Source organism: Serratia sp. CY55921, from assembly GCF_052167655.1.
Classification (GTDB): Bacteria; Pseudomonadota; Gammaproteobacteria; order Enterobacterales; family Enterobacteriaceae; genus Serratia; species Serratia ureilytica.
In genome coordinates, this window is record NZ_JBJNMU010000001.1 from 2146217 (window position 1) to 2201930 (window position 55714).

Annotated in this window: 57 protein-coding genes (2 of these 57 cut by a window edge); 30 read left to right on the forward strand and 27 right to left on the reverse strand. The window is 60.7% G+C overall.

The window, feature by feature from the left end; genetic code table 11:
- The 3 genes in view from ptrR to fghA are tightly spaced (at most 30 nt apart) and all read left to right on the forward strand, a layout consistent with a single transcriptional unit that may run on beyond the window.
- Window positions 1-85 carry the final stretch of a putrescine utilization regulator PtrR gene (ptrR, locus tag ACJ8M3_RS10335; RefSeq protein WP_016928453.1) on the forward strand. Its footprint begins 836 nt before the window's first position, so only the last 85 of its 921 coding nucleotides appear in the window; the start codon falls outside the window, past its left edge; its stop codon occupies window positions 83-85.
- Window positions 86-115: 30 nt separating this feature from the next.
- Window positions 116-1240 carry an S-(hydroxymethyl)glutathione dehydrogenase/class III alcohol dehydrogenase gene (locus tag ACJ8M3_RS10340; RefSeq protein WP_033637718.1) on the forward strand — a complete coding sequence of 375 codons (1125 nt, stop codon included), beginning with the start codon at window positions 116-118 and terminating at the stop codon, window positions 1238-1240.
- Between the two features lie 14 nt (window positions 1241-1254).
- Window positions 1255-2097, forward strand: a complete 843-nt coding sequence (fghA, locus tag ACJ8M3_RS10345) for an S-formylglutathione hydrolase (RefSeq protein ID WP_015377214.1) — start codon at window positions 1255-1257, stop codon at window positions 2095-2097.
- Window positions 2098-2238: 141 nt separating this feature from the next.
- Here the strand turns inward: fghA and gsiD are convergent, their stop codons facing one another.
- The 6 genes from gsiD to ACJ8M3_RS10375 form a co-directional block, all read right to left on the reverse strand.
- Window positions 2239-3147 (reverse strand): glutathione ABC transporter permease GsiD, encoded by a 909-nt coding sequence (gene gsiD, locus ACJ8M3_RS10350; RefSeq protein WP_442514662.1) that lies wholly within the window; start codon window positions 3145-3147, stop codon window positions 2239-2241.
- A 9-nt stretch (window positions 3148-3156) separates the two neighbouring features.
- Window positions 3157-4077: a glutathione ABC transporter permease GsiC gene (gene gsiC / locus ACJ8M3_RS10355; protein ID WP_025302141.1), complete on the reverse strand. Its 921-nt coding sequence runs from the start codon at window positions 4075-4077 to the stop codon at window positions 3157-3159.
- A gap of 52 nt (window positions 4078-4129) precedes the next feature.
- Window positions 4130-5665 carry a glutathione ABC transporter substrate-binding protein GsiB gene (gene gsiB, locus ACJ8M3_RS10360; protein ID WP_089196796.1) on the reverse strand — a complete coding sequence of 512 codons (1536 nt, stop codon included), beginning with the start codon at window positions 5663-5665 and terminating at the stop codon, window positions 4130-4132.
- Window positions 5666-5688: 23 nt separating this feature from the next.
- A complete protein-coding gene (locus ACJ8M3_RS10365; RefSeq protein WP_089196795.1) occupies window positions 5689-7563 on the reverse strand; it encodes a dipeptide ABC transporter ATP-binding protein in 1875 nt (624 codons plus the stop codon).
- A gap of 19 nt (window positions 7564-7582) precedes the next feature.
- The gene (locus tag ACJ8M3_RS10370) at window positions 7583-8539 is read right to left on the reverse strand and encodes an isoaspartyl peptidase/L-asparaginase family protein (RefSeq protein ID WP_089196794.1); all 957 of its coding nucleotides are present in this window, start codon (window positions 8537-8539) and stop codon (window positions 7583-7585) included.
- Window positions 8540-8897: 358 nt separating this feature from the next.
- Window positions 8898-9434 carry a DUF924 family protein gene (locus ACJ8M3_RS10375; protein WP_033650589.1) on the reverse strand — a complete coding sequence of 179 codons (537 nt, stop codon included), beginning with the start codon at window positions 9432-9434 and terminating at the stop codon, window positions 8898-8900.
- A gap of 157 nt (window positions 9435-9591) precedes the next feature.
- Here ACJ8M3_RS10375 and moeA point away from each other — a divergent pair, with 157 nt between their 5' ends.
- The gene (gene moeA / locus ACJ8M3_RS10380; RefSeq protein WP_089196793.1) at window positions 9592-10830 is read left to right on the forward strand and encodes a molybdopterin molybdotransferase MoeA; all 1239 of its coding nucleotides are present in this window, start codon (window positions 9592-9594) and stop codon (window positions 10828-10830) included.
- Between the two features lie 2 nt (window positions 10831-10832).
- Complete coding sequence (gene moeB / locus ACJ8M3_RS10385; RefSeq protein ID WP_033642431.1) at window positions 10833-11588, forward strand: molybdopterin-synthase adenylyltransferase MoeB; 756 nt, start codon at window positions 10833-10835, stop codon at window positions 11586-11588.
- A 51-nt stretch (window positions 11589-11639) separates the two neighbouring features.
- Here the strand turns inward: moeB and ACJ8M3_RS10390 are convergent, their stop codons facing one another.
- Window positions 11640-13232, reverse strand: coding sequence for an ABC-F family ATPase (locus ACJ8M3_RS10390; RefSeq protein ID WP_033642430.1), 1593 nt, complete (start codon window positions 13230-13232; stop codon window positions 11640-11642).
- A gap of 136 nt (window positions 13233-13368) precedes the next feature.
- The gene (locus ACJ8M3_RS10395; RefSeq protein ID WP_033650586.1) at window positions 13369-13596 is read right to left on the reverse strand and encodes a tautomerase family protein; all 228 of its coding nucleotides are present in this window, start codon (window positions 13594-13596) and stop codon (window positions 13369-13371) included.
- A 63-nt stretch (window positions 13597-13659) separates the two neighbouring features.
- Here ACJ8M3_RS10395 and ACJ8M3_RS10400 point away from each other — a divergent pair, with 63 nt between their 5' ends.
- Window positions 13660-14127, forward strand: coding sequence for a winged helix-turn-helix transcriptional regulator (locus ACJ8M3_RS10400; protein ID WP_033642428.1), 468 nt, complete (start codon window positions 13660-13662; stop codon window positions 14125-14127).
- Between the two features lie 58 nt (window positions 14128-14185).
- Entirely contained in the window at window positions 14186-14617 is a 432-nt protein-coding gene (locus ACJ8M3_RS10405) for a hypothetical protein (protein WP_019454439.1), read from the forward strand.
- On the opposite strand, the gene cynR is transcribed toward ACJ8M3_RS10405, so the two are convergent.
- The gene (cynR, locus tag ACJ8M3_RS10410; RefSeq protein ID WP_089196792.1) at window positions 14541-15491 is read right to left on the reverse strand and encodes a transcriptional regulator CynR; all 951 of its coding nucleotides are present in this window, start codon (window positions 15489-15491) and stop codon (window positions 14541-14543) included. The two genes, ACJ8M3_RS10405 and cynR, sit on opposite strands and share 77 nt — an antisense overlap.
- Window positions 15492-15602: 111 nt before the next feature.
- On the opposite strand from cynR, the gene ACJ8M3_RS10415 reads away from it, so the two are divergent.
- From ACJ8M3_RS10415 to ACJ8M3_RS10430, 4 genes are all read left to right on the forward strand, one after another.
- Window positions 15603-16256 (forward strand): carbonic anhydrase, encoded by a 654-nt coding sequence (locus ACJ8M3_RS10415; RefSeq protein WP_033642426.1) that lies wholly within the window; start codon window positions 15603-15605, stop codon window positions 16254-16256.
- A gap of 19 nt (window positions 16257-16275) precedes the next feature.
- On the forward strand, window positions 16276-16746 hold the full coding sequence (cynS, locus tag ACJ8M3_RS10420) for a cyanase (protein WP_033650583.1): 471 nt from the start codon (window positions 16276-16278) through the stop codon (window positions 16744-16746).
- A gap of 233 nt (window positions 16747-16979) precedes the next feature.
- Window positions 16980-17237 (forward strand): YjhX family toxin, encoded by a 258-nt coding sequence (locus tag ACJ8M3_RS10425; RefSeq protein ID WP_004939031.1) that lies wholly within the window; start codon window positions 16980-16982, stop codon window positions 17235-17237.
- A gap of 62 nt (window positions 17238-17299) precedes the next feature.
- Window positions 17300-17806, forward strand: a complete 507-nt coding sequence (locus ACJ8M3_RS10430) for a GNAT family N-acetyltransferase (protein ID WP_342171301.1) — start codon at window positions 17300-17302, stop codon at window positions 17804-17806.
- Window positions 17807-17838: 32 nt separating this feature from the next.
- Here the strand turns inward: ACJ8M3_RS10430 and ACJ8M3_RS10435 are convergent, their stop codons facing one another.
- Together ACJ8M3_RS10435 and ACJ8M3_RS10440 are read right to left on the reverse strand one after the other, a co-directional pair.
- A complete protein-coding gene (locus tag ACJ8M3_RS10435) occupies window positions 17839-18336 on the reverse strand; it encodes an AAA family ATPase (RefSeq protein ID WP_060659748.1) in 498 nt (165 codons plus the stop codon).
- A 168-nt stretch (window positions 18337-18504) separates the two neighbouring features.
- Window positions 18505-19401 (reverse strand): LysR family transcriptional regulator, encoded by an 897-nt coding sequence (locus ACJ8M3_RS10440; RefSeq protein ID WP_060659749.1) that lies wholly within the window; start codon window positions 19399-19401, stop codon window positions 18505-18507.
- 132 nt (window positions 19402-19533) lie between these two features.
- Here ACJ8M3_RS10440 and ACJ8M3_RS10445 point away from each other — a divergent pair, with 132 nt between their 5' ends.
- The gene (locus ACJ8M3_RS10445; RefSeq protein ID WP_197760137.1) at window positions 19534-20265 is read left to right on the forward strand and encodes an isochorismatase family protein; all 732 of its coding nucleotides are present in this window, start codon (window positions 19534-19536) and stop codon (window positions 20263-20265) included.
- 35 nt (window positions 20266-20300) lie between these two features.
- On the opposite strand, the gene ACJ8M3_RS10450 is transcribed toward ACJ8M3_RS10445, so the two are convergent.
- On the reverse strand, window positions 20301-20648 hold the full coding sequence (locus ACJ8M3_RS10450) for an antibiotic biosynthesis monooxygenase family protein (protein WP_060440380.1): 348 nt from the start codon (window positions 20646-20648) through the stop codon (window positions 20301-20303).
- Between the two features lie 12 nt (window positions 20649-20660).
- Window positions 20661-21680 (reverse strand): cytochrome P450, encoded by a 1020-nt coding sequence (locus tag ACJ8M3_RS10455; RefSeq protein ID WP_060659751.1) that lies wholly within the window; start codon window positions 21678-21680, stop codon window positions 20661-20663.
- A gap of 80 nt (window positions 21681-21760) precedes the next feature.
- Between ACJ8M3_RS10455 and ACJ8M3_RS10460 the strand changes: the two genes are divergently transcribed.
- The 5 genes from ACJ8M3_RS10460 (at window position 21761) to ACJ8M3_RS10480 (ending at window position 27490) form a co-directional block, all read left to right on the forward strand.
- Complete coding sequence (locus ACJ8M3_RS10460; RefSeq protein WP_442514663.1) at window positions 21761-22444, forward strand: ArsR/SmtB family transcription factor; 684 nt, start codon at window positions 21761-21763, stop codon at window positions 22442-22444.
- Window positions 22445-22518: 74 nt separating this feature from the next.
- A complete protein-coding gene (locus tag ACJ8M3_RS10465; RefSeq protein ID WP_033642416.1) occupies window positions 22519-23226 on the forward strand; it encodes a glutathione S-transferase N-terminal domain-containing protein in 708 nt (235 codons plus the stop codon).
- Between the two features lie 131 nt (window positions 23227-23357).
- Complete coding sequence (gene phoA / locus ACJ8M3_RS10470; RefSeq protein WP_442514664.1) at window positions 23358-24785, forward strand: alkaline phosphatase; 1428 nt, start codon at window positions 23358-23360, stop codon at window positions 24783-24785.
- Window positions 24786-25245: 460 nt separating this feature from the next.
- Entirely contained in the window at window positions 25246-26826 is a 1581-nt protein-coding gene (locus ACJ8M3_RS10475) for a malate:quinone oxidoreductase (protein WP_033642414.1), read from the forward strand.
- A 205-nt stretch (window positions 26827-27031) separates the two neighbouring features.
- A complete protein-coding gene (locus tag ACJ8M3_RS10480; protein ID WP_033642413.1) occupies window positions 27032-27490 on the forward strand; it encodes a helix-turn-helix domain-containing protein in 459 nt (152 codons plus the stop codon).
- 74 nt (window positions 27491-27564) lie between these two features.
- On the opposite strand, the gene ACJ8M3_RS10485 is transcribed toward ACJ8M3_RS10480, so the two are convergent.
- The 4 genes from ACJ8M3_RS10485 to ACJ8M3_RS10500 all read right to left on the reverse strand — a co-directional run bounded on the left by ACJ8M3_RS10485 (window position 27565) and on the right by ACJ8M3_RS10500 (window position 32537).
- Window positions 27565-28605: a fimbrial protein gene (locus ACJ8M3_RS10485; protein WP_033642412.1), complete on the reverse strand. Its 1041-nt coding sequence runs from the start codon at window positions 28603-28605 to the stop codon at window positions 27565-27567.
- A gap of 11 nt (window positions 28606-28616) precedes the next feature.
- Entirely contained in the window at window positions 28617-31232 is a 2616-nt protein-coding gene (locus ACJ8M3_RS10490; RefSeq protein WP_033642411.1) for a fimbria/pilus outer membrane usher protein, read from the reverse strand.
- 27 nt (window positions 31233-31259) lie between these two features.
- Entirely contained in the window at window positions 31260-31943 is a 684-nt protein-coding gene (locus tag ACJ8M3_RS10495; protein ID WP_033642410.1) for a fimbrial biogenesis chaperone, read from the reverse strand.
- A 66-nt stretch (window positions 31944-32009) separates the two neighbouring features.
- The gene (locus tag ACJ8M3_RS10500; protein ID WP_004939088.1) at window positions 32010-32537 is read right to left on the reverse strand and encodes a fimbrial protein; all 528 of its coding nucleotides are present in this window, start codon (window positions 32535-32537) and stop codon (window positions 32010-32012) included.
- Between the two features lie 514 nt (window positions 32538-33051).
- Here ACJ8M3_RS10500 and ACJ8M3_RS10505 point away from each other — a divergent pair.
- From ACJ8M3_RS10505 to ACJ8M3_RS10515, 3 genes are all read left to right on the forward strand, one after another.
- Window positions 33052-33768: an EAL domain-containing protein gene (locus ACJ8M3_RS10505; RefSeq protein ID WP_016928483.1), complete on the forward strand. Its 717-nt coding sequence runs from the start codon at window positions 33052-33054 to the stop codon at window positions 33766-33768.
- Between the two features lie 21 nt (window positions 33769-33789).
- Complete coding sequence (locus ACJ8M3_RS10510; RefSeq protein WP_004939094.1) at window positions 33790-34380, forward strand: LuxR family transcriptional regulator; 591 nt, start codon at window positions 33790-33792, stop codon at window positions 34378-34380.
- A gap of 184 nt (window positions 34381-34564) precedes the next feature.
- Window positions 34565-36190, forward strand: a complete 1626-nt coding sequence (locus ACJ8M3_RS10515) for an FMN-binding glutamate synthase family protein (protein ID WP_004939096.1) — start codon at window positions 34565-34567, stop codon at window positions 36188-36190.
- A gap of 109 nt (window positions 36191-36299) precedes the next feature.
- Here the strand turns inward: ACJ8M3_RS10515 and betA are convergent, their stop codons facing one another.
- The 3 genes from betA to betI form a co-directional block, all read right to left on the reverse strand.
- Window positions 36300-37967, reverse strand: coding sequence for a choline dehydrogenase (gene betA, locus ACJ8M3_RS10520; protein WP_004939099.1), 1668 nt, complete (start codon window positions 37965-37967; stop codon window positions 36300-36302).
- Between the two features lie 137 nt (window positions 37968-38104).
- A complete protein-coding gene (betB, locus tag ACJ8M3_RS10525) occupies window positions 38105-39577 on the reverse strand; it encodes a betaine-aldehyde dehydrogenase (protein WP_147880323.1) in 1473 nt (490 codons plus the stop codon).
- Window positions 39578-39591: 14 nt separating this feature from the next.
- Window positions 39592-40194: a transcriptional regulator BetI gene (gene betI, locus ACJ8M3_RS10530; protein ID WP_004939107.1), complete on the reverse strand. Its 603-nt coding sequence runs from the start codon at window positions 40192-40194 to the stop codon at window positions 39592-39594.
- Between the two features lie 400 nt (window positions 40195-40594).
- Here betI and ACJ8M3_RS10535 point away from each other — a divergent pair, with 400 nt between their 5' ends.
- Entirely contained in the window at window positions 40595-42634 is a 2040-nt protein-coding gene (locus tag ACJ8M3_RS10535) for a choline transporter (RefSeq protein WP_004939112.1), read from the forward strand.
- A 44-nt stretch (window positions 42635-42678) separates the two neighbouring features.
- Here ACJ8M3_RS10535 and ACJ8M3_RS10540 read toward each other — a convergent pair whose 3' ends face one another.
- The 4 genes from ACJ8M3_RS10540 to ACJ8M3_RS10555 all read right to left on the reverse strand — a co-directional run bounded on the left by ACJ8M3_RS10540 (window position 42679) and on the right by ACJ8M3_RS10555 (window position 44962).
- A complete protein-coding gene (locus ACJ8M3_RS10540) occupies window positions 42679-43149 on the reverse strand; it encodes a YkgB family protein (RefSeq protein WP_004939115.1) in 471 nt (156 codons plus the stop codon).
- A gap of 64 nt (window positions 43150-43213) precedes the next feature.
- On the reverse strand, window positions 43214-43504 hold the full coding sequence (locus tag ACJ8M3_RS10545) for a pentapeptide MXKDX repeat protein (RefSeq protein WP_033637682.1): 291 nt from the start codon (window positions 43502-43504) through the stop codon (window positions 43214-43216).
- 59 nt (window positions 43505-43563) lie between these two features.
- Window positions 43564-44340: a molybdopterin-dependent oxidoreductase gene (locus ACJ8M3_RS10550; protein ID WP_046686687.1), complete on the reverse strand. Its 777-nt coding sequence runs from the start codon at window positions 44338-44340 to the stop codon at window positions 43564-43566.
- Between the two features lie 10 nt (window positions 44341-44350).
- On the reverse strand, window positions 44351-44962 hold the full coding sequence (locus ACJ8M3_RS10555) for a cytochrome b/b6 domain-containing protein (RefSeq protein ID WP_033650571.1): 612 nt from the start codon (window positions 44960-44962) through the stop codon (window positions 44351-44353).
- Window positions 44963-45113: 151 nt separating this feature from the next.
- Between ACJ8M3_RS10555 and ACJ8M3_RS10560 the strand changes: the two genes are divergently transcribed.
- Both ACJ8M3_RS10560 and ACJ8M3_RS10565 read left to right on the forward strand, forming a co-directional pair.
- Complete coding sequence (locus ACJ8M3_RS10560; protein WP_016928494.1) at window positions 45114-45827, forward strand: response regulator transcription factor; 714 nt, start codon at window positions 45114-45116, stop codon at window positions 45825-45827.
- 3 nt (window positions 45828-45830) lie between these two features.
- The gene (locus tag ACJ8M3_RS10565; RefSeq protein ID WP_042784003.1) at window positions 45831-47297 is read left to right on the forward strand and encodes a sensor histidine kinase; all 1467 of its coding nucleotides are present in this window, start codon (window positions 45831-45833) and stop codon (window positions 47295-47297) included.
- A 13-nt stretch (window positions 47298-47310) separates the two neighbouring features.
- Here ACJ8M3_RS10565 and ACJ8M3_RS10570 read toward each other — a convergent pair whose 3' ends face one another.
- Both ACJ8M3_RS10570 and ACJ8M3_RS10575 read right to left on the reverse strand, forming a co-directional pair.
- On the reverse strand, window positions 47311-48729 hold the full coding sequence (locus ACJ8M3_RS10570) for a heavy metal sensor histidine kinase (RefSeq protein ID WP_033642405.1): 1419 nt from the start codon (window positions 48727-48729) through the stop codon (window positions 47311-47313).
- On the reverse strand, window positions 48726-49397 hold the full coding sequence (locus ACJ8M3_RS10575) for a heavy metal response regulator transcription factor (protein WP_021504273.1): 672 nt from the start codon (window positions 49395-49397) through the stop codon (window positions 48726-48728). Before ACJ8M3_RS10575 ends, ACJ8M3_RS10570 begins: the two co-directional genes overlap by 4 nt.
- A gap of 140 nt (window positions 49398-49537) precedes the next feature.
- On the opposite strand from ACJ8M3_RS10575, the gene ACJ8M3_RS10580 reads away from it, so the two are divergent.
- The 4 genes from ACJ8M3_RS10580 (at window position 49538) to ACJ8M3_RS10595 (ending at window position 52241) form a co-directional block, all read left to right on the forward strand.
- Window positions 49538-50164 (forward strand): hypothetical protein, encoded by a 627-nt coding sequence (locus ACJ8M3_RS10580; RefSeq protein WP_033642404.1) that lies wholly within the window; start codon window positions 49538-49540, stop codon window positions 50162-50164.
- Window positions 50165-50177: 13 nt separating this feature from the next.
- A complete protein-coding gene (locus ACJ8M3_RS10585) occupies window positions 50178-50783 on the forward strand; it encodes a cytochrome b/b6 domain-containing protein (protein ID WP_033642403.1) in 606 nt (201 codons plus the stop codon).
- Window positions 50776-51543 carry a molybdopterin-dependent oxidoreductase gene (locus ACJ8M3_RS10590; RefSeq protein ID WP_089196787.1) on the forward strand — a complete coding sequence of 256 codons (768 nt, stop codon included), beginning with the start codon at window positions 50776-50778 and terminating at the stop codon, window positions 51541-51543. Before ACJ8M3_RS10585 ends, ACJ8M3_RS10590 begins: the two co-directional genes overlap by 8 nt.
- A gap of 122 nt (window positions 51544-51665) precedes the next feature.
- Window positions 51666-52241 carry a hypothetical protein gene (locus ACJ8M3_RS10595; protein WP_046686681.1) on the forward strand — a complete coding sequence of 192 codons (576 nt, stop codon included), beginning with the start codon at window positions 51666-51668 and terminating at the stop codon, window positions 52239-52241.
- A 101-nt stretch (window positions 52242-52342) separates the two neighbouring features.
- On the opposite strand, the gene ygbI is transcribed toward ACJ8M3_RS10595, so the two are convergent.
- On the reverse strand, window positions 52343-53119 hold the full coding sequence (ygbI, locus tag ACJ8M3_RS10600) for a DNA-binding transcriptional repressor YgbI (RefSeq protein ID WP_033642400.1): 777 nt from the start codon (window positions 53117-53119) through the stop codon (window positions 52343-52345).
- A gap of 283 nt (window positions 53120-53402) precedes the next feature.
- On the opposite strand from ygbI, the gene ltnD reads away from it, so the two are divergent.
- The 3 genes in view from ltnD to otnC are tightly spaced (each overlapping or abutting the next) and all read left to right on the forward strand, a layout consistent with a single transcriptional unit that may run on beyond the window.
- On the forward strand, window positions 53403-54317 hold the full coding sequence (gene ltnD / locus ACJ8M3_RS10605; RefSeq protein WP_033642399.1) for an L-threonate dehydrogenase: 915 nt from the start codon (window positions 53403-53405) through the stop codon (window positions 54315-54317).
- A complete protein-coding gene (gene otnK, locus ACJ8M3_RS10610) occupies window positions 54317-55576 on the forward strand; it encodes a 3-oxo-tetronate kinase (RefSeq protein WP_080273378.1) in 1260 nt (419 codons plus the stop codon). Before ltnD ends, otnK begins: the two co-directional genes overlap by 1 nt.
- A protein-coding gene (gene otnC, locus ACJ8M3_RS10615; RefSeq protein WP_089194452.1) for a 3-oxo-tetronate 4-phosphate decarboxylase crosses the window boundary here: on the forward strand, window positions 55573-55714 show its 5' end (the start). Its footprint extends 491 nt past the window's final position; 142 of the gene's 633 nt are visible here — the first part of the coding sequence; the start codon lies at window positions 55573-55575; its stop codon lies beyond the right edge, outside the window. The genes otnK and otnC overlap by 4 nt, the downstream gene beginning before the upstream one ends.

Genomic DNA, 55714 nt, shown 5'->3' on the forward strand with positions numbered 1-55714 from the left:
AGAATTGATTATTGAACAGACGGAAACCGCCGCTGTTGATGAAAGCACCCCCAACGATTTATCAGACGTTGTCGATATCGCCTGATTTAAAAAGAAAACCACTGAGGAGACTATGATGGAGATGATCAAAACCCGCGCCGCCGTTGCCTGGGGCCCGAACCAGCCGCTGAAGATCGAAGAAGTCGAGCTGATGCCACCGCAAAAAGGCGAAGTGCTGGTGCGGATCGTCGCCACCGGCGTTTGTCACACCGACGCCTACACCCTGTCCGGCAAAGATCCGGAAGGCGTGTTCCCGGCGATCCTCGGCCACGAGGGCGGCGGCGTGGTGGAAGCGGTCGGTGAAGGCGTCACCAGCGTGGCGGTCGGCGATCACGTGATCCCGCTCTACACCCCGGAGTGCGGCGAGTGCAAATTCTGTAAATCCGGCAAGACCAACCTGTGCCAGGCGATCCGCGCCACCCAAGGCAAAGGGCTGATGCCGGACGGCACCACGCGCTTCTTCAAGGACGGCAAGCCGATCTTCCACTACATGGGCACGTCCACCTTCTCCGAGTACACCGTGGTGCCGGAAATCTCACTGGCGAAAATCAACAAGGAAGCGCCGCTGGAAGAAGTGTGCCTGCTGGGCTGCGGCGTGACCACCGGCATGGGCGCGGTGATGAACACCGCCAAAGTGCAACCGGGCGACACCGTGGCAATCTTCGGCCTGGGCGGCATCGGCCTGTCGGCGATCATCGGCGCGCAGATGGCCGGCGCGGGCCGCATCATCGGCATCGACATCAACACCAGCAAGTTCGATCTGGCCCGCAAGCTGGGCGCCACCGATCTGATCAACCCGAAAGACTATGACAAGCCGATTCAGGACGTAATCGTCGAGCTGACCGACGGCGGCGTCGATTTCTCCTTCGAGTGCATCGGCAACGTCAACGTGATGCGTTCCGCGCTGGAGTGCTGCCACAAGGGCTGGGGCGAATCGGTGATCATCGGCGTCGCAGGCGCGGGCGAAGAGATCTCGACCCGGCCGTTCCAGCTGGTGACCGGCCGCGTCTGGCGTGGTTCGGCGTTCGGCGGCGTCAAGGGCCGTTCACAGCTGCCGGGCATCGTCGAGCGCTATCTGGACGGCGAATTCGCGCTGAACGACTTTATCACCCACACCATGGGGCTGGAGCAGATCAACGAAGCGTTCGATTTGATGCACGAAGGCAAATCGATCCGTTCCGTCATCCACTTCGACCAATAAGCCAGGAGGCAGAGATGACGTTGTCATTGGAACTTCTCGAAGAGCACCGCATGTTCGGCGGCTGGCAGCAGCGCTATCGCCACGCGGCGCAGAGCCTGAATTGCAACATGACATTCAGCATCTACCTGCCGCCGCCGCGCGATGACAACCCGCCGCCGGTGCTGTACTGGCTGTCGGGGCTGACCTGCAACGACGAGAACTTCACGTTGAAAGCCGGCGCGCAGCGCATCGCCGCCGAGCTGGGTCTGGTGCTGGTGATGCCGGACACCAGCCCGCGCGGCGACGAAGTGCCGAACGACGAAGGCTACGACCTGGGCCAGGGCGCCGGGTTTTACCTGAACGCCACCCAGGCGCCGTGGGATCGCCACTTCCGCATGTACGACTACATCAGCGCCGAACTGCCGGCGCTGATCGAACAGCACTTCAGCGTCAGCGATCGTCAGTCGATCTTCGGTCACTCGATGGGCGGCCACGGCGCGCTGATGATGGCGTTTCGCAACCCGCAGCGCTTCCGCTCGGTATCGGCCTTCGCGCCGATCGTCAACCCGTGCCAGGTGCCGTGGGGCCGTAAGGCCTTCACCGCCTATCTGGGCAGCGACGAAAGCCAGTGGCTGCAGTACGACAGCTGCCATCTGCTGGCCAGCGGCGCGGAAAAAATGCCGGTGCTTATCGACCAGGGCGACGACGACCAGTTCCTGGCCGACCAGCTGCAGCCGGCGCGGTTGGCCGAGCTGGCGCGCCAGCGCGACTGGCCGCTGACGCTGCGCATTCAGCCGGGGTACGATCACAGCTACTTCACCATCGCCACCTTCGTGGAAGATCACCTGCGCTTCCATGCCGAGCACCTGTTCCGCTGATAAAAAAATCCGGGCGGTTAACCGCCCGGATTTCTTCAAAAACCAGCAATCATCTTCGTGCTAACAATACAGCTTATTGAACGGATAATGGCACTGAGACGTCATTTGAGCCCGTTCAAATATGTGCCATACGTTAAACCATCACTCCTTCAATTTCGGATCCAATGCGTCGCGCAATCCGTCGCCCAACAGGTTGAAGGCCAGCACGGTGATGAATATCGCCAGGCTGGGGAAGATCGCCACGTGCGGCGCGATCACCATATCGGCGCGCGCTTCGTTGAGCATCGCCCCCCACTCCGGCGTCGGCGGCTGGGCGCCCAGCCCCAAAAACGACAGGCTGGCGGCGGTGATGATCGAGGTACCGATGCGCAGGGTGAAATAGACCACGATCGAAGACAGGGTGCCCGGCAGGATGTGCCGCAGGATGATGGTCCAGTCCGAGGCGCCGATGCTGCGCGCCGACTCGATATAGGTCAGGTGCTTCAGCACCAGCGTATTGCCGCGCACCAGGCGGGCGAAGGCCGGAATGCTGAAGATCGCCACCGCGACGATCACGTTGGCCATGCCGCTGCCCATGATCGCCACCACGCCGATCGCCAGCAAAATACCGGGAAACGCGAACAGCACGTCGCAGACGCGCATGGTGAGGCGATCCCACCAGCCCTCATAGTAGCCGGCCAGCAGCCCCAGCAGGGTGCCGATCGCCCCACCCGCCAGCACCGAGAACACCCCGGCCGCCAGCGAAATGCGCGCGCCCATCAGGATGCGGCTGAAGATATCGCGCCCGAGGGAATCTACGCCCAGCCAGTGCACCAGCGAAGGCCCCTCATTCAGCCGGTCGTAATCGAAATAGTTTTCCGCATCGAACGGCGCCAGATAAGGCGCCAGCAGCGCCGCCGCAATCAGCAGCAGCACCAACAGGCCGGCGACCAGCGCCGTCCGCTGACGGCGAAAACGCCGCCAAAATTCGCCCCACGGCGTGCGTACCGCGTTGGGGTCGATAAGCGGCATCGCCTTCAATGCGGCGCTGCGCCGCCAATGCTTAATCATGCCGCGTCCTCATTGGTAACGAATCGCCGGGTTGATCGCCGCGTACAGCATATCCACCAGCAGGTTGATCAGGATGAACTCCAGCGAGAACAGCAGCACCTCGGCCTGGATCACCGGGTAATCGCGCATTTCCACCGAGTCCACCAGCAAGCGCCCCAGCCCCGGCCAGTTGAACACCTTCTCCACCACGATCGAACCGCCGAGCAGGAAGCCGAACTGCAGCCCCATCATGGTCACTACCGGGATCATCGCGTTGCGCAGGCCGTGTTTCATCACCACCACGCTTTCCCGCACGCCCTTGGCGCGCGCGGTGCGCATGTAGTCCTCCTGCAACACCTCGACGAACGAAGCGCGGGTGAAACGCGCCATCACCGCCGCCACCGCCGCCCCCAAGGTGATAGAAGGCAGAATGTAGTGCCGCCAGCTGTCGGCGCCCACCGTCGGCAGCCACCCCAGCTCGACCGAAAACACCTGCATCAGCAGCATGCCGAGCGCAAAAGCCGGGAACGAGATCCCCGATACCGCCAGCGTCATGCCGAGACGATCCGGCCAACGGTTACGCCACACCGCCGACACCACGCCGATCGCCAGGCCGAACGCTACCGCCCACAGCATGCTGGCGACGGTCAGCCAGAAGGTCGGCATAAAGCGCGAGGCGATCTCTTCGCTCACCGGGCGCTTGGACACCATCGAGATGCCGAAGTCGCCCCGCAGCGCGTTGACGAAAAAGTGCGCGAACTGCTGCGGCAGCGGCTTATCCAGCCCCAGATCCTTGCGCACCAGCTGCACCACCGCCTCGTCGGCCTCCGGCCCCGCCGCCAGCCGCGCCGGATCGCCCGGCAGCAGGTGGACGAACAGGAACACCAGCACCGCCACGATCAGCAGCGTCGGGATCAGGCCCAGCAGTCGTTTCAGAAAATAATTGAGCATCTCATTCCTTCCCCCACCTGCCGCCGTCTGGCCGCAGGCGGGGATGGGCGCCTTATTTCAGATCGGCGTTATCAAAGTTGAACGAGGTATCCGGCATCACGTAGAAACCGCTCAGCTGTTTGCTGTTGGCCGACAGCAAGCGTTCGGTCGCCAGGAAGATCCAGGGCGCGTCGGCCCAGATGCGATCCTGCGCGTCCTGATACAATTTCTGCTTCTCAGCGCGATCGGTGGTCGCCAGCGCGTCGGTCAGATCCTTGTCCACCTGCGGGTTGCTGTAGAACGCGGTGTTGAACTGCTTCGGCGGCGCCGCCTGGGTGGAGAACAGCGGCGACAGCGCCCAGTCCGCTTCCCCGGTCGAGGCCGACCAGCCGGTGTAGAACAGCCGCACGCCGGTGTCTTTCACCCCGACGCTCTCCACCTGCGCCGCGCGCTGCCCGGCATCCATCGCCGTTACCGTCACTTTCACCCCCACCTGCGCCAGCTGCTGTTGGGTGAACTGCAGCACTTTCTGCGCGGTGCTGTGGTTGTGGGACGACCACAGCGTGGTGGTGAAGCCGTTCGGGTAACCGGCCTCTTTCAGCAGCTCACGCGCCTTGGCCGGATCGTACGGCCACGGCTTGTAGCGGGCGGCGAAGTCGATCGCCGGCGGCACCGGCCCTTCCGCCGGCACCGCATAACCAGCGAACGCCACCTTGATCAGCGCGTCCTTGTTAATCGCGTAGTTGAGCGCCTGGCGCACCTTCGGGTTGTCGAACGGCTTTTGAGTGACGTTCATGCTGATGTAACGCTGCAGGATCGACGGCGCAGCCACCACGTCCAGCTTGGCGTTGCCCTCCAGCACCTTGGCCTGCTCGTAAGGGATCGGGAAGGCGAAGGTCGCCTCGCCGGTCTGCAGCATCGCCGCGCGGGTGTTGTTATCCACCACCGGGCGCCAGGTGATGCTGTCGAGCTTCGGCAGCCCCGGCTGCCAGTAGCCGTCGAACTTCTTCACCTTGACGAAATCGGTCTGGTTCCAGGTCACGAACTGATACGGCCCGGTGCCGACCGGGTGGAAACCGATCTCTTTGCCGTATTGCTTCAGCGCCGCCGGGGAGATGATCGCCGCCGCCGGGTGCGCCAGATTGTTGACGAACGCCGAGAACGGCGCCTTCAGCACGATCTTCACCGTATTGGCGTCCACCGCCTCGGTTTTGTCGATCATCTTGAACAGGTTGTAGCGCTTGAGGTGGCTGTCCGGGTTACTGGCGCGATCGAGGTTGGCCTTCACCGCCTCGGCGTTGAACGCAGTGCCGTCGTGGAATTTAATGCCCTGGCGCAGTTTGACGGTATAGGTCAGGCCGTCTTTGCTGACCTCATAGCTGTCCGCCAGCACGTTCACCAGCTTCATGTCCTTGTCGAAGCCGAACAGCCCCTGATAGAAAGACTTGGCCACCGCCTGCGACAGCGTGTCGTTGGCGTCGTAAGGATCGAGGGTGGTGAAATTGGACGCCACGGCGATCACCGCGTCCTTCGCTGCCCAGACCGGGCTAGTTCCCGCCGCCAGCAGTACGGCGGCCAACAGCGCATTGCGTTTGAATGTGTGCTTCATGTCGCTTGTCTCTCCTGAGGTCTTTAAAAAGCACCGGCGATCGGGTGGCGGGCGACAAAGTGCCCGGCGCCAACCTGCACCAGCGGTGCGGTAACGGGTTCATCGCCCAGTGCGCGCACTGGGCTCGGGATCTCATCGGCCGGCAGCGGCTGCCGTTTGTGGGCATGAGCGGGATCGGCTACCGGCACCGCCGCCATCAACTTGCGGGTATAGGGGTGCTGCGGGTTGTCGAACACCGCCTGCCGCGGGCCGATCTCGACAATTTGCCCGAGGTACATCACCGCTACCCGGTGGCTGATGCGCTCCACCACCGCCATGTCGTGTGAAATAAACAGAAAAGCGATGCCGAACTCGCGCTGCAGATCGAGCAGCAGATTGACGATCTGCGCCTGAATCGACACGTCCAGCGCCGAGACCGCCTCGTCGGCGATCACCACTTTCGGGTTCAGCGCCAGCGCGCGCGCGATGCAGATACGCTGGCGCTGGCCGCCGGAAAATTCGTGCGGGTAGCGGCGCGCATGCTCCGGCTGCAGACCGACGCGTTCCAGCAGCCAGGCCACCCGCCTTTCCGCCTCACGGCCGCGCATCACGTTGTGCACCAGCAGCGGCTCCATGATGGAGAAACCGACCGTCAGGCGCGGATCGAGCGAGGCGTAAGGATCTTGAAAAATGAACTGAATATCGCGCCGCAGGTGCTGCAGCGCCGGCCCCTTCAACCGATCGATTCGCCGCCCGGCGAAGGTGATGGTGCCGCTCTGGCTGTCCACCAGCTTCAGCAAAGAACGCCCGGTGGTGGACTTGCCGCAGCCGGACTCGCCCACCAGCCCCAGCGTCTCGCCGGGGTAAAGATCGAAGCTGACGTTTTCCACCGCGTGCACCCGGCGAGTGACCCGATTGAACAGCCCGCCGCGCAGATCAAAACGCGTGACCAGATGCTCCACCCGCAGGATCGGCGCGGCGTCTGGCGGCACGGTATCCTGCGGCGCGGCATCGCCCTCGCCATCCGGCAGCGGAAACTTCGCCGGCAGCGGCCGATCGGCCATCGCCCCCAGCTTCGGCACTGCCGCCAGCAGCGCCCGGGTATAGGCCTGTTGCGGCGCGTCAAACAGCTCGCGCACCCGATTTTGTTCCACCTGCTCACCGCGGCGCATCACCAACACCCGATCGGCGATCTCCGCCACCACGCCCATGTCGTGAGTGATGAAGATCACCCCCATCTGCATCTCCTGTTGCAGCACGCGGATCAGCTGCAGGATCTGCGCCTGAATGGTGACGTCGAGGGCGGTGGTGGGCTCATCGGCAATCAACAGCGCCGGCTTGCAGGAGAGCGCCATGGCGATCATCACCCGCTGGCGCATACCGCCGGAAAGCTGATGCGGGTAGCGCCCCAATACCTCTTTAGCCTCCGGAATACGCACCAGATCGAGCATGCGCAGCGCCTCCTGGCGCGCGCTGCGGTGGTCCATGTCCTGATGCAAACGCAGCGATTCGGCGATCTGCTCGCCGACCGGAAATACCGGATTGAGCGAGGTCATCGGCTCCTGGAAGATCATCGCCATGTCGGCGCCGCGAACCGTGCGCAGCGTGTGCTGCGAGGCGCGCGCCAAATCGAGCAGCGCGCCGTCGCGCCGGCGCAGGGTCATGGCGCCGCTGACGATACGCCCGCCGCCCTGCTCCACCAGCCGCATCAGCCCCAGCGAAGTGACCGATTTGCCGGAGCCGGACTCGCCGACGATCGCCAGCGTCTCGCCGCGATCGAGATCGAACGACAGGTTGCGCACCGCGTCTACGGCGCCGTCCGCTTGAGGAAAGCTGATGCTCAGATCGCGCACCGTCAGCACCCGCTGCGGCGGCAATGACAGCCCGTCGCCGGCGGGCCGGAATGAAACGTCGGTCATACACCCTCCCGGTGAACGCTTAGCGATAAATCCCGACGGACGGCGCATCGCCGACATAGCCAAAACCGCGGTACATACCCTCGCTGTTGAACGGCAGCGCGATATTGCCGTGGCGATCGACGGCGATCATGCCGCCGCTGCCGCCCAGCGCCGGCAGCTTCTCCATCACCACCCGATCGCTGGCCTCTTGCAGGCTGAGCCCGCCGTATTCGATCAGGGCGGAGACGTCATAGGCCGCCACGCCGCGCATGAAGATTTCGCCGGTGCCGGTGCTGGAGACCGCCACGGTGGCATTGTTGGCATAGCAACCGGCGCCGATGATCGGCGTGTCGCCCACCCGCCCGGCCTGCTTGTTGGTCATGCCGCCGGTGGAAGTGGCGGCGGCGAGGTTGCCCAGCGCATCCAGCGCCACCGCACCGACGGTGCCGAATTTGCGATCGGGATCGAGCGGCTCGCCGGCCTGCACCGCGCCGTCGTGATCGAGCAATACCCGCCCCTGCTCCGCCTGGGCGCGGTGCAACTGATCGAAACGTTCTTGGGTAAAGAAGAAGTCGGGGGCGACCATTTCCAGGCCGTGGGCGGCGGCAAACTTCTCGGCGCCTTCGGCGGCAAACAGCACGTGTTCGCTGTTTTCCAGCACCGCGCGCGCCGCCAGCACCGGGTTGCGGACACGGCTGACGCCGGCGACAGCGCCGGCGTCGCAGGTGCGGCCGTCCATCACGCAGGCGTCCAGCTCGTGGGTGCCCTGATGGGTGAACACCGATCCTTTACCGGCGTTGAACAGCGGGCACTCTTCGAGCAGCCGCACCGCTTCGGTCACCGCGTCCAGCGCGCTGCCGCCCTGTGCCAATATCGCCTGACCGGCGGCCACGATCTCGGACAGCGCCTGAATATACTGCCGTTCCTTTTCCGCACTCAGCGCCGCCCGGGTAATTGCGCCCGCGCCGCCATGAATGGCAATCACTGGTTTGCTCATTTGCCTGACACCCTGTGTTAATCCCGCCGTAGCACAGCGAATAAGCTGAGCGCGGTATCATTATTATTCAGTCTTTTTTCGATGCTATTTAGCCCGACTGTGGAAGTACAGCATAACGTCCATGCCCCACTTTTAGCGTAGCGCGCTTAGACCGTTTCGCACCTTGAAATAGCTTATTGGAATAAAAACAGCAGGTTATAAAAAGCAGCAAACCGCTGAGAGTGCGGCTGGGATTATTGGTAATTTCGCGAGAGGAAATAGCGGCATGGGGTCATGAAATAAACGTTCACGCTGAATAATAATTATTTCGACGCCCGGCCTGCCGTTTTTTTCCCGGCCGGGCGAAGATACTCCGCGATTAAAAACCGGAACCGGGTTGCTGTAAAAAGGCCTCTTCTTCCGGCGTGCTGATGCGCCCCAATATCGCATTGCGATGCGGGTAACGGCCGAAACGATCGATGATCGCCTTATGACGCAGTTCGAATTCCAGCTGATCGCCGTTATTGAGCTCGGTATACAACACCAGCGCCTGTTGGTGAATCAGCGGCGATTCCGAATGCATGAACGGCAGATAAAGGAAGCCGCGCTGCTCGCGGCTCAGCCGTTCGCACTCGCCGCTGCGGATCGCCTCCTGCGCCAGAATCAACGCCATGCCGTCGCAGGCGAACGACTGCGGCGTGCCGCGGAACAGGTTGCGGCTGAACTGATCGAGCACGATCACCTCCGCCAGCCGCCCTTCGATGGTGTCGCGCCAGTGAGCCAGCTCTCCCGCCGCCGCCGCCCGCCAGATTTCGCCGAAGCGGCTGTGCAGCAGACGATCGAAATCATCGTCCTTTTTGAACCACATCACCGGTTCGATCTCGTCGAACCAGAACTCGATAACCTGTTTATGCATCATGATCCTCCTCTGTTTTACGCAGTTTATACCCGATCGCCCCAGCGCCGCAGTGCGAAAGATGGCGGGCATAACCCGTTCTCCCCCCCGGCGTTCTCTGCCATAATACCCGCACTTTGTCGCTATCATTGCGCACCCTGATTACGGAGTTCCCCTTATGGATCATTGCCATACTTCCGATCTCATCTCCCTGGAGCAAGCGCTGGAAAAAATGCTCGGGCAGATCGCCCCGCTGCAACAGACCGAATCCGTCGCGCTGACCGCCGCCGCCGGCCGCATCACCGCCGCGCCGGTGGTCTCGCCCCTCGACGTGCCGCCGTTCACCAACTCGGCGATGGACGGCTATGCGGTGCGCCTCGCCGATCTGGCGGCCAATGCGCCGCTGCCGGTCGCCGGGAAAGCCTTCGCCGGCGCGCCGTTCGACGGTGAATGGCCGGCCAACAGCTGCGTGCGCATCATGACCGGCGCGCCGATCCCGCCCGGGGCGGACGCGGTGATCATGCAAGAGCAGGCCGAAGTGAGCGACCAGGGCGTGCGTTTTACCGCCCCGGTAGAAGCCGGCCAGAATATCCGTTTGGCGGGTGAAGACATTCGCCAAGGCGCCAGCGTGTTGCCGGCCGGCGTGAAGCTGGGCGCCGCGCAGCTGCCGCTGCTGGCCTCGCTCGGGGTCGCCGAAGTGCAGGTGATGCGTAAGCTGAAGGTGGCGGTGTTCTCCACCGGCGACGAACTGCAGCCGGTCGGCCAGCCGCTGCAGGCGGGCCAGATCTATGACACCAACCGCTTCGCGGTGCGCCTGATGCTGGAGCAGCTGGGCTGCGACGTGCTCGATCTCGGCATTATCCGCGACGATCGCGATGCGCTGCGCGCCGCCTTCGAACAAGCGGACAGCCAGGCCGACGTAGTGATCAGCAGCGGCGGCGTCTCGGTCGGCGAAGCCGACTACACCAAACAGATGCTCGACGAGCTGGGCCAGGTCAGCTTCTGGAAGCTGGCGATCAAACCCGGCAAACCGTTCGCCTTCGGCAAACTGGGCCACGCCTGGTTCTGCGGCCTGCCGGGCAACCCGGTTTCCGCCGCCCTGACCTTCTACCAACTGGTGCAACCGCTGCTGGCGAAGCTGGCCGGCCACAGCGACTGGCGCCTGCCGCCGCGCTTGCGCGCGCGGGCGCTGACGCCGCTGAAGAAATCGCCGGGCCGCCTCGATTTTCAGCGCGGCGTGTTCAGCAGCAACGCCGCGGGCGAACTGGAGGTGAGCACCACCGGCCACCAGGGCTCGCACGTCTTCAGCTCCTACAGCCAGGGCAACTGTTTCATCGTGCTGGAGCGCGAACGCGGTTCGGTGGCGGCGGGTGAAACGGTGGAGATTGAGCCTTTCAACGCCCTGCTGAGGAGCTGAACATGTTGCCGGAATTGACCGATGCCGAAGCGCTGCGCTACAACCGCCAGATCGTGCTGCGCGGCTTTGACTTCGACGGCCAGGAGAAGCTGAAGGCCGCCCGCGTGCTGATCGCCGGGCTGGGCGGGCTGGGCTGCGCCGCCGCGCCTTATCTGGCGGCAGCCGGGGTCGGCCATCTGGTGCTGGTGGATTTCGACACCGTCTCGCTCTCCAATCTGCAGCGCCAGATCCTGCACCGCGACGATCGCATCGGCCAGAGCAAAGTCGCCTCCGCCAGGCAGGAACTGAGCGCCATCAATCCGCATATCCGCATCGACGCCATCGACGGTCGTCTGGAAGACGATGCGGTTACAGCAGAGATCGCCGCCTGCGATCTGGTGCTGGACTGCACCGATAATGTGGCGGCGCGCGACGCGCTGAACCGCCTGTGCCACGCGCAGCAGAGGCCGCTGGTTTCCGGCGCGGCGATCCGCATGGAGGGCCAGCTCAGCGTGTTCACCTATCAGCCGGGCGAGCCCTGCTACCGCTGCCTGAGCCGGTTGTTCGGCGACAGCGCCCTCACCTGCGTCGAAGCGGGCGTGATGGCGCCGCTGGTCGGCACTATCGGCACCCTGCAGGCGATGGAAGCCATCAAGCTGCTGGCCGAGTATGGTCAACCGCTGCGCGGCAAGCTGTTGATGTTCGATGCGATGAGCATGCAGTTCCGCGAGATGAAACTGCCGAAGGATCCGCACTGCGAGGTGTGCGGCGGAGAATGACGGATAAAAAAAGGGCGGGGTAATTCCCGCCCTGATGCGTTGCCGCGAGGGTTATACGATGCCCTGGCTGCGCAGATAGTCTTCGTAGTTGCCGGTAAAGTCGATCACCTTGTTCGGGGTGATTTCCAGAATACGCGTCGCCAGCGAGCTGACGAACTCACGGTCGTGGGAGACGAAGATCAGCGTGCCTTCGTACATCTCCAGCGCCATGTTCAGCGATTCGATGGATTCCATATCCAGGTGGTTGGTCGGTTCGTCCATCACCAGAATATTTGGGCGCTGCATCATCAGCTTGCCGAACAGCATGCGACCCTTCTCACCACCGGACAGCACCTTCACTTTCTTCTTGATGTCGTCCTGGCTGAACAGCAGACGGCCCAGCACGCTGCGCACCGCCTGCTCGTCGTCTTTTTCCTGCTTCCACTGGCTCATCCAGTCGAACACGGTCAGGGTGTCGTCGAACTCGTATTCGTGATCCTGCGCGTAGTAACCGATACGGGCGTTTTCCGACCATTTCACGGTGCCGCTGTCCGGCTGTGCGTCGCCCACCAGCGTTTTCAGCAGGGTGGTTTTACCGATGCCGTTGGCGCCCAGCACCGCGACCTTCTCGCCCACTTCCACCATCAGGTTCAGCTTGCTGAACAACGGGCCTTCATCGAAGCCCTTGGTGAGCGCTTCCACTTCCAGCGCATTACGGAACAGCTTCTTGTCCTGCTCGAAGCGGATGAACGGGTTCTGGCGGCTGGAGGCTTTCACCTCTTCCAGCTGGATCTTGTCGATCTGGCGAGCGCGCGAGGTGGCCTGCTTGGATTTGGAGGCGTTGGCGCTGAAGCGGCTGACGAACGATTGCAGCTCATTGATCTGCGCCTTCTTCTTGGCGTTGTCCGCCAGCAGACGCTCGCGCGCCTGGGTGGCGGCGGTCATGTATTCGTCGTAGTTGCCCGGGTAAACGCGCAGTTCGCCGTAGTCCAGATCCGCCATGTGGGTGCAGACCATGTTCAGGAAGTGACGGTCGTGCGAGATGATGATCATGGTGCTGTTGCGCTCGTTGAGCACGTTTTCCAGCCAGCGAATGGTGTCGATGTCCAGGTTGTTGGTCGGTTCGTCGAGCAGCAGGATTTCCGGATCGGAGAACAGCGCCTGCGCCAGCAACACGCGCAGCTTCCAGCCCGGCGCGATTTCGCTCATCGGGCCATAGTGCTGCTCAACCGGAATACCCACGCCAAGCAGCAGTTCGCCGGCGCGCGCTTCGGCGCTGTAGCCGTCCATTTCGCCGTAGGCCACTTCCAGATCGGCCACTTTATAGCCGTCTTCTTCGCTCATCTCCGCCAATGCGTAGATGCGGTCGCGCTCTTCCTTCACCGCCCACAGTTCGGTGTGGCCCATGATCACGGTATCCAGCACGCTGTACTGCTCAAAGGCGAACTGATCCTGACGCAGTTTACCCAGGCGCTCGTTCGGATCGAGGAACACGTTGCCGCCGCTCGGCGCCAGATCGCCGCCGAGGATTTTCATAAAGGTGGACTTGCCGCAGCCGTTGGCGCCGATCAGGCCGTAACGGTTGCCGCCGCCGAATTTGACAGAGATGTTTTCAAACAACGGCTTACTGCCGAACTGCATGGTGATGTTGTTAGTGCTTAACACAGCGCTCGCTCTTTATACATAGGGAATGTGATTTGGCGCGCATTATGCCACAACGGGGTGCAGAGATCGCGGGAAGTTTCGGTGACATTTTGAGCGCCTGCGGCATCCGATCCTTTTCGCAGGCGGCATAGCTGAATTAACGCGGCGGGAACTTCGCGGCAATCATCGCCGCCGTCGGCTGCACGCCGCCCAGGCTCCATTGTTCGGGCGCATGTTCATCGATTCGGACCCAAACCGACTGCCTGAACGCCGGATCGCCTCGCCCTTCTATCTCCACCAACAGTTCGGTAATGCGGGACAGCAATTCGCTTTTTTGCCGTTCATCCAGCATGCCTTTCACCGTTTGCACATTAACAAATGGCATTATACTCTCCTTGAATATAGATAAGTCTAAAAACAAGACTTAGATTAGCGAAGGAAAATGCCCATGTCAAAATCTCCCGATCTCCCTACCGTTTCTCTTGCCCTGTGCGGGCTGGCGCAGGCCGCGGATCTGCTTGGCGATCGCTGGACGTTACTGATCCTGCGCGAGTCATTCTACGGCGTCCGCCGTTTTGAAGAGCTGCGCGAGAATATCGGCGCTTCACGCCAGGCGTTGAGCAACCGTCTGAATGCCATGGTAGAACAAGAACTGTTGGCCAAACGCGCTTACCGGGAGCCGGGCGAGCGTGAACGACATGAATATGTCTTGACGGACAAGGGGCGCAGCCTGGGGCCCATCCTGGTTGCGCTGATGGCGTGGGGCCACCGGCATATTCTGCATGACAGCCCCCACGTTCAACTGGTGGATAAACGCAGCGGGCTGCCGGTGCAGCTGGCATTTATCGATGCGCAGGCGCACGTAGTGCCTGAAGACGCGCTGCAAATGTCGGCCGTTGAGCTCCCCCCGGCCTGACTTACCCATTCTGGTCTACGCTTGATACCAGACTGATTTAGGACAAGGATGCTGAACCATGCCACACCTCTATAACACCGCGCTGCTGATCGGCGCCGCGCTGAGCGCCATCGCCGCCCTGCTGCATATTTGGGTGATCGCCGCCGGGCCGCGCGGCTATCGACTGTGCGGCGCTGGCGATCGCTTCATTAAGGCGGCGGAAGCGGGTAAAAAGTTCCCGGCCGTCGTCACCGCTGGTATCGCGCTGGTGCTGTTTATTTGGGCGCTGTATGCGCTGTCCGGCGCGGGCCTGATCGCGCCGCTGCCGCTGCTGCGGCCCGCGCTGTTTATCATCACCTTTATCTACCTGCTGCGCGGTGTCGCCGGCCCTTTCGCCCTGCGCGATACCGGACGCAGCCAACGCTTCATCGTCGTCAGCTCGCTGATTTGCCTCGGCTTCGGGCTGGTGCATCTGCTGGGGATGACGCAGCGCTGGAGTGCGTTGGCGTAACGCCCTGTTGCTGCAAGACGGCGATAAACGCCTGCGCGGCGGCGCTGCGGTAAGCGCCTTGGCGCTGCAGCAATACCGCCTGACGGGCCGGCATGGCGTTGGCCAGCGCCACCTTTTTCAACTGCCGGTTCTCGCGCGCAATCGCGGCCGGCAACAGCGTGGCGAGCTGCCCGCGCCGCACGATCTCGACGATGGCGCCCAGCGCATTGGCCTCTACCGCCACCTGCGGCCGAAACCCCAACTGCGTGCAGTAGCGATCGATAAACTGACGCGTGGCGAAGTCGCCGCTCAGCAAGGCCAGCGGCAGATGTCGCCACTCCGCCAGCGTCAGCGGCCGACGCCGCGCCGCCAGGGGATGATCGGCGCCGACCATCAGCTCCAGCGTCTCGCTGAACAACGGCATCGCTTCCACGTCAGCCGACTGCGCCATCTCAAAGGCAATCCCCAGATCCAGCCGATCCTGCGCCAGCAGCGCCTCGATCCGCTCTTGCGCCATCTCCTCAATGCTCAGCGTAATCCCCGGGTAGCGGCGATAGAACGCATCGATCGTCGGCCCCACCAGATAGGCAGTGAACGTCGGGGTCATCGCCAGCCGCAAATGGCCGCGCGCCAGCGTCGCCACGTCATGGATCGCCCGCGCGCCGGCGTCCAGATCCTGCAGCGCCAGGCGCGCATAGCGCATCCAGGCCTCACCGGCGTCGGTCAGCTGCACCCTTCTGCCGCTGCGATCGAACAGCGGCGCTCCCAGCGCATCCTCCAACTGTTTGATCTGTTGGGAGAGCGTCGGTTGCGAGACGTGCAGCGCTTCGGCGGCGCGGGTGAAATTGCCCTGTTCGGCAACGGCCAGAAAATATCGGATATGTCGCAGCAGCATAGCGCCCCAGCTATTAGTAAAACCTATAGCTGGCATTATAAATGGGTCTTAGACCCTATAGCCAGAAGCGTTCATCATGCCGTCATCGCTTACCCCCCAGGGAGAAAGACAATGAAAGAGGTGATTGAAGGCTTCCTGAAGTTTCAGCGCGAAGCCTTTGTTGAACGCACGGCGCTGTTTCAGCGGCTGGCGACCCGCCAAAACCCGCGCACGCTGTTTATCTCGTGTTCCGACAGCCGCCTGGTGCCGGAGCTGGTCACCCAGCGCGAGCCGGGCGATCTGTTCGTTATCCGCAACGCCGGTAACATCGTGCCGTCTTTCGGCCCCGAACCCGGTGGGGTGACCGCCTCGGTCGAGTACGCCGTCGCCGCGCTGGGCGTGGAAGATATCGTGATCTGCGGCCATTCCGACTGCGGCGCAATGACCGCCATCGCCACCTGCCAGTGTCTGGATCACCTGCCGACGGTCGCCGGCTGGCTGCGTTACGCCGATTCCGCCAAGGCGGTCAATCAGGCTTATCCGCACGCCTGCGACGAAGCGCGGGTCGCGTCTATGGTGCGCGAGAACGTCATCGCCCAGCTCAACAACATCAAAACGCACCCTTCCGTCGCCCTGGCGCTGGATCAGGGCCGCCTGGCGTTGCACGGCTGGGTCTATGACATCGCCAGCGGCGCTATTGAGGCGCTGGACGGCGAAACCCGCCGCTTCGTGCCGCTCGCCACCCATCCCGAGGTGACCGCCACGCCGGCGATCGCCCGTTTTTAAGCCCACAAAAGGAGCCAACATGACACACTCTCTGCACAACGCCGCCCCGCGCGAAGCGCTCACCGACACCATCATGGCCGCCAAGATCCGCCATAACCTGACGTTCGAAGCGCTGGCCGAGGGCACCGGTCTCAGTCTGGCGTTCGTCACCGCCGCCCTGCTGGGGCAGCATGCGCTACCGGAACCGGCGGCGCGCACGGTGGCGGCCAAGCTGGGGCTGGATGAAGAAGCGGTGCAGCTGCTGCAAACCATCCCGCTGCGCGGCAGCATTCCCGGCGGCGTGCCGACCGACCCGACCATTTATCGTTTCTATGAAATGCTGCAGGTCTACGGCTCCACGCTGAAAGCGCTGGTGCACGAGCAGTTTGGCGACGGCATTATCAGCGCCATCAACTTCAAGCTGGATATCAAGAAGGTGCCCGATCCGGACGGCGGCGAACGCGCGGTGATCACCCTGGACGGCAAATACCTGCCGACCAAGCCTTTCTGATTGGCCTTGCGCCGGCGGCCCGCGTCGCCGGCAAATTGACAGCCAACCGGCCATTGGCTACATTAACTGCGCTGAAACGCCCCCCTGGCGTTTTTCACTGCCCGAGGCCTGTATGTTGGAGATTGTAACCACCCGATAGTCGCTTCCTTGCCGCATGGCGAGGGACTCTGACGCATCCGACGCGCGTTTGCGCGGGGATGCGCGTATCTGGGGTTATTACAGGATCTCCCAACATGAACATTTCCAAAGCGGAACAACGCGTGCTGCACGTGTTGGCCAAAGGCGGCTATATCGCCTTCACCCGCAACGACGCCGGTCGCGTCACCCACGTTGAATGCTACACCCGCGAAGGGCTCGGCCTGGCCGACTGCTCGCTGGCCGTTTTCACCAAGCTCAAAACCAAACGCCTGATCCTCTCTCGCCAGGGGCGCCCTTATCGCGTCACCTTCGCCGGGCTCAAGGCCGTGCGGGCGCAGCTGGATAACCGTTAATCATCGATACCGGCCGGGCAGGCGGCCCGGTCGGCACAGCCTTATTTAATCAGGATACAACCATGAACATCACGTTACGCCACGAAACGCCGGCCGACGTCGGCGCCATCGCCACCCTCACCGCCGCCGCATTCTTGCATGCCGAGCACAGCAGCCACACCGAGCAGTTTATCGTCAATGCGCTGCGCGCGGCGGGAGCCCTCACCCTGTCGCTGGTCGCCGAACGCAATGGCACACCGATCGGGCACGCGTCCGTCTCGCCGGTCGCACTCAGCAACGGCGCCGCCGGGTGGTACGGGCTGGCGCCGGTGTCGGTGCTGCCGGCCTGTCAGAACCAGGGGATCGGCAACCGGCTTATCCGCCAGCTGCTGGCCGAGCTGCAGGGGCGTGGCGCCGCAGGCTGCGTAGTGCTGGGCGATCCGAACTATTACGGCCGTTTCGGCTTCCAGGCACAAAGCACGCTGACCCTGCCGGGCGTGCCGCAAAACTACTTCCGCGCCGTCGCCTTCCAGGGCGCGCTGCCGTGCGCGGAGGTCACCTTCCACAACGCGTTTAACGCCGAAGCCTAACCCTGTTGCCGGCGCCGTCATGGCGCCGGTTTTCAGTCCCGTTCGCCATAACGCAAGACGGTCATCCCTTCCTCTTCCGACGGGGGAACAAAGTACTGCGCCAGGTGCTCAAACTCCGCCTCGCTCAGTGTAAACGGGTGCTCGCCGCGCGCATTTCTCAGCGTTATCCGGCTCAGGCACTGCGCATGGCTGACGTCGAGAAAGTGCAGGCAGTGCGCGACGCCGGCCTCCTCCGCCAAGGCTTTGGCCCAGCGCCGCCTGTCCGGCGTATTCATCGGGAAATCGAGCGCCACGGACCAACCGCCGCGCAGCAGCTGAACGAGGTGCCCGCCCAGCGCTCGTCGCAACCGGTCGGAACAGCGCGCGTAGTCTTGCAGGCTGGCCATCTCCTGTTCATACAGCGTCGCCAGCCACGCATCTTCGCTCAGCAACAGCGTTTGCGGCTGCTGGGCCAAACGCTGCGCCAATGTCGATTTGCCTGCGCCGGCCTTGCCGCACATCAGGTGTAAAACTGCAGGGTAGGTTTTCATGACGTTCTCCGGTCGTTGCCGGAAGGGGATAAAAAAACCCGCCTGCCGGCGGGTTTTTATTGGCGACACACGCGCTATCCCACCCTCTGGAGAAGGGTGATAATAATTTTCGCGAATGGGCGGTAGGATTTTTTCATAGCTAATGAATATGACAACCGTGCAGCGTTGTCAATTCGCCGTCATCAATCCCTGTTCTCGCACAAACTCGGTGAATAAACTCACTTTCTGCTGCACATGCCGGCGCGTCGGGTAAACCGCGAAGACCTGATGCACGTCGGCAATCTGTTCAGGGAACAGCCGCACCAGTCTGCCGGCAGCGATCTCGGGATCCGCCACAAACGACGGCAGCGAACCGATGCCCAGTCCCGCCACCAGCATATCCCGCAGCATCAGGCTGTTGTTGGCGATCAGCCGGGGAGTGAACGTCACTCTCAGGCTCTCCTCGCCGGCGGTGAACTGCCACTGCCCCGGTTTTTCCGCCAGGGAATAGGCCAGACAGCTGTGTCGCTGCAATTCCTTGGGCGTTTGCGGCACGCCGTGCTGCGCCAAATAGCCGGGCGCGGCGCAAATTCGCTGGTGCACGTCACCTAACGCCCGGGCGCTGAGGGAAGAATCCGGCAGTCGGCGGCGAATGCGCAAGGAAATATCGAACCCGGCCGCCACCACATCCAATACCCTGTCGTCCAGCGTCAGTTCCACCTGCAGCTGCGGGTAACGTTGCATAAACGGCGGCAGCAGCGGCGACAGCACCGTCAGACCGAACGAGAGCGGCGCATTGACCCGCAGCGTGCCGGAGACCTGCTGCGCGCTGGCGGCAACCGTCTGCTCCAGCGCGTCGAACTCGCCAAGCAACCGGCAGGCTTCCTGGTAATAGAGCTGCCCGGCTTCGGTCAGGCTCATGCTGCGGGTGGTGCGCACCAGCAACAGCGTTCCCAACCGACTTTCCAACTGCTTAATCTGCTTGCTCAACGCCGCCGGCGTGATCGCCAGATCCTCCGCCGCCTTATAGAAACTGTTGCGCTCAACCACGCGGCGAAAGGCGCGCATCGTCAGTAGCACGTCCATATTATGTCCTACAGGTTAATTATTAATTCAATAAAACACAGATTATTAACCTCAACAACCTCAGTAGACTTTATTCAACCACTTCCCTGAGTGGGAAGTGAATTTAATCTACTGATAATCATGGAGTTAATAATGAAAAAGACCCTGTTCGCCTTGATGCTCGGCCTGAGCGCCGCCACCGCCCCCGTCGCCGCGCTGGCGCAATCCCCCGCCGCCGATAGCCGCCAGACGGGTTATGTGCAACCGCTGACCGCCGACAACAGCCTGTTGCTGCTGGTCGATCTGCAGGACATGTTCGGCATGACCATTTCCTCTATCGATCAAACCAATCTGGTGAATAACGCCGCCGGCATCGCCAAGGCCGCCAAGGTGTTCAACGTGCCGACCATTCTGGCCTCGGCCAACGCCAAAAGCTTCGCCGGGCCGGTATTCCAGCAGGTGACGCAGGCACGTCCGGATCTGCAGGTGTACGATCGCACCGCCATCAACGTCTGGCAGGATCGGCGCGTAGTGGATCTGATTAAACAATCCGGCCGCAAGAAAATCATCATCGGCGGATTGTGGACCGCCAGCTGCGTGATGCTGCCGGCGCTGTCCGCTCTGGGCGAGGGGTATGAGGTTTATATCCTGTCGGACGTCACCGGCGACATTACGCCAGACAGCCAAAACAACGCCATGCAGCGCCTGATACAGGCGGGCGCCACGCCCATCAACTGGGTGGCGTTGATGCTGGAATGGCAGCAGGACTGGAGCCGCAAAGCCACGGCGGGAGGCGTATTGCAGATCGCCCGCGACCACGGCGCTGCCTGGGGGATGGGCGCCAGCTACGCCGGGGCGATGAAGGTGGGCAGCGAAGCGAAATAACGGACGAAGAAAGCCCGCCGGCGGCGGGCTTTTTCTCAGGTGCGGTGATAGCCACGGCTATCCTGCGGCGCCTGATCGCGTCTCTCCAACCCGTAGTCCCGCACCACCTCCGCCACCCGCAGCCGATACTGCGCCAGCACCTCGCCACGGCCGCGCGCCTGCGCCGCCCGGTGCTGCTCGAGATTGCGCCACTGCTGCACCGCTGCCTCGTCGCGCCAGAAGGAGAGCGACAGCAGGCGCGCAGGATCGGCCAGGCTTTGAAAGCGCTCGATGGAAATGAATCCGTCGATCTGCGCCAGCAGCGGCTTCAGCTCTGCCGCCAGCGCCAGATAGGTATCACGCTGCCCGTCGGCGGCCTGCAGTTCAAAAATCACGGCGATCATTATCGTTTCCTCTCAACGGTAAAACTCAGGTACGCGTGCATTGTAGGAATGGCGCCACCGCACCGATTCCAACGCCCGCTCATCAATATTCAGCGAACACAGATGCGCCACGCCGCAGCGCGCGATAATCCTCGCCCAGCGTTCGCCCGGGCAGCGGTGTGCCCCTGCGCCGAAGGCCAGTTCGCCGTCGGTGCCGAGCAACAGCAAGACGGTCTGCCCCACGCGCAGCGTACAACCGGCAAGCTGCGTCTCGCGTAAGACGAAACGGCGCGTGTTTTGGATAGGTGGCGTCAGCGCCCGCACCCGATCCAGCGCGGTGTCCACTTCGCCGTTCTGCCGTGCCAGCAAATACGCTTGCCCGAGCCAGCCCGCCGTCGCCTCACAGGCCTGAAACAGCAGGCCGAGCGCATTGGCCGACTCAAGCCGGGCGTCGCCGATCTCCCGCACTAGGGCCTGGCGCAGCACGCCATTCCCCGTCGCCAGCCGGGCACAGAGCCGCTGCGCCGCCGCAATGCCGCGTGCCAGCTGCTGCTGCGTGCCGCCGGGCGCGATACAGCGGACAAAGTCCAGGCTGTCGTCGATAAGATGTTGCCACTGCGCTTCAGGCACGCCCAACAATGCGCCGAGGGTGCAGACCGGCAACCCGTAGTTAAAGCGGGTGATCGCCGCCGCCTCGGGGGCCTTTGGCGCTAACCGCGCCGCACAGTGTGCCGCGGTTTGCTGAATCAGAGTATCGTCGCAGGAAGCTAACGCCCGCTGCAGCGCCGCCTTAAGCGTGCGATGCTCCTCGCCGTCGCGCATTCGCGCCAGCCCGGCGAACAGCGGCGCCATCGGCGTCTCCAGCAAGGCCGTCGGCACCGGCTCATCGGCCGGCCGCACGCCGAGATCGGCATTGAGCAGCGCTTCCCTCACCCACTGCGGCGTAGCGGCCACCCAACATTGCCCTGCGCTATCCCAGCTCAGGGGCGGCAAGGCGCGATAGTGCGTCTGCGGCTCGGCGGCGAGCGCGGCGGCATAAGGACATACGGACATGGTTTTCTCCCTCGGTACCAGATGGCGATAACCACAGGCTAGCAATGGACGCACAGCCATACTTCGTCTAACCTCGAAGTATGTATAACATCGAGATAGAAGATCGTTTAGCGGCGCTGAGCGCCGCCATCGCCGACCGCACCCGGGCGCGCATGCTGTGCCTGTTGATGGACGGGCGCGCCTACACCGCCACCGAGCTCAGCGCGGCGGTCGAGGTCGCTCCGTCTACCGCCAGCGCACATCTGGCGAAGCTGCTGGAGCAGCAGTTGATTGCCTGTGTCAAACAGGGGCGCTATCGCTATTTCCGACTGGCCGGGCAACCGGTGGCCGCAGCGCTGGAAGGCCTGATGGCGCTGGCGGGCGTGCCGCGCCCGTCGGTGAAAAGCCGCACGCCCACCTCGCTGCAATATGCTCGCACCTGCTACGACCATATGGCGGGCGAGGTGGCGGTGAAGCTGCACGATCGGCTGCATGCGCTGAACTGGCTGACCGGCGAGGCAAACTACCGGTTAAGCGACATCGGTCAGGCCGCGCTGGCGCGGCTGGGCGTCGATTGCTCCCCCGCGCCCACCCGCCGCCGCTTCGCCTGCGGCTGCCTGGATTGGAGCGAACGCCGATCTCACCTCGGCGGCGCGCTGGGCGCCGCGCTGTTAGCCGCCTTTATCCAACGCGGCTGGATCCTTCGCCGGCTCGACAGCCGCGAGCTGCAGCTGACCCCCGCCGGTAAAAAAGCGCTGGCCGCACATTTTGACCTCACGGTGTAACCCGGCGACAGGGTAGTTTTACTGCAATACTCTAGGGGTACGCTTAAGCGACCCCGCCAACCCGAGGAGTTTCCATGCTCGATTCCACCCAATTCCCGATCGTCAAACGCTGGCCGGCTCAGCATCCAGAACGGCTGCAGCTCTACTCTCTGCCGACGCCGAACGGCGTCAAAGTCTCCATCATGCTGGAGGAGATCGGCCTGCCTTATGAAGCGCACCTGATCGACATCGGCAACAACGAAACCTGGACGCCGGAATTCCTGGCGCTGAACCCGAACGGCAAGATCCCGGCGATCATCGATCCCGACGGCCCCGGCGGCCGGCCGCTGCCGCTGTTCGAATCCGGCGCCATTCTGCTCTACCTGGCGGAAAAGAGCGGCCGTTTCCTGCCGCAGGACCCGGCGCAGCGTTACGAAACCATTCAATGGGTGTTCTTCCAGATGGCCGCCGTCGGCCCGATGTTCGGCCAGCTCGGTTTCTTTCATAAATTCGCCGGGCGCGAATATGAAGACAAGCGGCCGCTGGAGCGCTACAAAAACGAATCGAAACGCCTGCTCGGCGTGCTGGAAACGCGACTTGAAGGCCGCGACTGGATCATGGGCGCGGAGTACACCATCGCCGATATCTCGCTGCTGGGTTGGGTGCGCAACCTGATCGGCTTCTATGAGGCGCGCGAACTGGTGGAGTTCGACAGTTTCCCTCGCGTCGCGCAGTGGCTGGAGCGCGGTCTGGCGCGCCCGGCGGTGCAGCGCGGGCTCGCTATCCCGGCGCGCGCGGCCTGATCGTCAAACGGGATGGCCGCCGGGCCGTCCCGCCTTCCGCTGTCATAAAATTGTCATCCCTCTGCTCTACTCTCCTTTCGTAACAATTTGATGTTATTTACATTGTTGTATTACGACAAGGAGCTTACCCCATGCAACCTGCTGTATCCCTGATCGCCGGCGCCGTACTGTCCGCCCTGCTCTGTTCCTCCGCCATCGCGGCGGAAACCTCGGCCAATGCCGATGGCCTGACCGATCGCGCCGCGCGCGGCAACCTCGTCGAACCGGGCGGCGCCCGCCGTCTGACCGGCGATCAGACCGCCGCGCTGAAGGCATCGCTGTTGGACAAAACGGCGAAAAACGTGATCCTGCTGATCGGCGACGGCATGGGGGATTCCGAGATCACCGCCGCGCGCAACTACGCCGAAGGCGCAGGCGGTTACTTCAAGGGCATCGACGCCCTGCCGCTGACCGGACAATACACCCATTACTCGCTGGACAGGAAAACCCACAAGCCGGACTACGTGACCGACTCCGCCGCCTCCGCCACCGCCTGGGCCACCGGGGTGAAAACCTATAACGGCGCGCTCGGCGTGGACGTGAACGGCAAGGATCAACCGACGCTGCTGGAGATCGCCAAGGCGGCCGGCAAGGCCACCGGCAACGTCTCCACCGCCGAGTTGCAAGACGCCACGCCGGCGGCGCTGGTCTCGCACGTCATCTCACGCAAGTGCTATGGCCCGGAGGAAACCAGCGAGAAATGCGCCGCTAACGCGCTGGAAAATGGCGGCCGTGGCTCCATCACCGAACAACTGCTGAAAACCCGCGCCGACGTCACGCTGGGCGGCGGCGCGAAATCGTTCAACCAGCTGGCAAAAAGCGGCGAATGGCAAGGAAAATCGCTGAAGGACCAGGCGGCGGCGCAGGGTTATCAGTGGGTGAGCAACGCCGACGAACTGCAGGCCGTTACCCTCGCCAACCAGCAAAAACCGCTGCTGGGGCTGTTCGCCGACGGCAATATGCCGGTGCGTTGGCTGGGGCCGAAAGCCAGCTACCATGGCAACCTCGACAAACCGGCAGTGACCTGCGAAAACAACCCGGCGCGCACCGCCGCCACGCCAACGCTGGCGACGATGACCGAAAAAGCGATCGCGCTGTTGAAAGACAACCCGAACGGCTTCTTCCTGCAGGTAGAGGGCGCGTCGATCGATAAGCAGGATCACGCCGCCAACCCGTGCGGGCAGATTGGCGAAACCGTCGATCTGGACGAAGCGGTACAAAAAGCGCTGGCCTTCGCCCGCGCCGACGGCAACACGCTGGTGATCGTCACCGCCGACCACGCGCACGCCAGCCAGATCGTCTCCGCCGACGCCAAAGCGCCGGGCCTGACCCAAAAGCTGACCACCAAGGACGGCGCGCCGATGACCCTCAGCTACGGCAACTCTGAAGAGGAATCTCAGGGACACACCGGCACCCAGCTGCGCGTCGCGGCCTACGGCCCGCACGCCGCCAACGTAGTGGGCCTGACCGATCAGACCGATCTGTTCTTCACCATGCGCGATGCGATGGGTATCAAGTAACCGACCCCTGAACGATGGCCGCCCGCCACGGCGGCCATTTATTATTGGTTACCGCTAGGTATTTGCAATTTAACCGCAATTATTGTGTGATAACGAAATAACGTCTAATTACGCGGCAATTAACCCATGAAAATAACGCGGTTATACGGCCTTTCTTCCCTCTCTGTTTATTCCTGCGACAGCAACCGGCCGTTTTTTGCTTATATTCATTTTTTTTAGTTACAAAAGTAGTTTTTAACATTCTCGCAAACAATAATACCCCGCCAGTAACGTGAACCGATCAATTTGCATCCGGACGGCCTGCAATAGTTCACTTTTCGTTAAAAACCCTATTAACAAAAAGGCATTATTGCTGCCTATCGGCTTTCGCCGGGCGGTCGGCTTCATTATTTCCAGGGTAACTCCCGCTAAATTCTTTCACCTGCAATGAGTAGAATTTACACACAAGAGATTTAATTCAATGAGAAAATTACTCGTCCTGATTTTCAGTCTCAGCCTGTTTGGCGTTACGCAACAGGCGGCGGCTGAAGAGAAGAATAAAACCGTCGACGTGGTTCTGATCGGCGGCGGCATCATGAGCGCCACCTTGGGTACCTATCTGCATGAGCTGGAGCCGACCTGGACCATCGACATGTACGAGCGCATGAACGGCGTAGCGGAAGAGAGTTCCAACGGCTGGAACAACGCCGGTACCGGGCACTCCGCCTTCAGCGAAATGAACTACACGCCGGAAAAAGCCGATGGCACCATCGACATCAGCAAGGCGGTGAAGGTCAACGAGTCTTTCGAAATCTCTCGCCAGTTCTGGTCTTATCAGGTGAAAAACAATGTCCTGAAAGATCCGAAATCTTTCATTAACAGCGTGCCGCACATGAGCTTCGTGTGGGGCGACGACAACGTCAACTTCCTGCGTAAACGCTATGCGGCGCTGCAGCACAGCACCCTGTTCCGCGGCATGGAATACTCCGAAGATCCTGCGCAGATCAAGCAGTGGGCGCCACTGGTGATGAACGGCCGCGATCCGGCGCAGAAAATCGCCGCGACCCGCATGCCGCTGGGTACCGACGTCAACTTCGGCGTGATCACCCACCAGCTGGTTGACGCGCTTAGCGCCAGCGACAAGTTCAAGCTGAACCTGAGCCACGAAGTGCGCGACATCAAGCGCAACGCCGACCAGACCTGGAGCGTGACCGTTGCCGATCTGAACCGCGACGGCAAAGAAACCACCGTTAACGCCAAGTTCGTGTTCATCGGCGCAGGCGGCGCGTCCCTGACCCTGCTGCAGAAGTCTGGCATCCCAGAAGCCGACGGCTACGGCGGCTTCCCGGTCGGCGGCCAGTTCCTGGTCACCACCAACCCGGAGATCGCCAACCAGCACCTGGCCAAAGTGTATGGCCTGGCCAGCGTAGGTTCACCGCCGATGTCCGTGCCTCACCTGGATACCCGCATGCTGGACGGCAAGCGCGTGCTGTTGTTCGGGCCGTTCGCCACCTTCTCCAGCAAGTTCCTGAAGAACGGTTCGCTGTTCGATCTGATGCACTCGCTGAGCACCTCGAACCTGATGCCGATGACCCACGTCGGTCTGGATAACTTCGATCTGGTGAAATACCTGGTCGGCCAGCTGATGATGAACGACGACGACCGCTTCGCCGCGCTGAAAGAGTACTTCCCGGACGCCAAGCAGGAAGACTGGAAGCTGTGGACCGCGGGCCAACGCGTACAGATCATCAAGAAAGATGCGGATAAAGGCGGCGTGCTGCAGTTCGGCACCGAAGTCGTCAGTTCTGAAGACGGCAGCATCGCCGCTCTGCTGGGTGCTTCGCCGGGCGCTTCTACCGCTGCGCCGATCATGCTGCATCTGATGGAAACCGTGTTCAAAGACAAAGTGGCGACGCCGGAATGGCAGAGCAAGCTGAAAGAGATCATCCCGTCTTACGGCCACAAGCTGAACGGCGATATCGAGATGACCAACAAGATCCGCGGTTACACCAGCAGCGTGCTGGGTCTGAACTACATTGAAGTGAAACCGGAAACTAACTGATTCCCCGTGGTTTCCTGCTGACAAGGCCGCTTTATGCGGCCTTTTTTCTATACCCCTGCCGCTCAAAGAGCATTTTTGGCCACCTATTTACCCCCGGTTTACCCTTGCGTAACGGCGTAGTCGCGCCTATTATCAAAGTATATTCTTGGATAATTAAGCTAAGTCACTGTGACCTGAATGTCGTTTTTGCGGGAGAACTAAAACCATGGATCGCGTCAATATCATTCACGATTTACTAGACTGGATTGAAACTCATCTGGACCAACCGCTGCTGCTGGATAACGTCGCCGCCAAGTCAGGCTACTCCAAATGGCACCTGCAGCGCATGTTCCGCAGCACCACCGGCCACGCGCTCGGCAGCTATATCCGCGAGCGGCGCCTGTCGCAGGCGGCGCAGGCGCTGCGCTCCACCCCACGCCCGATCCTGGATATCGCCCTGCAATACCACTTCGATTCTCAGCCGTCGTTCTCGCGCGCCTTCAAGAAACAGTTCGGCAAGACCCCGGCGGTCTATCGCCGCACCACCCGCTGGGACGTCGCAGAGTGGCCGGCGCAGCCGGCGCAGACGCAGACTGAGCAACACCGCGACGCCCCCGCCTTACCGCACTGGTTTGCCGGCAAACTGCCGGAAGGCGTATGCACCAGCTGGATGGGGCTGCGTTAATCCTCATGGTAAAGGCACAAAAAAGGGTTCAGTTCGCGAGAACTGAACCCTTTCTTTATTGACGAGACACCGAATTATTTGAAGGTGACGTCAATATTCGCCGATGCGCTGAACGGCCCCACTTTCGGGTTGGTGCTCAACCATTTCAGGCTGGCCATAAAGTTCTTTTCAACGATGGTGCCGTTGACCAGGCCCAGATCGACCGGACTGTTCATCATGATCGGCGTATTCGGCGTCGCCGCCTGCGAGATCAAAATCCCGAAACCGCTGTCGCTGGTCGGCAGGATCACGCTGTTATCCTGCAGTGGATAGGTGGTGCTGAAGCTGGCCTGCAGCGTCTCCCCCTGGCAGTCCTGTCCGGTCGTCGGATCGGACATATTGGCGGCCACCGAGAACGGTACCTGTTTCTCGATTTTACCCACCACCGCATTCTGACGCGGGATAGTACCGAAATTCACCGTCGAACCGTTGTTGGCCACCACAGTAATTTTTGGGTTGCAGGAAATAAACTGAATGTTGCCCAGCCCGGAAATGTAGGCGTTAAAGTTACTGTTCGGCGTGCCGTTCAAGCCGCCGACGCCATCAACCTGAAATACCGAGTACGAGTTGTTGTCGTTGATCTTGCCGCCGGCCGGCGGCGCCTTGCCGGTTGCTTTAATGTAGATGGCGTAAGACACGGTTACCGTCAGCGATCTGGCCGGAGACAAACAACGGCTGCCCGAACGGCGACATTCCGTGCCGGGACCGACGTCCTGACGTGCGCCTTTAGTCGGTTTGACATCAATCCCCTGATAAGTGACACCCACTTCGATCGAATTATGGATCTGACTCATCCGGGACTGCGGATCCCAGTACAGGTAGGCGTTCTCCCCTTTCGGGTTGTTCCAGTCATCCGTACATTGGAAGGTCGAAGTAAAAGTCTGCGAACGCCACAGCAACGCGCCCGGCGCGGTGTTGGCGGTCGACACCTTGATGGCTTTATCCAGCACGATATCCTGGCGAATGCTGCCGTTCTGCTTACAAGACAGCGCATAGCTGCTCTGAGAAAACGCGCCCAGCGTGACCAGCAGCCCAGCCGCCAACCCGAGATTCTTGTGCTTTAACAAAGAAGACATATCCTTTCCTTTTACGGTTTTCCGCAGGTCAGCGAAAGTTCCTGATAACCCATCAGCTGTTCGGTCGCCGCTTTCAATTCCGGCACCACCAGTGAGCAGCTTTCGCCCGCGTCGTTGCCCCATTTCACCAGCAGGCGATCCCCTGCGGAAGCCCCTGAAATATAAATATCGCCGTTGGTACCGACAGTACCGTTGTTCTTGCCGTCCGCACTGAAGACGTTGGCGCCAATCGGCGGTACGCTGCCGTCGGCCATCTTGCTGTGCACCAACAGGCTTTGGCCCGTGTGCGTTTCAAACTTCACGCGGGTGATTGCGCCGTAAGTCGGCACCACGTCTCGCGCCGCCATCGGGATATCCAGGCCGTTGCCGATATCTTCGGTGCGCAGCGCCACGCGGTTATGACGGTATGGCGACGCCGAGGTCATTACCGCGTAACCGAAGCGGTCGATGGCGACGCCCGGTTGGTTTTCGATGCGAACGCCTTTGGCGTCTTTGGCTTCCACCAGCACAAAGGTGTTCTGCAGCGGCTGGGTCAACGTCACGCCGCCGGAGTGTGCGACGATGCCGCCCGCCACGCCCAACGAAGATTGTTGATAATCTTTGCTGTAGCTGTAACCGGCATTGATGTTCCCCATGCTGCCCTGGTAACCGACGTTGGCCGAGCTGGTTTGGCCCGAATAACGATCATGGCCGCTTTGCACCGCATAGTTCAAGCGGTTGTCATCCAGCGCGGTACCGCTCAGGCCGGCGCTGTAGGTATTGCCGCTCTGCTTGCTGTGGCCGGCGTTGAAGCTGGCGGTCATATCCGACGAATCCTTGCTGAAGAAGCTGAACGGAATCGATACGGTCAGGTTGACGCTGCGATCTTTATAGCCGTAGTTGCTGCGGCTGTCCTGATAGAAGACGCCATAGCTGATATTTTTATAGCTGCTGTTGAAACCGGTCTGAACGGTGCGATCTTCGCCGGACCCGCCCCAGTAAGACTGGTTGCTGAGGTTGGCGTACAGCGTCGAATTACCGGCGATGCGCTGGTTGACAGACAGCTCAACGCGCTGGCGTTTGTTGTTGAACCGGCTGGTATAATAACTGCGACGGCGCGACTCCGCCCAGTCCGGCACGCCCAGGTTGCGATCGTTTTGATCGTAGTAATCGTTACGGTAATAGCCGTTCTCATAGCGTTCGCGCTCGGCAACCGCATCGGAGAAATCATAATAGCCGGAGGTCGAGTAACGGTAACCGGCAATGCGGAATTCCGTCCCCCAATCGTTGAGCGACTTGGAATACAGGAAACGGAAACTTTCCCCTTGCTTGTCATCGCCGTTCACCAGGTTGGTGTCGGAATAGGACATATCAAAGGAAACGGCCCCCCAGTTCCCCAGGTTTTTACCCAGGCCCACAACCGCTGAACGGTAGTTTTCCGCCACCAGCACGCCGCCGTAAGGCGTGATGTCATACGACATGCCGTGCGACAAGGTACCTTGTACAAACTTGGGCTGATAGCGGCTGGTGCCGTCGTGGTATTTACCGGCGGTCAGCTGATAGTTCCAAATCCCTTCGCGCAGCATGTTCGGCACCGAGGAGAATGGCACGACGAATGAGGTTCTCGAACCGTTGGCTTCGATGACCGTAACATCCAGGTTACCGCTCAAGGTGCTTGGGAAAATGTCCGTCAGCGCAAACGGCCCTGGCGGCACGTTGGTACTGTAAATGGTATAGCCGTTCTGACGCACTTCAACGCGCGCGTTGGTCGTCGCCACACCGCGCACCACCGGCGCATAGCCGCGCTGGCTTTCCGGCAGCATGTCGTCGGCGCTGGACATCTGCACACCGCGGAACTGAATGCTGTCGAAAACATTGTTATTGGTGTTGGTCTGGCCGATCACCAGACGGCTGCGCAGAGAAACGATGTCCGTTTCCGCCCAGCTGGAAATGTTCTTCCAATGCGTACCGGCGCCCGACTGTTGGTTCAACGTCGAGTTGTTGCGCAGGCGCCAATCGCCGATATTGAGGCCGTTGTTGAGACTCAAAAAGTAATAGTCTGAGGTCTTGTCGTTCTGATTATTACCGTAGCGGTTATGGGTACCGCTAAAGTTATAGTTTACAAAGCCGGCGTTGATGCCACGATCGTAAACTTTCGGTGAAATGGCGCCTTGCGGACGCGGGATCAGAAACACCTGCGGCACTTCCAGATCCATACGCTGTACGGCGGCGTCATAGTTCAGCTTGGCGCCGGAGATCTGCTGCGGCAATGCGTAGCATTGCTCGGCACCTGCGGTGGTCAGATCGCCAGGCAGCTTTACGCCGTAATCCTGATAGTCCGCCGCCGTCAGGCACGGGGCGACAGGAGAGTCCTTGGATTCTTTCTTGAACTCGATTTCACGGTGATCGATACGCTGCCCGTTGAGATAGATATCAAACGGATATTTACCCGGCAGAATATCATCCCCGCTGGCCAACGACGCCACCTGGGCGATATTGTCATCGCCATGGATGAAGGAAGTGTTGAACTGCTCCTCCGCCATGGCCATATGTGAGAATGAAAAAGGCACAGCAGAAAAATAAATTACACCATTAATCAGCTTCACCAAACGTTTTGGCGCGAGGGTTGTTATTCTTTTGTGTGCCATTTCTTTCATTCCTTGAAGTGCTTCAAATCAATTCAGTGCGACGTTTTTAATCTCGGTGTGACCGCCATAGTCGTTGATATAGGTAAACGACATATTGCTGGCTGATTGCGCCCCCTGAGGCAGGGAAATACGCAGACTGTCGTGTGGCTTGACCATGTCGGCGTTCACTTTCCAGCTTTTACCGCCGCTCTTGAGGTTCAATACGCCCAGCGTGACGAACAGCGGGCCATCGTTGGTCACGACCAAGTTGCCGCCCTGGCGCGTCCATTTCAGCGCTTCTGCCTGCTGCTGCAGGTTGGTTTTCAACGAATCCGGGCGGTAGAACAGCTTGATACGGGTACGGATCGCCACCTGCAGCACGTTATCTTGCTTAGGCGTTGGCGGAATTTCCTGTACGTTAACCCAGAGCAGAGATTCTCTGTCCTGCGGCAAACCGCTGCCGGAATAAATAAAACGCAAAATGGCGTCTTTCTTGGCAGCCAGCTTCAAAATGGGTGGTGTCACCACGATCGGCAAATTCTTAGGCATCTGGCTTGCGTCGCCAGTATCCAGCCAGGTTTGCACCATGTAGGTATCGTCGCTGTCATTGCTGATTGAGAGCGATGCGGATTTACTTGCACTGTTATAGATGACACGCGTCGCATCAACCTGAATGCCGGCAAAGGCATTAACAGAGAATGCGAATAAAATACCAGTCAGAATTTTTTTCATCGGAATGTCTCAACTCTCAAAATTTAGCCATCCTTGGCCAATAACTCTATCTATCCTGCCAGCGAATTATTTGTATTCGATGGTGAAGGTAGCGTTAGAGTTTGCCTGACCGGCAGTTACCAGATCCTGGAAGGATTTGTAACGAGCGCGCAGGTTGAAAGTCGCAGCGCCTGGGTTATCGCCATCAGCAGCAACAGTTACGGTAGCTGGGGTAGCCACTTCCTGAGAGATTGGCAGAGTAGAACCGTTGTTATCCAGAATTTCAACGCCAACGCCAGTTGCGCCGCCAGTTACAGCCAACAGCTCTGGGTGGCCAGCTGGAGTGTTACCGTCGAAACGCAGGGTGTAGTTACCCGCTTCACATTTCTCCAGGCTAATATCGAAAGCTTTAGCACCGCTGGTAGAACCGGCAGTTGGGAAAGCGGTGGTAGGATATTTACCCAGGTAAACTTCTTTATTCTGGTCTTTATCAACAACTTTACAGGTGGACTGTACAATTTCACCGGTGAATTTAACGTTGCCGTTTGCTGCCATTGCGTTGGAAGCAGTTGCAGACAATACCAGGGCAGCCAAAGGCAATAATACTTTTTTCATTTCCAGCTCCATAGAACAATAAAATAATCGATTCAGTGGCGGGCTTATATATATATTGCCGCCACTGAGCATACACTCAGCGATAGCACTCCCTTGCTGAAAAGGAGCGTTGCCTCGATGAACTCATTGCCGGACGAAATATAGACTAAGCATATTCTTAATGTTAAATCGTTTAAAACATTCATAAGCCCCCTCTTGATAGGAATAAACTATCGGCGGATACCTATCGATCGATGTTGACGATTCATATGAATAGGAATAATCTGTGTTTGGGAAAGCTGCAGAGTTCAACATTTTGCGTTAAGGCCTGAAAATCAGAATATTATCCCGAATATTTACATTTAGTAACAGATTGCGACGTTTGGACTTTGGCACGAATTCCGCGTTAAATGGTCTGTCGACACGTTTCGGCCATCCTGACGCTTTAAATAAGAAATTTACCAAAAAATACGGAGTAACTTTCTTTTTAATCATTTAAAATCAACAAGTTAAATATCAATCCAAGGATTGGGAAATGAGCGGTTCTTTCAGAGAGAAAAATAACGGCATTAATTATGTTTTCCAGCCAATGTTCGCGAAATCGGGACAATTGCTGGCCGTTGAATGCCTGTCTCGCTTTACGTTTAATAGCGAATATGCCCATTTTTCTCCTGAACAGTTCTTTCGCCATGCCGACAGCGCTACCCGGATTGAGATTTTGATGGATCAGATAAATCTGATCGATAAATACAAACACTGGTTTCATGAAAACCAAGTGATAGCCACTTTGAATGTTGACGATTATTCCCTGCAATCGCTGGCGAATACTCACTTTGCCGAAAGAATTAATGCCCTGCGCTGTATTCATTTTGAGATCAGCGAGAATTCAACCCGGCTGGTGAAAGATCGCGTGCACGGCGATCCGTCATTGAATAGTTATTCATTTTGGCTCGATGATTTTGGTTCTGGCTATGCGGGTTTTTCCGCGTTGTACAACAGCCAGTTCCGCTTCGTTAAGCTCGATCGTTTTCTGCTTTGGGACTTTATGAAAAAGTCCGGCGGCGAGGGCTTGATGCGCGCGTTACTGCGCTTCTTTTACCTTAATCATTACAAGGTAATTATCGAAGGAGTTGAAACTCCCGAACACAAGAAATGGCTGGATGAAATGCCATATTACGCACTGCAGGGAAAGCTGTGGAAGGAATCCAGCATCAAGGATTTGAACTCGCTTCTTACAGCTGAATACTTTTAACTCGGTATTGGTGTTTGCCCTATGTCTAAAAACAACGTTCTTGTGATTAGTGAGTGTAAGTACAGCTATGTTGGCCTGTCGGTGCTGTTGAAGAAACACTACGGCGCGTACGATATCCGCCTGTTTTCCGATTTCATGCACGGCGGCGCCAAAGCGGAAAAGATCACCAAGCACGATATCGCGCTGATTTTCACCTCGCAAAACCTGGAGCAGAGCGTCAACGTGATCGAAAGCCTGGTGTCCCTGCACCAGCAGTACAACAGCAAAACGCGCCTGTTGGTGTTCTATGACGACGAGCGCGTGGTGAAACTGCTGTCGATCCTGGGGATTTCCGTCGAGTTGGTCTCCACCCGCATTCCGCTTTATTCGCTGCAGGAAAAAATCCAGCGGCTGCTGGAAAGCAAAGAGCCGGGCGGTATCCGGGTGCAGAAAACCCGCGAGCTAAGCCCGGCGGAAAGCGACGTGATCTTCAATCTGCTGCGCGGCGACAGCCTGCTGCATATCGCGGAAAAACGCGGCACGCACCCGAAAACCATCTTCTCGCAGAAATACAGCGCGATGAAAAAGCTGCGGCTGCGCAGCATGAGCACCATCTTCGTCGCCGGCAAATAACACGCCCTGGTTTGTTGCGCGGTACGCCGCGCGGCAACCCGCCCCCTCGCCGAGTTAAATTAATGTAACAACCGGCGACAAAGCAGCAACAGACACACAACATCCTCTCCTGTTGGCTACGATTTGCACACGGATTATCCGTGAGTCATGTCGTGTGGATTAAAAATAAACATCAGGAGATGTTATGAAGTCGTCCTTATTCAGCCGCTATACCTGCTTTGTGCTGAGCATCTTGCTCACCCTGGTTTTCTTGATCATGATGCACAACCATCCGTGGTTCTGGCTGCCGGCCCTGGCCTGCGGTTGCCTGATGGTGCTGGGTATCTACGATCTCACGCAGCAGCGCCACGCCATTTGCCGCAACTACCCGATCATCGGCCGCCTGCGCTTCTTCTTCGAGTTCATCCGCCCGGAACTGCGCCAGTATTTCCTCGAGCAGGATAATGAAGAGATCCCGTTCTCCCGCACCCAGCGCACGCTGGTGTATCGCCGGGCGAAAAACGAGATGGGCGACAAGCCGTTCGGCACCCTGCTGGACGTGTACCAAACCGGTTATGAATGCATCGGCCACTCGATGCGGCCGGTGGAAGCCGCCGATCCCACCAGTTTTCGCATCACCATCGGCGGCGCCGACTGCCGCCAGCCCTACTCCGCGTCAATCTTCAACATTTCGGCGATGAGCTTCGGCGCGCTCTCCGCCAACGCCATTCGCGCACTCAACCTCGGCGCGGCCAAAGGCAATTTCTACCACGACACCGGTGAGGGCAGCATCAGCCGCTATCACCGCGAAAACAACGGCGATCTGGTGTGGGAGCTGGGCAGCGGCTATTTCGGCTGCCGCACCGCCGACGGCCATTTCGATCCGCGCCGCTTTGCCGAACAGGCGCAAAGCCCGCAGGTGAAAATGATTGAAATCAAGCTCAGCCAGGGCGCCAAACCGGGCCACGGCGGCATTCTGCCGGCAAAAAAGGTGGATGCGGAAATCGCCGCCACCCGCGGCGTGCCGGAAGGCGTCGATTGCATCTCACCGGCCTCGCACAGCGCCTTCACCACCCCACTGGAAATGATGCAGTTCATCCAGCAGCTGCGCGAGCTGTCAGGCGGCAAACCGGTCGGTTTCAAGCTGTGCATCGGCCACCCGTGGGAGTTCGTCGCCATCGTCAAGGCGATGCTGCACACCCGCATTCTGCCGGACTTCATCGTGGTGGACGGCAAGGAAGGTGGCACCGGCGCCGCCCCGCTCGAACTCTCCAACTATATGGGCATGCCGCTGCGCGAAGGGCTGCTGTTCGTGCATAACACGCTGGTGGGCTGCGGCCTGCGCGACCAAATCAAGATTGGCGCCAGCGGCAAGATCATCAGCGCCTTTGACATCGCCAGCGTGCTGGTGCTCGGCGCCGACTGGGTGAATTCGGCGCGCGGCTTTATGTTCGCCGTCGGCTGCATCCAGTCGCAAAGCTGCCACACCAACCACTGCCCGACCGGCGTCGCGACGCAAGATCCGCTGCGTCAGAAGGCGTTGGTGGTGCCGAACAAGGCGGAACGCGTCTATCACTTCCATCAAAATACGGTGAAAGCGCTGGCGGACATGCTGGCGGCGGCCGGCGTCAGCCGCCCGGAGCAGTTGACCTCACACCATATGCTGCGCCGCATCACGCCGACCGAGATCAAGGTGTACGCCGATATCTATTACTACCTGGAGCCGGGCGCGCTGCTGCAGCCGGAGATCAAAAGCGAGTTCTACGCTCGCATGTGGCGCATGGCGACGCCCAACAGTTTCGATCAGGCAATCTCGCTGCCGGCGGCATGATGGGATAAGGAATAAAAAGAGAGTTGCCCCCTCGCCTTGGGGAAGAGCATATGGAGAGGGGTTGCTTGCTACGGCGGCCCTCCCCCTCAACGGCGAGAGGGCGTGTCGGTTACTGCTTGCGCACCGGCGCATCGCCGGCGACGTAGTAGTCGGCGGTACTGCGCGGCAACGGCGCGCGCTGGCGAATGCGGTCGGCGATCTTTTCGGCGATCATGATGGTGGTGGCGTTCAGGTTGCCGGTAATGATCAGCGGCATAATCGACGCATCCACCACCCGCAATCCTTCCATGCCGTGCACCCGGCCCTGGCCGTCGACCACCGCCATCTCGTCTTCGCCCATCTTGCACGAGCAGGACGGGTGGAAGGCGGTTTCGGCGTGCTCGCGCACGAAGGCGTCCAGCTGCTCGTCGGTCTGCACCTCCGGCCCTGGGCTGATCTCGCGGCCGCGGTATTCGTCCAGGGCAGGCTGCGCCATGATTTCGCGCGTGATGCGGATAGCATCGCGGAACTCCTGCCAATCCTGTTCGGTCGACATGTAGTTGAACAGAATGCTCGGGTGCTGGCGCGGATCCTTCGACTTCACCTGCACCCGGCCGCGGCTCGGCGAACGCATCGAACCGACGTGGGCCTGGAAGCCATGCTCTTTCACCGCGTTGCTGCCGTTATAGTTAATCGCCACCGGCAGGAAGTGATACTGAATGTTCGGCCAGGCAAACTCTGCACGGCTGCGGATGAAACCGCCGGCCTCGAACTGGTTGCTGGCGCCGACGCCGGTGCCGTTGAACAGCCATTCCGCGCCGATTTTCGGCTGATTGAACCATTGCAACGCCGGGTACAGCGACACCGGTTTCTTACAGGCGTACTGCAGATACATCTCCAGGTGGTCCTGCAGGTTCTCTCCGACGCCCGGCAGATCGTGCACCACGTTGATGTCCAGACTTTTCAGCAGCGCCGCCGGGCCGACGCCCGAACGCTGCAGAATTTGCGGCGAGGCGATGGCGCCGGCGCACAGCAGCACTTCGCGGCGCGCTTTGGCATGGGTCAGCTGATTGCTGTCGCCCTGCAGATAGTTAACGCCCACTGCGCGCTTGCCATCGAACACGATGTGGTCGGTCAGCGCATGGGTGACGATCTTCAGGTTCGGCCGTGAACGGGCCTGATCCAGATAACCGCGGGCGGTGCTGGCGCGGCGCCCTTTCGGCGTCACGGTGCGGTCCATCGGGCCGAACCCTTCCTGCTGATAGCCGTTCAGATCGTCGGTGCGCGGATAGCCCGCCTGCACGCCGGCTTCCACCATGGCGTGGAACAGTTCGTTGTTACCGGCCTTCGGCGTGGTGACGCTCACCGGGCCATCGCCGCCGTGGTAATCGTTCGGGCCGATATCGCGCGTTTCCGCCTTGCGGAAATACGGCAGGCAGTCCAGATAGGTCCAGTCTTCCAGACCCGGCGCCTTGGCCCAGTTGTCGAAGTCCATCGCGTTGCCGCGAATGTAACACATGCCGTTGATCAGGGATGAACCGCCCAGCCCTTTGCCGCGGCCGCATTCCATTCGGCGGTTATTCATGTGCGGCTCAGGATCGGTTTCATACGCCCAGTTATAGCGGCGGCCCTGCAGCGGAAACGCCAGCGCGGCCGGCATCTGGGTACGGAAATCCATCCGGTAATCCGGGCCGCCGGCTTCCAGCAGCAGGACGCTGACGTCGGCGTCCTCGGTCAATCGGGTGGCTAACACGTTGCCGGCTGAACCGGCACCGATAATGATGTAGTCAAATTCCATTCATTATCTCCTTACTTTATAGAGGCCTGGTCAGGCAAAGACGCGAAGCGCGGCTCGGCAACAGGCTGTGTATTTGGGCGCTCTAGAGATTGTCGGCCGCAGCCAACGCGGCTGCGGCTCGAAAGACGACGGGAAGATCAGAATACCGAGGCGTATTCGCCCAGCTCGACCTGCACCGATTTGATCTGGGTGTAGTGTTCCAGCGTCGTCAGGCCGTTCTCGCGGCCGACGCCGGACTGCTTGTAGCCGCCGACCGGCATTTCCGCCGCCGACTCGCCCCAGGTGTTGATCCAGCAAATGCCGGCTTCCAACTGGTGGATCACGCGGTGCGCGCGGGCCAGATCGTGGGTCACCACACCCGCGGCCAGGCCGAAGGTGGTGTCGTTGGCGCGGCGCACCACTTCCTCTTCGCTCTGGTAGCTGAGGATGCTCATCACCGGCCCGAAGATCTCCTCGCGCACGATTTCCATATCGTCGCGGCAGTCGCTGAACACCGTCGGCGCCACATAAGCGCCCTTGCCGAATTCGCCGTGGGTGACGCGTTCGCCGCCGCACAGCAGGCGCGCGCCGCTGTTTTTGCCGCTCTCGATAAAGCGCAGCACCGATTCCATGTGCGCAAAGCTGACCAGCGGCCCGAAGTTGGTCTGCGGATCGGTCGGGTCACCGAGGCGAATGCGCTTCACGCGCTCGAGGATTTTCGTCTCAAACTGCGCCTGCAGCGCCGCCGGCACGAAGACGCGGGTGCCGTTGGTGCACACCTGGCCGGAACTGTAGAAGTTGGCCATCATGGCGATATCGGCGGCGCGATCCAGATCGGCGTCGTCGAAGATAATCAGCGGCGATTTGCCGCCCAACTCCATGGTGACTTCCTTCAGCGTCGAACCCGACGCGTTGGCCATCACCTTCTTGCCGGTTTTCACCCCGCCGGTGAAAGAGACTTTGGCGATGCCCGGATGGTCGGTCAGATACTGCCCCACTTCCGCCCCGCTGCCGGTCACCACGTTGAACACGCCGTCCGGCAGGCCGGCTTCGGTGTAGATTTCCGCCAGCTTCAACGCCGTCAATGACGTGACTTCACTCGGCTTGAAGATCATCGCGTTGCCCGCCGCCAGCGCCGGCGCGGACTTCCACAGCGCGATTTGAATCGGGTAGTTCCAGGCGCCGATGCCGGCCACCACGCCCAGCGGCTCGCGGCGGGTGTAGACGAACGAGGTATCGCGCAGCGGGATCTGCTCGCCTTCAATGGCCGGGATCAGGCCGGCGTAGTACTCCAGCACGTCAGCGCCGGTGACGATATCCACCGCGGTGGTTTCCGACATCGCTTTGCCGGTATCCAGCGTTTCCAGCGCCGCCAGTTCATCGTTGCGCTCGCGCAGAATATCCACCGCGCGACGCAGGATGCGCGAACGCGCCATCGCCGTCATCGCCGCCCACACCTTCTGCCCGCTGGCCGCGCTGGCCACCGCACGATCGACGTCTTCAGCGCCGGCGGACTGGACTTCAGCCAGAACTTCGCCGTTCGCCGGGTTAATGGCGTTGAAGGTTTTTCCAGCGGTGCTGTCTACATAGGCGCCATGAATATAGAGCTTCTGCAAGCCAAAACGGGACATAGGATCTCCTTGAGTTATCCTCCGGGCGGCGTTTGCCCCCGGAGTTGGAACGTGATGTATTCGGTCGTGAGCGCCAGCGCCTGCGCCTGATTGAACGCGGAGCCGCGCAGCGCGCTGCGCAGCCACAGCCCATCGATCAGCGCCGCCAGCCCCTTGGCCGCCAACCGCGCCTGCGGCTGCGGCATGACGCGGCGAAACTCGGCGCACAGGTTGGAATAAAGCCGGCGGCCGTTCACCTGTTGCAGCCGGTTGAGCTGCGGCTGGTGCAGGCTGCTGGCCCAAAAGGCCAGCCAGGTCTTCATCGCCGCGCTGTTGATCTGGCTGTCGTCGAAGTTGCCGGCGACGATCGCCTGCAGCCGCGCCGCCGGGCTGTTGTCGGTCAGCGCCTGCAGCCGCAGCTTCACCGCCTCGCCCAGATGGCTGATCAGATAGCGCATCGTGGCTTCCAGCAGGCCGTTCTTATCCTTGAAATAATGGCTGATGATGCCGTTGGAAACGCCGGCCCGCCGCGCGATCTGCGCGATGGTGGCGTCATGCATTCCCACTTCGTTTACCGCGGCGAGCGTGGCATCAATCAACTGCTGCCTTCTGATTGGCTGCATTCCTACCTTTGGCATATTTCGACTCTCACAAAACCGACTTCGGCCTTATCTCAGCGGGCAAATTTCACTGCCGTTTCGCCCGTGATTCAGGTCATCATGAGGACTATTAAACTTTTTTTTGATTGAACGTTCAATAAAAATTGCATATATTTTATTGCCGCCTGGTTAAAAAAATGTATTTTCTGGTTGTGGAACTGGCTGATTTTTGTGAGGTAATTAACGAATCTGACCAAAATCAGTGGCTGTAAGCGGTTCCCGCCGCGAAGCGCTCCGGTGCTTCATAAGCAGGCGAAAGCGGCATCGTTCAGGCCATTCCCATGGGGATGGCCGCCGCCTTCATTCGCCCGTTTTCCGGATGCGCCAACGCGCCCCAGAATGCGGAGCGGCACGATTTTACTCAGTTCAGAGGATGACGATGACAACACGCGAAACCTCCTCCAAACCGCAGCAGGACCGCCTCAACCCTGTGGTTTTCTTCACCTCGGCGGGGCTGATCCTGGCCTTCTCGCTGATGACCATCTTTTTCACCGACTTCTCCGGACAGTGGATCACCCGCACGCTGAATTGGGTGTCGACCACCTTCGGTTGGTACTACCTGCTGGCGGCGACGCTGTACATCGTGTTCGTGGTATTTATCGCCGCCTCGCGCTTCGGTTCCATCAAGCTCGGGCCGGAACAGTCCAAACCGGAGTTCAGCCTGATGAGTTGGGCGGCGATGCTGTTCGCCGCCGGCATCGGCATCGATTTGATGTTCTTCTCGGTCGCCGAGCCGGTGACCCAGTACATGATGCCGCCGGAAGGCGACGCGCAAACGCTGGAGGCCGCCCGCCAGGCGATGGTCTGGACGCTGTTCCACTACGGCCTGACCGGCTGGTCGATGTATGCGCTGATGGGCATCGCCCTCGGCTACTTCAGCTATCGCTACAATCTGCCGCTGACCATTCGCTCGGCGCTGTACCCGATCTTCGGTAAACGCATCAACGGCCCGATCGGCCATAGCGTGGACATCGCCGCGGTGCTCGGCACCATCTTCGGCATCGCCACCACGCTGGGCATTGGCGTGGTGCAGCTCAACTACGGCCTCAAGGTGCTGTTCGAGATCCCGGAAAACCTGACGGTGCAGGGCTCGCTGATCCTGCTGTCGGTGATCATGGCCACCATCTCGGTCACCTCGGGGGTCAACAAGGGCATCCGCATCCTGTCCGAGCTGAACGTGCTGCTGGCGCTGGGTCTGATCCTGTTCGTGCTGTTCTTCGGCGACACCGAGTTCCTGCTCAACGCGCTGGTGCTTAACGTCGGCGATTACGTCAACCGCTTTATGGGCATGACGCTCAACAGCTTCGCCTTCGATCGGCCGGTGGAGTGGATGAACAACTGGACGCTGTTCTTCTGGGCCTGGTGGGTGGCGTGGTCGCCGTTCGTCGGCCTGTTCCTGGCGCGCATCTCGCGCGGGCGCACCATTCGCCAGTTCGTGGTCGGCACGCTGATCATTCCGTTCGTGTTCACCCTGCTGTGGCTGTCTATCTTCGGCAACAGCGCGCTGTACCAGATCATCCACGGCAACGCCGAGTTCGCGCAGGAAGTGATGCAGTTCCCGGAGCGCGGCTTCTACAGCCTACTGGCGCAATACCCCGGCTTCACCTTCAGCGCCTCGGTGGCCACCATCACCGGCTTGTTGTTCTACGTCACCTCGGCGGACTCCGGCTCGCTGGTGCTGGGTAACTTCACCTCGCGCCTGGCCGACATCAATAATGATGCGCCGAACTGGCTACGGATTTTCTGGTCGGTGGCCATCGGCCTGCTGACCATCGGCATGCTGATGACCGACGGCGTGCCGGCGCTGCAGAAAACCACGGTGATCATGGGCCTGCCGTTCAGCTTCGTGATCTTCTTCGTGATGGCCGGGCTGTACAAATCGCTGCGGGTGGAGGACTACCGCAAGGCCAGCGCGCTCAGCACCCTGGCGCCGGTGCCGGTCTCCAGCCACGACGTGCTCAACTGGAAACAGCGTCTGTCGCGGGTGATGAACTACCCGGGCACGCAGTACACGCAGAAAATGTTGGATAAGGTTTGCCGTCCGGCGATGCAGGACGTGGCGCGCGAGCTGGAGTTGCGCGGCGCGAAAGTGGAGTTCAGCGAAGTGCCGCCGACCGAAGACGAACGCCTGAACCACCTGGAGCTGCTGGTGCACCTGGGCGAGGAACAGAACTTTATCTATCAGATCTGGCCGATGCGCTACTCGGTGCCGGGCTTCACCTACCGTGCCCGCTCCGGCAAGTCGCACTACTACCGGCTGGAAACCTTCCTGATGGAAGGCACCCAGGGCAACGACCTGATGGACTACAGCAAGGAACAGGTGATTGGCGATATTCTCGACCAGTACGAGAAGCACCTGAACTTCCTGCACATTCATCGCGAAGCGCCGGGGGGCACCCTGACCTTCCCGGATATGTGACGGCCGAGAAATATCCAGAGGGCGTAGCCAGGCTACGCCCTTTTTTATGCCTGCTCGGCCGGCAAATCGGCCTTCAGCAGCACCAGGGAGCCGGCCAGCAACACCAGATCCTTGATTAAAAAGCTGGTGGCCCCGGCCATGGCGGGAAAACCGCCGGCGGAGGGCTCCCAGGCGCCCGGCGTGGAAAAGATCAGCGTCAGCGTGGTCAGGTAGGTCACCGTCGATCCGATCGCCCCCAGCAAACCCAGACGCCGCGACCAGAATCCCGCCAGCAGCAGTAAACCGAAGCTCCATTCGGCGACGCCCAATGCATAACTGGCGCCGCGAATGCCGAACGCCTGATGCATCCAGCTCAGCAGCGGGCTGTTGCCGATCAGCGGCACCAGCCCCTGCGCCTCATAATCAAACCATTTGGCGTAGCCGAAGGCGGCGAAGATCACCACCAGCGCCGCGCGCATAAAGATAACGTCCCCGTTCGAGCGCCGAAAGCGCCGCAGCCATGTCGCCAACATCATCCTCTCTCCTTATGTTGCCCGCAGCCGCCGCGGTTTGCCGCTTGCGGCCGCGGGGTGAGGCGGCTTAGTGCCCCATCGCATCCTTTTTCATCTCGTCTTTCTTCATGCCGTCTTTGGCCATACCGTCTTTCGCCATGCCATCCTTCTTCATGGCGTCTTTGCCCATTTTGTCTTTCTTCATGCAGTCCTTGCCCATGCACTCTTTCTTCATCCCATCTTTCGCCATGCCGTCGTGCGACATCTGGCTCATGCCGTCCTTTTTCATCGCGTCTTTACTCATGCCGTCCGCGGCGTTGGCGCCGGCCACGCCCAGCATCAGCGCGCTGCACATCATCATTGCGAATAACTTTTTCATGGTATTTCCTTCCGTCATGTCAAAGGCACCGGAGTGCCGGAGAATGGCCGGCGGCCGCCTCAGCTGCCGCCAAACCAGTTGTAACCCTGGTCTTCCCAGTAACCGCCCGGGAAGCGGTTGGTGACCTCGATCACCTGAATGTGCTTCGGATTCTTGTAGCCCAGCTTGGTCGGCATGCGCAGCTTCATCGGATAGCCGTACTTGCGCGGCAAGGTCTGGCCGTCGTAGGTCAGCGCGATAATCGTCTGCGGATGCAGCGCGGTGGCCATGTCGATACTGGTGTAGTAGTCGTCGGCGCATTTAAAGCTGACGTAGCGGGCGCTCAGATCCGCGCCGATTACCTTAAGAAAGTTGGCGAACGGCACGCCGCCCCACTTGCCGATGGCGCTCCAACCCTCGACGCAAATATGACGCGTCACCTGGCTAACCTGCGCCATCCGATGCAGCTGCGGCAGGCTCCAGGCGCGCTTGTCCTGCACCAACCCCGCCACTTCCAGCCGATAGTCGTCGCCGTTGATGTCGGGCGCGTCCTCCTCGGCGTAAAAGGCGTTGAACGGGAATGGCCGGGTGATCATCGACTCCGGGTAGACCGGCGCCAGGCGATCGCCGTTGAACAGCCAGCCCTGCACCCGATCGTTGAGGCGCGAAATACGGCTCAGCGCCTGCTCGACGTTGGCGTTGCCGCTGAGATCGCAGCCGGTAAGCATAGCGATACCGCCCAGCGTCAGGCCGTTGCGCAGAAAGCGGCGGCGGGACGACGCGGTCAACAAGCGCTGCGCTTCTTTGACGATCGCCTGCCCTTCAACGATCGTCATGATCTGTTTATCCTTTTTCATCGTGAACTCCTTAACGTCCGCGCAGCATGGCCAGCAGCGTGCGGGGCACCAGCGCCACCATCACCAAATGGATCGCGACGAAGGCCACCAGCGCCGACATGGCGAAAAAGTGGATATAGCGCGCCGCCTCATAGCCGCCGAGCAGCGTGCGCAGCAGCGGAAACTGCACCGATTTCCACAGCACTAGCCCGGACAGCGCGCTCAGCACGCCGAGGAGCATCACCGACAGATAGGCCACGCGCTGCACCATGTTGTAGTGGCGCAGGTCGGCGTGCTGCAGCCTGCCGCGCAGCGCCGCGCCGACATCGGCGAGAAACTGCTTCGGGCTGAGCGGCCAATATTTGCGTTTGAAGCGCCCGCTGGCGAGGTTCAGCAGCAGGTAACACAGTCCGTTGACGCCAAACAGCCACATGCCGGCGAAGTGCCACTGCAGCGCGCCGCCCAGCCAGCCGCCGAGCGTCAGCTCGTTGAAAAAGCTGAAGTTGAACAGCGGCGAAGCGTTGTAGATGCGCCAACCGCTGGTCACCATGATCAGCATCGCCAGCGCATTCAGCCAATGCGTTAACCGCAGCCACAGCGGATGTACGGTCTGTCGTTGTTCCGGGGTGAGGGTGAGGCTCATAACGATTCCTGCCAGCTAACGATGCGATGCACCGAGTATTCCCCGGATTTGTTCCCCAAGACCTCACGCAAAGTTAAATAAAATGTGATAACTCCGCCGGTGGCGGTTGTGTAGACTTCAGAGAGAATCGGGCTAATCAGCGATAATGAGAATGGACAAGCCAAAACGAATTTTGATCGTCGAGGACGACGGCGACATCGCCGAGCTGCTGCAGCTGCATCTGCGTGACGAGGGTTACGCCATCAGCCACGCCGCCGACGGCAATCAGGGCATGGCGATGCTGGAACAGGGCGGCTGGGACGCCTTGATCCTCGATCTGATGCTGCCGGGCGTAGACGGATTGGAGATTTGCCGCCGGGCGCGCACCATGACGCGCTACACGCCGATCATCATCACCAGCGCGCGCTCCAGCGAGGTGCACCGCGTGCTGGGGCTGGAGCTGGGCGCCGACGACTATCTGGCCAAACCCTTTTCCATGCTGGAGCTGGTGGCGCGGGTCAAGGCGCTGTTTCGCCGCCAGGAAGCGATGAGCCGCAACCTGCGCATGGACGCCGGCGCGCTCAGCTTCAACGATCTGACCATCGATCCCATCGCCCGCGAAGTGCGCCTGCACCAACAGCCGATCGAGCTGACGCCGCGCGAATTCGACCTGCTGTACTTTTTCGCCCGCCACCCGGGCCAGGTGTTCTCGCGCCTCAGCCTGTTGAATCAGGTCTGGGGCTATCAGCACGAGGGGTATGAGCACACCGTCAACACCCATATCAACCGGCTGCGCATCAAGATCGAGCGCAACCCGGCAGAACCCGAGCGCATCCTCACGGTGTGGGGCATGGGCTATAAATTCGCGGCCGCGCCGCAAGAGTGAGCCATGAAAAACCTTACGTTAGCGCAACGCCTCACGATTATCTTCGCGCTGCTGATCGTCATCGGCTGCGCCTTTTCCGGCTGGATGCAGGTGCGCAGCAATACCCAGTACAGCCAGGCGGTGATACAGCGCCTGTCCGGCAACCTGGCGCAGCATATCGCCGACAGCAATCCGCTGCTGGGGGTGAACGGGCCGGATCCACAGGCGGTGCATACCCTGTTCGATCAGCTGATGGCAGTGAACCCCAGCGTTGAGGTTTATCTGCTCGACAACCAGGGCGCAATCATCGGCAACGCCGCGCCGGCCGGGCATCTGAAGCGGCAGCGGGTCGCGCTGGCGCCGCTGCAGGCGCTGCTCGATGGCGCGCAGATGCCGGTGTACGGCGACGATCCGCGCAGCGCGGACGGGCGCAAGGTGTTCAGCGTTGCGCCGCTGAAGGTCGACGGCAGGGTCGAGGGCTATCTGTATGTGGTCTTGCTCGGTGAAGAGTACACGGCGCTGGCCAGCAACGCCCAGTTCAACTCGGCGGCCAGGATGGCGCTGTGGACCTCCGGGGTGATGGTGCTGTTCAGCCTGCTGGCCGGCGGTTTCGCGTTCTACTGGGTCACTCGCCCCATCCGGCGCCTGACCCGTCAGGTCAATGCGCTGGACAGCGGCGGCATTGAGGCGGTGCAGGCCTACGCGGCGCTGCCGGCGGTGCCGGCCGGGCGCGACGAGGTGAGCCAGCTGCAACAGGCCTTCCACCGCATGGCGCAGCGCCTCGCCGAACAGTGGCAAACGCTGGCGCAGCAGGATCGGCTGCGGCGCGAATTCATCGCCAACGTCTCGCACGATCTGCGCACCCCGCTCACCTCGCTGCACGGCTATCTGGAAACGCTGTCGGTCAAGGCCGCCACCCTGAGCGACGCCGATCGGCGGCGCTATCTGGAGATCGCGCTGGCGCAAAGCCGCAAGGTGGGCAAGCTGGCGCAGGAGCTGTTCGAGCTGGCTCGATTAGAGTATGGCGTGGTGAAGCCGCAGAAAGAGCCCTTCTCCCTCAGCGAGCTGTTGCAGGACGTGTTCCAGAAGTTCGAGCTGGCGGCGGAGGCGCGCAACCAGCGGCTGCACGCCGACATCGCCCCCGGCGTGCCGCCGGTGTTCGCCGATCTCAGCATGATTGAGCGGGTGCTGACCAACCTGTTGGACAACGCCATTCGCCATACGCCGCCCGGCGGCGACATCGGCGTGCGGCTGTGGCGGCAGGAAGACCAGGTGATGGTGCAGGTCAGCGACAGCGGCCCCGGCATTCCGCAGACGCTGCGCGCCGATCTGTTCGTGCGGCCGTCTGTCCTGAGCGGCGCCCGACGCCCCGCCGGCGGGCTGGGGTTAATGATCGTGCGGCGCATTCTGCAGCTGCACGACAGCGACATTCAGCTGATCGAACAACCACAAAGCGGCGCCTGCTTCCGCTTTGCCATTCCGCCGCGTTAATCCGGCATATCGGTTATTGCGCTAGCGGGAACCGCAGGCTGAAAATGAGGCTGGCGACAGGCGCGCGCTCGATACATTCGGCGCGCACCTCACCGCCGTGCAGCGTCATGATGGCGCGCACGATGGACAGCCCGAGGCCGCTGGCGTGGCTGCCGGCGCTGCGCGCGGGATCGGCGCGGTAGAAACGATCGAACAGCTTTTCCAGATGCGCCGGCGCGATCGGCGGCCCCTGATTGATGACCTGCACCCACCAGGCATCGGCGCGCCGTTCAGCCCGCAACACGATCAGGCTGTTTTCGTCGGCATAACGCACCGCGTTGGCCACCAGGTTGCTCAGCGCCCGCTGGAACAACATCGCGTCCGCCTTCAGCTCTCCTTCCCCTTCGCAGCTCAGCGCGATGCCGCGTTCTTCCGCCAGCCCTTCGAAATAATCCGCCACCCGCCGCAGCTCGGCCGCCACCTCCAGACGACTGTAGTTCAGCGCAGACTGCGCCTCACCGGCGCGCGCCAGAAACAGGATGTTTTCCACCATGCGCGAAATACGCTCCAGCTCGTCCATATTGTTCGACAATAGGGTTTCGTACTCCTCCACGCTGCGGGGTTGATACAGCGCCACCTGACACTGGCCCATCAACGCGCCCACCGGCGTGCGGATCTCATGGGCCAGATCGGCGGAAAACTGCGTCAGCCGCTGATAGCCTTCATTCAACCGATCGAGCATCGCATTGAACGACCGGGTCAGCTGCTGCAACTCCTTCGGCGCCCCCTGTTCGCTGAGGCGAGTGGACAATGTATTGGGCGCGATCTCGGACGCCTGCGCCGCCATGCGCCATAGCGGCTTCAATCCCCGGCGCATGACCCCATAGCCCAGCAGCGCAATCAGCAGGAAAGCCACAATGACCGCCGCGACAATGCGCCACAGGTAACGCGCCAGCATCTTCTGCTCGTTGACCATCACGTGCGCGGCGGAGATCTGCAGCAAACTGCCGTCTTCCAGACGCACCATCGCCGATGCCGCGCGCAGCGGCACCCCCTGCGCCGTCTCCCCGCCGCGCACGGCGGCCAGCGTCTGCGCCTGTTCGGGCGGCGTCGGCGCGATCGGCGGCAGGGCCACCCTGGCCGGATTCACATTGATGAGCGGTTTTTGCCCCGGAATTTGGAAAATCAACACGTCCTGTTCATTGCCCAGCATATTTTCGAACAGGCCGTTATTGGCGGTCAGGCGCGCCAAAGGAAAGCGCTGCCCCAGTAAATGGCGGAAATACTCTACGCGCCCGGTCACCTGCAGATCGCTGCGGAGCGTCATTTCCTGGCGCATCGCGCCGAACAGATACCAGCCTGCCCCGCTCACCACGCAGGCGGCCACCAGCGCGAACAGCGTGGCGGTGCGCAGCGTCAGCGACACCGGCCGACGTGAAGCTCGGGCGTTCACGAGCGCGGCTCGCAAACATAGCCGATGCCGCGCACGCTGTGGATCAGCTTGACGTCGAACGGCCGGTCGATTTTGGCGCGCAGGCGTTTGATCGCCACGTCAACCACATTGGTGTCGCTGTCGAAATTCATGTCCCACACCTGAGAGGCGATCTGCGTGCGCGACAGCACTTCGCCTTCGCGCCGCACCAGTAGATGCAACAGCATGAATTCTTTATTGGTCAACGGGATCACCTGATCCTGGCGCACCGCCCGGCGGCGCAACACGTCCAACTGCAGATCGGCGATAGCGTAATGATCGGCTTCGCGCGCCGGCCCGCGGCGCAGCAAGGTGCGTAAACGCAGCACCAGCTCGGTAAAGGAAAACGGCTTGATAAGATAGTCGTCCGCGCCCAGCTCCAGGCCGTGGATGCGATCCTGCACGCCATCACGGGCGGTGAGAAACAGGATCGGCACGTCGCTTTTCTTGCGCAATACCTCGATGATCTGCCAGCCGTCCAGCCCCGGCAGCATCACATCGAGCACGATCGCATCGTAGTCCTGCTCCAACGCGCGAAACAGCCCGTCGGTGCCGGTGCGCGCCAAATCGACGCCGTAGCCCGCTTCCCCCAGCCCTTTCTTCAGGTAATCCCCTGTGCCGATATCGTCTTCAACTACCAGTATTCGCATGCTCACCACCTCGTTACGTCTGCAAAAATACTAGCAGCTTCGGCGGACAAACTTGATGACATTAATGTCATCAAACGGCCATGGCGCTGACCCAGTAGGTCAACCATGCTTAACCGGCAAACTCATTTCAGGAGAACGTTATGATTACCCGTCATCGTATAGCCGGTTTACTGTTGTCCACGTTACTGCTTTCCAGCGGATTGGCCGCCGCCGCCCAACCGCCGGGCAAGGTGATTGCGCCGCTGCGCGGCACCATCACGCAGGTTGCCGACGGCAATCTGCAGTTGACCGACCGCAAGGGCGAGACACTCAGCGTCAAGCTGAACGATCAGACCAAAGTGCTCAGCGTGTCCAAAGCCACGCTGGACGATATCAAACCGGACAGCTTTATCGGCACCGCCGCCGTGCCGCAGCCGGACGGCACGCTCAAAGCGCTGGAAGTGCACGTGTTCGCCGCCAGCCTGCGCGGCACCGGCGAAGGGCATTCGGCCTGGGAATCCGCCGACGGCAAAGTGGATACCATGACTAACGGCACCGTCGGTAAACTGGTGAAATCCAACGGCCGCACCCTGACCGTCACCTACGGCAACCAGCAGAAAACCGTCGTCGTACCGGAAGACGTGCCGATCGTGACGCTGGATCCGGGCGATCTGAGCCTGCTGAAACCGGGCGTGCACATTGTGCTGTTCTCCGCCGTCAACGATAAGGGCGAACGCATCGCCACCCGCATTTCCGCCGGCAAAGACGGCACCGTGCCGCCGATGTAACCGGAGGAAAGCCATGAAAACCAACGCGTCGCGGCCGGTGCATCGCTGGCCGGTTCGAATCACTCATTGGATCAACCTGTTCGCCATGGTGTGCATGTTCATGAGCGGTTGGGAAATCTACAACGCCTCGCCGCTGTTCGATTTCCGCTTTCCGCCGCAGATGACGCTGGGCGGTTGGCTGGGCGGCGCGATTGGTTGGCATTTGGCGGTGATGTGGCTATTGGCGCTCAACGCCGTCTGCTATCTGCTGTGGAGCCTGTTCAGCGGCCATTTTCGCCGCGATCTGTTGCCGCTTCGCGCCGACGCGCTGCGGCAGGATATCTGGCTGGCGATGACGCTGCGCCTGCACCACCGGCATGGCCGCTACAACGCCATTCAGAAACTGATGTACCTCGGCGTACTGGCGCTCGGCCTATTACTGGTGCTGTCCGGCCTGGCGATTTGGAAACCGGTTCAGCTGCAGGGATTGGTCGCGCTGTTTGGCGGCTTCGACTTCGCGCGCTACGTGCATTTCTTCGCCATGGCCGGCATCGGCCTGTTTGTGGTGATCCACGTATTTATGGTGGCTGTCGTGCCTAAAACCCTGTGGGCGATGATAACGGGTGGCAAACATGAATGAGAAAAAACAGCGGGCAACCGCGCCGACGCTGGAACCGGACCAAAAAAAGCAGCTGGTCAATCTGCAACGCCGGCTGATGTTGCGCTCCGGGCTGACGCTGGGCGGCATCGCCATGCTGACCGGGTGTAATCTGCAAGACGGCGATCGGGTGGATAAGGTGCTGTGGGCCATGTCGCGCTGGAACGACCGGGTGCAGGCCTGGCTGTTCAGCGGCCAGCGGTTGGCGCAAACTTACCGGCCGGACCAGATCACTCACCCTTTCCCCTTTAACGCATTTTACCCGGAATACAACGTCCCCGAGATCGATCTCGCCGGCTACCGGCTTGAGGTCGCGGGGAAAGTGGAGAAAAAAGCGCCCTGGACGCTGGAACAGCTGCAGCGGCTGCCACAGCAAAGCCAGATCACGCGTCTGATCTGCATTGAGGGCTGGAGCGCCATTGGCCAATGGGGCGGCGTGCCGCTGCGCACCTTTCTGCAGCACGTCGGCGCGGATCTGAATGCCGGTTACGTCGGCTTCAAATGCGCCGATCGTTACTACGCCAGCCTCGACATGGCCACCGCGCTGCACCCGCAGACCATCCTGGCGCTGGATTTCGGCGGCAAGGCGTTGCCGGCGGACTACGGCTACCCGCTGCGGCTGCGCGTGCCGACCAAGCTGGGGTTCAAAAACGCCAAACATGTCGCCGCCATCTTCGTCAGCGACGTCAATCCGGGCGGGTATTGGGAAGATCAGGGCTACAACTGGTTCAGCGGCATTTAGTTTTGCGCGGCGCTGCGCACAACCTTCATCGGCGGCTGGAGGATCGTCTCCGCCGCGGTTAATAATCTGTTCGTCACAAAGGGGATAACTATAGGAAAAATAATAGTAAAAAGGATTTTATCATGGATATTGATGTGAGGGAGATCAATGCACGGCCTGTCACGGAGTATAGGTATCGAATAACGGTTTATAAAAAAGCCAGCAGCGTTGCTGCGTATTACCTTGATTTTAAAAAAGCGACGTTAAGGATGCGTCAATGGCTTATTGGGGCTTATCCTGCCTCGGAAGTATTGGACAATGCTTACGTCATGGAACTGTACGATGTAAGAGCATTGGAAAATCGCGCCGAAGTAACGAGATCCTTATTTGATACCTATACCAGGATGGCTTACACCCGGTATGAACGAGAACAACTCTTCATTAATGGCATCGGCCTGGCGATCGTCACTTTTGTGACGCAATACCAAGCAAGATTAGTTTTCAGCGTACCGCTCAGGCCAGCGTTAGCCAGAATTTATGACTCGCTCTTGAAAAAACACGCGCATCGCGTACATTATTTGTACAACCAAGCGCTTATTGAGGACGGATTATATGTCATCGAAATCCCGCCTGTTAACGGCAGAATCCCACCCAACCCCTATGAGCATGAAGGAACGGCACCAAAAAGAGATGCAAGCCTTCCACGAAGAATGGGCTGAACAAAGGCGCCGCGAATGGCGTGAACGCGGCGGCGTTGAAGCCAGTGAACCGCCCGCACGTAGCATCGATACCGAACTTTCATCCTGATTCCGGTTCGTTCTTATTCTTCTTCTTCTTTTTCCGCCGTCAGCAATGCAATCCCCGCTTGCTCAATGGCCTCCCGCGCGGCGGCGGGCAACCCCTCATCGGTAATGATGGCGTCAAAGGCGGCGATCGGCAGCGCCAGATAGGTGGCGACTTTGCCGTATTTGGACGTATCGCTGAGCAGAATGCGGCGGCGGCTGGCCTCGACGATGGCCTTCTTCACCATCACCTTATCTTCGTTCGGCGTCGACAGGCCGCGCATGCTCCACGAAGAGGCGGAGATGAACGCCAGATCGATAAACAGACCGCGCAGCGCCTGCGCCGCCGCCTCGCCGACGCAGGAGCGGTTTTCCCGGCACACGGTGCCGCCGGTGTGGATGATTCGGCACTGGCTATGCTCTATCAGAAACCCGGCGATGACAAAGTCGTTGGTCACCACCGTCAAATCGTCACGTTCTCCGATCTGTTTCGCCAGCGCCAGCGTGGTGGTGCCAGCATCCAGATAGATACAGCTATTGGCGGGAATTTGCCGCGCCGCCAGCCGACCGATGGCGATTTTCTGCCGGCCGAACATCCCCTCTTTGGTCTGGTGAGAAGGTTCGCTCGCCACCCGTTCCGGCGCCTGCACACCGCCCGAGACCGACTGCACCGCCCCCTGCTCTTCCAGCTTTTGCACGTCACGGCGGATCGTCATATGCGACACCCCCAGCCGTTCGGTCAGCTCGGCGATACTGACGACGCCGCGTTCGGATACCAGCGCAAGAATTTGTTGATGGCGTTCTACAGGTATCACGGTTCCCTCTCGTTGCTGCGGTGATAATAATTGTGATTTTACGTCAATTTTCGTTCGCCGATAGCCCTTATTTCTCGCAGCGTGACGGCCAGCGCAGTTAGGCCAGCCAAACATAAACTTATTTAAAAACATAATAGTAATGTTGATTTAGGCCAGAAATCGCACGAAAAATCCGTTTCACGCATTGTTAATTATTGTGATAACGATCGCGGATAATCGACCGACAAGCGCTTACATTTAACACAACAAAACAAATTATCACTAAAATTAACAGGAGTGCAGTATGACACACCCAGGGAATTATGCCGTTTGCGTCATCGGGCTGGGGGCGATGGGCATGGGCGCCGCGCGTTCATGCCTCCGCGCCGGATTGACCACCTACGGCGCCGATCTCAATCCGCAGGCGCTGGCGGCGCTGCAACAGGCCGGCGCGAAACAAACGGCCCCCAGCGCGCGCGACTTCGCCGCCGAGCTGGACGCCGTGTTGCTGCTGGTGGTAAACGCCGCGCAGGTGAAGCAAATCCTGTTCGGCGAGCAAGGCCTGGCGCCGCAGCTCAAGCCGGGCACGGCGGTGATGGTGTCTTCGACCATTTCCGCCGATGACGCCAAACAGATCGAGCAACGGCTGCTGGACTACGGCCTGGCGATGCTGGACGCGCCGGTTTCCGGCGGGGCGGCCAAGGCGGAAGAAGGCCAAATGACGGTGATGGCCGCCGGCGCCGACGCCACCTTCGCGCGCCTGCAACCCGTGCTGGACGCCATCGCCGGCAAGGTTTACCGCATCGGCGAAACCATCGGCCTGGGCGCGACGGTAAAAATCATCCACCAGCTGTTGGCTGGGGTGCACATCGCCGCCGGGGCGGAAGCCATGGCGCTGGCCGCTCGCGCCAACATCCCGCTGGACGTCATGTATGACGTCGTCACCCACGCCGCCGGCAACTCCTGGATGTTCGAAAATCGCATGCGCCACGTGGTCGACGGCGACTATACGCCCAAATCGGCGGTGGATATCTTCGTCAAGGATCTGGGGCTGGTGGCGGATACCGCCAAGGCGCTGCATTTCCCGCTGCCGCTGGCCTCCACCGCCTTCACCATGTTTACCGCCGCCAGCAACGCCGGCTACGGTAAAGAAGATGACAGCGCGGTAATCAAAATCTTTGCCGGCATCGATCTGCCGCAGAAAAAGGAGACGCTCTGATGCAGCTCGGCGTAATCGCGGATGATTTTACCGGCGCGACCGACATCGCCAGCTTTCTGGTGCAAAACGGCCTGCCGACGGTGCAGTTGAACGGCGTGCCGCAGGACGAAACGCCGGTCGACGCTCAGGCGGTCGTCATCAGCCTGAAATCGCGCTCCTGCCCGGCAGAGCAGGCGATCGAACAGGCATTGCAAGCGCTGGCCTGGCTGCAAAAACAGGGCTGCCGCCAGTTCTACTTCAAATACTGCTCCACCTTCGACAGCACCGCACAGGGCAATATCGGCCCGGTGACCGACGCCCTGCTCGCCGCGCTGGGGGAAAATTTCACGGTTGTTTCCCCGGCGCTGCCGGTAAACGGCCGCACGGTCTATCAGGGCTACCTGTTCGTCGGGGAACAGCTGCTGTCTGAGTCCGGCATGCGTCATCACCCAGTCACGCCGATGACCGACAGCAACCTGCTTCGCCTGATGGAATCCCAGGCCGCCGGACGCTGTGGGCTGGTGATGGCGGCGGAAATGGATCGCGGCACCGAGGCAGTCAGCGAGAAGCTGCAGCAATTGGCGCAGGAAGGCGTGCGCTACGCGGTGCTGGACACGCTCAACGAACGGCATCTGCTTACCCAGGGCGAAGCGTTGAAAACGATGAAGCTGGTGACCGGCGGTTCGGGCCTGGCGATCGGCCTGGCGCGGCAATGGGCGCAGAACGGCGAACGTTCGGCAGAGGCGGCCGGCGCGCCGCAGGGGGAAAAGGCGGCGGTGCTGTCTGGCTCCTGCTCCGTCATGACTAACCGGCAGGTGGCGCACTATCGCGAACGCGCGGCGGCGCAGGCCATCGATATCGACCGTTGCTTCGATCCCCAGACGCGCGCCGCCTACGCCGTCGAGTTGGCGCACTGGGCGCAGCGCCATGCCGGAGAAACGCTTGCCCCGCTGATCTACGCCACTGCATCGCCGGAGTCGCTGCAGCAAACGCAACAACGGCATGGCGCCGCCGCCAGCGAGGCGGTGGAAGCCTTGTTCGCCGAGCTGGTGGTGCAACTGCGCCAGTTGGGATTCAGCCGCTTTATCGTCGCCGGCGGCGAAACCTCCGGCGTGGTGACGCAGGCGCTGGGCATTCGCGGCTTCCATATCGGCCCCAGCATTTCCCCCGGCGTTCCCTGGGTGCGCGCCAGCGATCGGGCCATTTCCCTGGCGCTGAAATCGGGTAATTTTGGCGATGAAGCCTTCTTCGCGCGCGCGCAAACGGAGTTCCCGGTATGAGCATGACGATTGAACAGCAGGCGCGTGAAGAGATGGTGCGCCTGGGTGCCTCGTTTTTCCAACGCGGCTACGCCACCGGCTCCGCCGGCAACCTCTCGCTGATGCTGCCGGACGGCGCGCTGCTGGCAACGCCGACCG

Coding starts and splice junctions, on each gene's coding strand:
- ACJ8M3_RS10340 (WP_033637718.1), top strand. CDS start 116: ATGGAGATGATCAAAACCCGCGCCGCCGTTGCCTGGGGCCCGAACCAG.
- fghA (WP_015377214.1), top strand. CDS start 1,255: ATGACGTTGTCATTGGAACTTCTCGAAGAGCACCGCATGTTCGGCGGC.
- gsiD (WP_442514662.1), bottom strand. CDS start 3,147: ATGATTAAGCATTGGCGGCGCAGCGCCGCATTGAAGGCGATGCCGCTT.
- gsiC (WP_025302141.1), bottom strand. CDS start 4,077: ATGCTCAATTATTTTCTGAAACGACTGCTGGGCCTGATCCCGACGCTG.
- gsiB (WP_089196796.1), bottom strand. CDS start 5,665: ATGAAGCACACATTCAAACGCAATGCGCTGTTGGCCGCCGTACTGCTG.
- ACJ8M3_RS10365 (WP_089196795.1), bottom strand. CDS start 7,563: ATGACCGACGTTTCATTCCGGCCCGCCGGCGACGGGCTGTCATTGCCG.
- ACJ8M3_RS10370 (WP_089196794.1), bottom strand. CDS start 8,539: ATGAGCAAACCAGTGATTGCCATTCATGGCGGCGCGGGCGCAATTACC.
- ACJ8M3_RS10375 (WP_033650589.1), bottom strand. CDS start 9,434: ATGCATAAACAGGTTATCGAGTTCTGGTTCGACGAGATCGAACCGGTG.
- moeA (WP_089196793.1), top strand. CDS start 9,592: ATGGATCATTGCCATACTTCCGATCTCATCTCCCTGGAGCAAGCGCTG.
- moeB (WP_033642431.1), top strand. CDS start 10,833: ATGTTGCCGGAATTGACCGATGCCGAAGCGCTGCGCTACAACCGCCAG.
- ACJ8M3_RS10395 (WP_033650586.1), bottom strand. CDS start 13,596: ATGCCATTTGTTAATGTGCAAACGGTGAAAGGCATGCTGGATGAACGG.
- ACJ8M3_RS10400 (WP_033642428.1), top strand. CDS start 13,660: ATGTCAAAATCTCCCGATCTCCCTACCGTTTCTCTTGCCCTGTGCGGG.
- ACJ8M3_RS10405 (WP_019454439.1), top strand. CDS start 14,186: ATGCCACACCTCTATAACACCGCGCTGCTGATCGGCGCCGCGCTGAGC.
- cynR (WP_089196792.1), bottom strand. CDS start 15,491: ATGCTGCTGCGACATATCCGATATTTTCTGGCCGTTGCCGAACAGGGC.
- ACJ8M3_RS10415 (WP_033642426.1), top strand. CDS start 15,603: ATGAAAGAGGTGATTGAAGGCTTCCTGAAGTTTCAGCGCGAAGCCTTT.
- cynS (WP_033650583.1), top strand. CDS start 16,276: ATGACACACTCTCTGCACAACGCCGCCCCGCGCGAAGCGCTCACCGAC.
- ACJ8M3_RS10425 (WP_004939031.1), top strand. CDS start 16,980: ATGAACATTTCCAAAGCGGAACAACGCGTGCTGCACGTGTTGGCCAAA.
- ACJ8M3_RS10430 (WP_342171301.1), top strand. CDS start 17,300: ATGAACATCACGTTACGCCACGAAACGCCGGCCGACGTCGGCGCCATC.
- ACJ8M3_RS10435 (WP_060659748.1), bottom strand. CDS start 18,336: ATGAAAACCTACCCTGCAGTTTTACACCTGATGTGCGGCAAGGCCGGC.
- ACJ8M3_RS10440 (WP_060659749.1), bottom strand. CDS start 19,401: ATGGACGTGCTACTGACGATGCGCGCCTTTCGCCGCGTGGTTGAGCGC.
- ACJ8M3_RS10445 (WP_197760137.1), top strand. CDS start 19,534: ATGAAAAAGACCCTGTTCGCCTTGATGCTCGGCCTGAGCGCCGCCACC.
- ACJ8M3_RS10450 (WP_060440380.1), bottom strand. CDS start 20,648: ATGATCGCCGTGATTTTTGAACTGCAGGCCGCCGACGGGCAGCGTGAT.
- ACJ8M3_RS10455 (WP_060659751.1), bottom strand. CDS start 21,680: ATGTCCGTATGTCCTTATGCCGCCGCGCTCGCCGCCGAGCCGCAGACG.
- ACJ8M3_RS10460 (WP_442514663.1), top strand. CDS start 21,761: ATGTATAACATCGAGATAGAAGATCGTTTAGCGGCGCTGAGCGCCGCC.
- ACJ8M3_RS10465 (WP_033642416.1), top strand. CDS start 22,519: ATGCTCGATTCCACCCAATTCCCGATCGTCAAACGCTGGCCGGCTCAG.
- phoA (WP_442514664.1), top strand. CDS start 23,358: ATGCAACCTGCTGTATCCCTGATCGCCGGCGCCGTACTGTCCGCCCTG.
- ACJ8M3_RS10475 (WP_033642414.1), top strand. CDS start 25,246: ATGAGAAAATTACTCGTCCTGATTTTCAGTCTCAGCCTGTTTGGCGTT.
- ACJ8M3_RS10480 (WP_033642413.1), top strand. CDS start 27,032: ATGGATCGCGTCAATATCATTCACGATTTACTAGACTGGATTGAAACT.
- ACJ8M3_RS10485 (WP_033642412.1), bottom strand. CDS start 28,605: ATGTCTTCTTTGTTAAAGCACAAGAATCTCGGGTTGGCGGCTGGGCTG.
- ACJ8M3_RS10490 (WP_033642411.1), bottom strand. CDS start 31,232: ATGGCACACAAAAGAATAACAACCCTCGCGCCAAAACGTTTGGTGAAG.
- ACJ8M3_RS10495 (WP_033642410.1), bottom strand. CDS start 31,943: ATGAAAAAAATTCTGACTGGTATTTTATTCGCATTCTCTGTTAATGCC.
- ACJ8M3_RS10500 (WP_004939088.1), bottom strand. CDS start 32,537: ATGAAAAAAGTATTATTGCCTTTGGCTGCCCTGGTATTGTCTGCAACT.
- ACJ8M3_RS10505 (WP_016928483.1), top strand. CDS start 33,052: ATGAGCGGTTCTTTCAGAGAGAAAAATAACGGCATTAATTATGTTTTC.
- ACJ8M3_RS10510 (WP_004939094.1), top strand. CDS start 33,790: ATGTCTAAAAACAACGTTCTTGTGATTAGTGAGTGTAAGTACAGCTAT.
- ACJ8M3_RS10515 (WP_004939096.1), top strand. CDS start 34,565: ATGAAGTCGTCCTTATTCAGCCGCTATACCTGCTTTGTGCTGAGCATC.
- betA (WP_004939099.1), bottom strand. CDS start 37,967: ATGGAATTTGACTACATCATTATCGGTGCCGGTTCAGCCGGCAACGTG.
- betB (WP_147880323.1), bottom strand. CDS start 39,577: ATGTCCCGTTTTGGCTTGCAGAAGCTCTATATTCATGGCGCCTATGTA.
- betI (WP_004939107.1), bottom strand. CDS start 40,194: ATGCCAAAGGTAGGAATGCAGCCAATCAGAAGGCAGCAGTTGATTGAT.
- ACJ8M3_RS10535 (WP_004939112.1), top strand. CDS start 40,595: ATGACAACACGCGAAACCTCCTCCAAACCGCAGCAGGACCGCCTCAAC.
- ACJ8M3_RS10540 (WP_004939115.1), bottom strand. CDS start 43,149: ATGATGTTGGCGACATGGCTGCGGCGCTTTCGGCGCTCGAACGGGGAC.
- ACJ8M3_RS10545 (WP_033637682.1), bottom strand. CDS start 43,504: ATGAAAAAGTTATTCGCAATGATGATGTGCAGCGCGCTGATGCTGGGC.
- ACJ8M3_RS10550 (WP_046686687.1), bottom strand. CDS start 44,340: ATGAAAAAGGATAAACAGATCATGACGATCGTTGAAGGGCAGGCGATC.
- ACJ8M3_RS10555 (WP_033650571.1), bottom strand. CDS start 44,962: ATGAGCCTCACCCTCACCCCGGAACAACGACAGACCGTACATCCGCTG.
- ACJ8M3_RS10560 (WP_016928494.1), top strand. CDS start 45,114: ATGGACAAGCCAAAACGAATTTTGATCGTCGAGGACGACGGCGACATC.
- ACJ8M3_RS10565 (WP_042784003.1), top strand. CDS start 45,831: ATGAAAAACCTTACGTTAGCGCAACGCCTCACGATTATCTTCGCGCTG.
- ACJ8M3_RS10575 (WP_021504273.1), bottom strand. CDS start 49,397: ATGCGAATACTGGTAGTTGAAGACGATATCGGCACAGGGGATTACCTG.
- ACJ8M3_RS10580 (WP_033642404.1), top strand. CDS start 49,538: ATGATTACCCGTCATCGTATAGCCGGTTTACTGTTGTCCACGTTACTG.
- ACJ8M3_RS10585 (WP_033642403.1), top strand. CDS start 50,178: ATGAAAACCAACGCGTCGCGGCCGGTGCATCGCTGGCCGGTTCGAATC.
- ACJ8M3_RS10590 (WP_089196787.1), top strand. CDS start 50,776: ATGAATGAGAAAAAACAGCGGGCAACCGCGCCGACGCTGGAACCGGAC.
- ACJ8M3_RS10595 (WP_046686681.1), top strand. CDS start 51,666: ATGGATATTGATGTGAGGGAGATCAATGCACGGCCTGTCACGGAGTAT.
- ltnD (WP_033642399.1), top strand. CDS start 53,403: ATGACACACCCAGGGAATTATGCCGTTTGCGTCATCGGGCTGGGGGCG.
- otnK (WP_080273378.1), top strand. CDS start 54,317: ATGCAGCTCGGCGTAATCGCGGATGATTTTACCGGCGCGACCGACATC.